This is a genomic window from Azospirillum sp. BE72, from assembly GCF_031455875.1.
Lineage (GTDB): Bacteria > Pseudomonadota > Alphaproteobacteria > Azospirillales > Azospirillaceae > Azospirillum.
Genome location: NZ_JAVDTO010000012.1, coordinates 1 through 56,860, shown reverse-complemented (window position 1 = coordinate 56,860; position 56,860 = coordinate 1). Strand labels below are relative to the sequence as shown.

The window sequence follows — 56,860 nt, the reverse complement described above, 5'->3', positions numbered from 1 at the left end:
CACCGGCTCGGGCAAGTCGGTGGCGATCAACACCATGATCCTGTCGCTGCTCTACCGGCTGCCGCCGGAGCGCTGCCGCTTCATCATGGTCGATCCCAAGATGCTGGAGCTGTCGGTCTATGACGGCATCCCGCATCTGCTGACTCCCGTCGTCACCGACCCCAAGAAGGCGGTGGTGGCATTGCGCTGGGCCGTGCGCGAGATGGAAAGCCGCTACGAGGCGATGTCCAAGCTCGGCGTCCGCAACATCGAGGGCTACAACGCCCGCATGGCGGAGATGATCGCCGCCGGCGAGAAGATGCCGCGCCGCGCCCCGGCGCCGGGCGAGCCGGAGAACGTCTTCGACCTGACACCGTCGGAGCCGACGCCGCTGCCCTACATCGTCGTGATCGTCGACGAGATGGCCGACCTGATGCTGGTCGCCGGCAAGGAGATCGAGGCGGCGATCCAGCGTCTTGCCCAGATGGCCCGCGCCGCCGGCATCCACCTGATCATGGCGACGCAGCGCCCCTCGGTCGACGTCATCACCGGCACCATCAAGGCCAACTTCCCGACCCGCATCAGCTTCCAGGTCACCAGCAAGATCGACAGCCGCACCATCCTGGGCGAAGCCGGGGCGGAACAGCTGCTGGGCCAGGGCGACATGCTCTACATGCAGGGCGGCGGCCGCATCACCCGCGTCCACGGCCCCTTCGTCTCCGATTCGGAGGTCGAGGAGATCGTCCAGTACGTCAAGGCGCAGGGCGCCCCCAACTACGTCACCGCCATCACCGAGGAGGAGGAGGAAGCCGCCGCGGTGGAGGACGAGGACGGCGGTTCGGCTGCGACCGGCGACGACCTGTACATGCAGGCCGTCAACCTTGTGGTGCGCGAAGGCAAGGTGTCGGTCAGCTTCATCCAGCGCCAGCTGCAGATCGGCTACAACCGCGCCGCCCGCCTGGTGGAGCGGATGGAGACCGAGCGCGTCGTCGGCCCGGCCAACCACCAGGGCAAGCGCGAGGTCCTGCTGTCCCACGCCGGCCTGTCGGCCAAGCGCGCGGGGGTGTGATCCCCTCTCTCCCGCAGTGAGACTCCCCATGGACCCCAAGCCGCATTTCGAGACCCTCGCCCGCTACAACCGCTGGGCCAACAGCCGCCTGTACGACGCCGCGGCGCAGTTGTCCGACACGCAGTTCCGCGAGGATCGCGGCGCCTTCTTCCGCTCGATGCGCGGTACGCTGAACCACATCTTGGTCGCCGACCGGGTGTGGCTGGAGCGGATCGAAGGCGCCGGGCCGAAGCCCTCGGCGCTGGACGAGATCCTGTTCGACGGCTTCGCCGGCCTCCGCGCCGCCCGCGAGGCGGAGGACGAGCGCATCCTGCGCGTGCTGGGCTCCACGCGAGCGGAGCGGTTCGAGTCGGTCCTCTCCTACCGCAGCATGGCGGGCACGGCCCATGAGCTTCCCTTCGCCCAGGTGCTGACCCACGTCTTCAACCACCAGACCCACCATCGCGGGCAGGCCCACGGCCTGTTGAGCCAGTTCGCGCTGGAAGCCCCGTCCATCGACTTCGTCTATTTCCTGCTGGAGTCGAAATGAGCCGCCCCATCACCGACCTCGCCGCGCTGGAAGCCCTCTATGGCGAACCGGTCGCCGCCTCCATCGCCAAGGAGGTGCCGGCGCTGACCCCCGGCTACCGCGCGCTGATCGAGTCGTCGCCCTTCTTCGTACTCGCCACCAGCGGGCCGGGCGGGCTGGACGCCTCGCCGCGCGGCGACGAACCGGGCTTCGTCCGGGTGGCGGACGACCGCACCCTGCTGATCCCCGACCGCCGCGGCAACAACCGCATCGACAGCCTGCGCAACATCCTGGCCGATCCTCGCGTCGGGCTGCTGTTCCTGGTGCCTGGGCTGAACGAGACCCTGCGCGTCAACGGCCGCGCGGTGATCGACACCGACCCTGCGCTGTGCGAGAGCTTCGCCGTCGACGGCAAGGCGCCGAAATCGGTGCTGGTGGTGACCATCGAGACGGTGTTCTTCCAGTGCTCCCGCGCCCTGCTGCGTTCCCGCCTGTGGGACCCGGCGGCGCAGGTGCCGCGGGCCAGCCTGCCGTCGGTGGGGTCGCTGCTGGCGGAGGCCAGCGCCGGGCGCGAGGGCGGCGACGCCTACGACCGTTCTCTGGCGGAGCGGATCCCCAAGACGCTCTACTGAGCCGCGAGACGGCCGGCGGCGGACGCCTGCCCGCCGTCATCCGGCAAGCGGATGGTGAAGACAGAGCCTTCCTCGCGCGCGCTCTCCACCGTCAGGGTGCCGCCATGGGCGGCAACGATCTTCTTCGCCATATAGAGCCCCAGCCCGGTGCCCTTCGTCCCGCGCGAGGAGGAGGCGCGGAAATAGATCGAGCCGATCCGCTCCACCTCCTCGGGCGCCATGCCGAGCCCGCGGTCGGCGACGCGAATGACGATTTCACCTCCATCCCCGGCCGCCTCATAACCGGCCGTCACCCGCACCGGCGCCTCCGGGGGGGAGTAGCGCAGCGCGTTCTGCACGAGGTTGCCGATCGCCACCCCCAGGAAGGGCGCGTCGACCAGCAGCGGGTGGTCCGGCGTCTCCACCGCCACCTCCAGCCGGTCCTCCGCCTCCGTCCCCGTCAGGCCGCCCAGCGCCTCCTCCATCAACTGGCCCAGCGCCACCGGTTCCGGCTTCAGCGCCAGCGCTCCCTGGTCCAGCGCGTCGGAGGACAGGAACAGCTCCACCAGTTCGACCATCTTGCGGGTGGTGTTGCGGATGCGCTCCAGCCGGGTCAGCGCCGCCGGCACCGTGACCGCCCCGGACAGCTCGATCATCTGCGCCGCGCTGTCGATGGAGGCGAGCGGGGTGCGGAACTCGTGCGACAGCATGGCAACGAAGGTGCGCTGCTCCTCCGCCCGCTTGGTGGCGAAGGCCGACTCCTCGCGGGCACGCAGCCGTTCGGACTGCAGGCGGCCGATGCGCAGGGCCAGACCGACGCCCAGCACCAGAACCGCCAGCATGGACGAGATCTGATAGGGATCGGCGACGGCGAAATCGGCCGGCAGCACGCCACGCAGCGACATCTGCGTCAGCAACAGGCCGGCGAGCGAGACCATCGTGCTGGCCAGATAGAAGCGCGGGCTGAGATCGCCGGGATTCAGCCAGGCCATGCGCGCGGTCAGCACCAGCGCGATCACCACCACGACCAGCGCCGACAGCGTCACCACCGGGTTGGTCAAGGCATAGAGCGGCGACACCGTCGTCGGCAGCATCAGCAGGGACAGCAGCGCCAGCCCCTGGTAACAGCGGCGCAGCCACGGCGCCCCGCTCCGCAGGTCGAGGATATAGACCCACATGATCAGCGCCGCGGCGAAGCCCAGGAAGCCGCTGCTGCCCACCATCATGTTGATGGCCCAGCCCGGCATGTCCGGCAGCAGGGCGGCGGCGATGCCGTTGGCGAACAGGTAATAGCAGAAGACGGTGGCGACATAGCCGGTGTAGGCCAGCAGCGCCCCGTCGCGCAGAAGCAGCCCCAGCGCGACGTATCCCAGCGTCAGGATACCCAGCACGCCGAGGAACAGGCCCTGGAACAGCAGGTCGGGCGTCTGGTGGCCGACATAGGCCGCCGGCGTCCACATCCGGGCGGACAGGCGGATGGCGCTGATCGAATCGACGCGCAGATAGAGCGAGACCGGCCGCCCTTCCGGCAGGGTCAGTGGCAGGGCGTGCAGCCGCGTCTTCATCGGCCGCTGGCTGAAGGGCACGAAATCCCCCAGACGGACCAGCCGGTAGGCATCCGGACTCTGCGGCCGGCCGTCCGCCGCCGTTGAAATCGGCCCCATCGCCTTCGGTACGAACAGGTCGAGACGGTCGATGTAGGCCTCGCCCATCTCAAGGATCCAGTCCGCAGGCGCACCGGGGGCGCGCAGCAGGTCGAACCGGTACCAATGGATGTCGCGGGTCTGGCCGGCGCCGCGGAAATCGCTGCGAGGCTCCATGGCCCCTGCGGCATCGGCCTTCAGGAGGTCGGCGAAGTCCAGCTTGCGCTCGGGATCGACAAGCCGGGCGAAATGCCCGGCCAGCGTGGCGCCGGTGGTGGACGCCTCAAGCCGCAGCGGCTCCACCGGCGACGCCGCCGATGCAATGCCAACGGCGCAGACCAAAAGCAGGACCGCGCCAAGCACGAGACTCGGAAGACCGCGCAGAAGGCCAAAGGGCCGACGCCCCGCCCGATTCTCCGCGCAACGTCCCGCCAAGGTGCGAATGCGGATGGCCGGCAGGCTACCGCGCCGGCTTTCCATCCACCGGCCGCTCGCGCCGCCGTTCATCGCATCCTTGGTCATCGTACGGCTTCGATAAAGCTAAAGTTTTAGGAAAAGATTAAGCACATATGCATTCCAGCCCCGCCTTTCCCCGCCCCTTGTCAGATGCGCGAGGGCGACAGTTTGAACTCCACCAAAGCGTCTGTCGAGGCGAGCGCCGCGACGAGTATCATCGGGTCGAGGTCGCCCTTGCCCTGCAGAACCAGCTGGCATTCGAACTGTCCGCTGCCGTTGGCGAGGTGGAAGGCCCAGTCGACCACCTCGAACCCATGGCGGGCCACCTGTGCCCGCAACTCGTCCGGCGGCGGCGCCTTGTCGCGGGGAAAGACCAGCGTCAAATGGACCACCGAGCGGTGCGGCAGCAGCCGCTCGATCGGCCGCAGCAGGCTCATCACCAGGATGGTCAGCAGCGCGGCGGCGATGGCGACGGCGTAGAAGCCAAGCCCGATGATGATGCCGATGGCCGAGGTCGCCCAGATCGACGCCGCGGTGGACAGGCCGCGGATCGACAGCCCCTCGCGCATGATCACGCCTGCGCCGAGGAATCCGATGCCGGTCACGATACCCTGGATCACCCGCGTCGGGTCGCCGGCCCCGGCGGCGCCCTCGGATCCCATGCCGCCGTACCACATGGCGGGATAGGCGTTGACCACCGTCAGCGCGGCCGACGCCAGGCAGACCAGCCCATAGGTCCGCATTCCCGCCGCCCGCCCATGATAGCTGCGCTCGTACCCCAGCAGCAGCCCGACCGCCAACGCCCCCAACAGATGCAGAAGAATCAGTCCGTTGGTCACCAGCTCGGCCGGCGACCAGTAGGAGCGCAGCAAATCCATGGCCATCCCATCTCGAACCGAAGCCTCGGGCCCTTCCTGCAAGGCCCGGCTCCAGTTTAGCGCGGTCCGGGCCGGAACGCCCGCACGGCGCGACGGGAGGGTCCGCCGCGCCATTCCGTCACAGGCGTGAATAGCCCCGCTTGACCTGTGTCAATTGCAGACCGCCCGAAAGTATCGATACTAAGGGCCGAAAACCGGTACCTAAGGACCATACCTTGGTATCGGTCGATCCGTTCCCGCACCGACCGAGAGTGCAGCCATGAGGCCCACCAGTTCCCCCGTCCTGTCCCATCCGTCCGATCGGATCGCGACCGAGTCCGATCCGGCTCCGACCCGCCGGGCCGAGGGACTGATGTTCCTGTGGCTGGCCTTCCTGGTCTGGCCGCTGATCGCCATCGGCTCCGTGTCGGCCTACGGCTTCTCGATCTGGATGTACCAGCTCCTCACCCACTGAGTCTTCCGACATGCCCCGCGCCCCCGAAGTCCACATCTCCAGCCTCGTCATCCAGCACAGCCCCGACTGCACCGAGGCGGTGCGCGAGGCGGCGAACGCCGTCGACGGACTGGAGTGGTGCGCATCGGAGAACGGCAAGGCCGTCGTGACGCTGGTCACCTCCAGCGCCGCCGAGGTGGTGGACCGCATCGCCCAGTTGAACGCCGTGCCCGGCGTGCACACCACGACCATGGTCTACCACCACTACGAACCCGCGGACGCGATCGACGCAGCCTGACGCCACAGCCGTCCAGGCGCGCCGCATCCGCCCATTCCGAACGAAATTCCTCCAAGACTGGAGTCCATCGCATGTTCCTGTCCCGCCGCGATTACCTGAAGGCGCAAGCCGCCGCTGCCGCCGCCGCGGCGGCCGGAATCTCGTTGCCCGCATCGGCCGCCAACATCCTCACCGGCGAAGGCGCCAAGCTGAACTGGTCCAAGGCCCCCTGCCGGTTCTGCGGAACCGGCTGCGGCGTGATGGTCGGCGTCAAGGACGGCCGCGTGGTCGCCACCCACGGCGACGTGAAGGCCGAGGTGAACCGCGGCCTGAACTGCGTGAAGGGCTATTTCCTGTCCAAGATCATGTATGGCGAGGATCGGCTGAACCAGCCGCTGCTGCGCATGAAGGACGGCAAGTACGACAAGGACGGCGAATTCGCGCCGATCAGCTGGGACGCCGCCTTCGACATCATGGCGCAGAAGTGGAAGGAGACCCTGAAGAAGAAGGGTCCGACCGCCGTCGGCATGTTCGGGTCCGGCCAGTGGACCATCTACGAGGGCTATGCCGCCTCCAAGCTGATGAAGGCCGGCCTGCGCTCCAACAACCTGGACCCGAACGCCCGCCACTGCATGGCGTCGGCGGTGGCCGGCTTCATGCGCACCTTCGGCATGGACGAGCCGATGGGCTGCTACGACGACATGGAGCAGGCCGACGCCTTCGTGCTGTGGGGCTCCAACATGGCGGAGATGCACCCCATCCTGTGGACGCGCGTCACCGACCGCCGCCTCAGCCATCCCGACTGCAAGGTCGCCGTCCTGTCGACCTTCGAGCACCGCAGCTTCGACCTCGCCGACATCGGCCTGGTCTTCACCCCCGGTTCCGACCTGGCGATCCTGAACTACATCGCCAACCACATCATCAAGACCGGCCGGGTGAACAAGGAGTTCATCGAGAAGCACTGCAACTTCAAGCGCGGCCGCGACGACATCGGCTACGGCCTGCGTCCCGAGCATGCGCTGGAGCAGAAGGCGAAGAACGCCGCCAAGGCCAACGACTCCGACCCGATCAGCTTCGACGAGTTCGCCAAGTTCGTCGAGCCCTACACGCTGGACAAGGCGCATGAGCTGTCGGGCGTGCCGAAGAACCGGCTGGAGGCGCTGGCCGAGCTGTATGCCGACCCGAAGGTGAAGGTCGTGTCCTTCTGGACCATGGGCTTCAACCAGCATGTCCGCGGCGTCTGGGCCAACAACCTCGTCTACAACATCCACCTGCTGACCGGCAAAATCTCCCAGCCCGGCAACGGTCCCTTCTCGCTGACCGGCCAGCCGTCGGCCTGCGGCACCGCGCGCGAGGTCGGCACCTTCGCCCACCGGCTGCCCGCCGACATGGTGGTGACGAACCCCGAGCACCGCAAACACGCCGAGGAGATCTGGAAGCTGCCGGAGGGGACCATCCCCGACAAGGTCGGCTACCACGCCGTCCAGCAGGACCGCATGCTCAAGGACGGCAAGCTCAACGCCTACTGGGTCATGTGCAACAACAACATGCAGACGGCCCCGAACACGGCGAAGGAGACCTTCCCCGGCTACCGCAACCCGGAGAACTTCGTCGTCGTCTCCGATCCCTATCCCACCGTGACGGCGCTGGCCGCCGACCTGATCCTGCCCACCGCCATGTGGGTGGAGAAGGAGGGCGGCTACGGCAACGCCGAACGCCGCACCCAGCTGTGGCGCCAGCTGGTCGACGCGCCGGACGGTGCCAAGTCCGACCTGTGGCAGATCATGGAGTTCTCCAAGCGCTTCCGCATCGAGGAGGTGTGGCCGGAAGAACTCCTGAACAAGAAGCCGGAATACCGCGGCAAGAGCCTCTACGACGTGCTGTTCCGCAACGGTCAGGTCGACCGCTTCCCGCTGTCCGACCTCGACCCGAACTATGGGAACCACGAGGCCAAGGATGCCGGCTTCTATGTCCAGAAGGGCCTGTTCGAGGAATATGCCGCCTTCGGCCGCGGCCACGGCCACGATCTGGCGCCCTTCGACCTCTACCACCAGGAGCGCGGCCTGCGCTGGCCGGTGGTGGACGGCAAGGAGACCAAGTGGCGCTACCGCGAGGGCTCCGATCCTTACGTGAAGGCCGGCGAGGGCATGCGCTTCTACGGCAACAAGGACGGCAAGGCCAATGTCTTCGCCCTGCCCTACGAGCCGCCGGCCGAAGCGCCCGACGCCGACTACCCGTTCTGGCTGTCGACCGGGCGCGTGATCGAGCACTGGCACAGCGGATCGATGACGCTCCGCGTGCCGGAACTGCGCAAGGCCTTCCCCAACGCCGTGGTGTTCATGCACCCCGACGACGCCAAGGACCTGAACGTCCGGCGTGGGCAGGAGGTGCGCATCACGTCGCGGCGCGGCGAGGTGCGGGTGCGGGTCGAGACGCGCGGACGCAACAAGCCGCCGCGCGGCCTGGTCTTCGTCCCCTTCTTCGACCACACCGTCCTGATCAACAAGGTGACGCTCGACGCCACCGATCCCATCAGCAAACAGACCGACTTCAAGAAATGCGCGGTCAAGATCACGCCCGTCGTGAACGCCTGAGGAGTGCCGGCATCATGAAGACCCGTTTCCTGATCGCCGCGCTGGCCCTTCTGGCCGGCGTCCCGGCCCTGACCATCGGCGTCACCTCCGGTGTTGGCGCCGCCGACAAGCCGGTTGCCGCAACCAGCGCCACCGGCACCGTGGGGGGGATCAAGGTCCCCTCCGCCAACCATCCGATCACCCTGGATGTCCCGGTCGAGGCAACCCACCGCGAGATCACCGACGACCAGAAGCGCGTGCGCAACTACGCCGACCAGCCGCCGCTGATCCCGCATGCCATCCGCGACTACCAGATCGACCTGAACATCAACAAATGCCTGACCTGCCACGACCGCCGCAACACGGCCGGTTCGCAGGCGCCGATGCTGTCGGTCACCCATTTCCAGGACCGTGACGGCCAGACGCTGGGCACGGTGGCGGCGCGCCGCTACTTCTGCACCCAGTGCCACGTCCAGCAGACCGACGCGCAGCCCATCGTTCCCAACAGCTTCCGCGACTTCGACTCTGTCCTGGGCCATGCCCAAGGCGGCCAGAAATGACGATCCGATCCGCCCTTACGTGCCTGTGGCGGCTGTTCGCCCGCCCCAGCGTCCATTTCAGCCTGGGTTTCCTGACGCTGGGCGGCTTCATCGCCGGCGTCCTCTTCTGGGGCGGCTTCAACACCGCCCTGGAGGCGACCAACAAGGAGGCCTTCTGCATCAGCTGCCACGAGATGCGTGACAATCCCTATGAGGAGCTGAAGCAGACCATCCACTTCACCAACCGGTCGGGTGTGCGCGCCAGCTGCCCCGACTGCCACGTCCCGCATGAATGGACCGACAAGATCGCCCGCAAGATGCAGGCATCGAAGGAGGTCTGGGGCAAGATCTTCGGCACCATCGACACCCGCGAGAAGTTCCTGGACAAGCGCCGCGAGCTGGCCGAGCACGAATGGGCGCGGCTGAAGTCCAACAACTCGCTGGAATGCCGCAACTGCCACAGCGCGGACTCGATGGACATCACCAAGCAGAACCCGCGCGCCGCGAACATGCACGAGACCTACCTGTTCACCGGCCAGAACACCTGCATCGACTGCCACAAGGGCATCGCCCACCGCCTGCCGGACATGCATGGGGTGGAGCCGGGCTGGACCATGAAGACCAGCCAGAAGTGAGTGCCTAGTTGCTGCAACAGCCCCGTCTCCGGAAGGAGCGGGGCTGTTTGCGTTTCACGGGAAACGTGGTGGCTGGCGAATGCCCCCTCCTAACCTCCCCCGCTGGGCGGGGGAGGGACTGCCGCCGAACGCCGACAAAACTCCAATCCCCTCCCCCACCCAGCGGGGGAAGGTCAGGGTGGGGGCAATCGAACCCGACGCCCACCTACCCCAGCATCGCCACCGTCCACAGCGCCAGCAGCGTCACCAGCACCGCCTCGCCCAGCCCGATCAGGACGCGCAGCCCGATCGCTACCCACCAGCTCGCCCAATCGCGGCGGTGGCGGACCTCTTTCAGCAACCGTTCCTGAATGCCGGCGACGGTGCGGCGGGCCGACAGGCTGGCGATGCCGCCGACCAGCGCCACCACTCCCGTCCCCAGCACGAAATACAGCGCCCCCTTCCAGCCGGCGAAATGGTCGGGGTCGTTCAGGTAATGCCCGGCGCCGACGACGATCCACACCGCCGCCGGCCAGACGCCGACGATTTCCGGCCCAGGTCCTTCCCTCTTCGGCTCCTCTTTCCGAACGTCGCTCATCGCCGCCCTCCCTCAACCGCCCGGCACATGGCGGTAGGCCAGCACCCGCGTCGCCGGACCTCCCTCGACATCGGCGAGCGGCAGCAGCAGCTCGACGAACTTCGCCCCCGGCAGCATCGGGTCGTCGCGCACCAGAAGGCAGCGCGGCTCGCCGCTCTCCAGGCAAAGGCGCAGGTCGGACAGCCAGCGTTGCGCCGCCTGTTCGGGATGGCACTCCGTCACCCGCCGCGTCGTCGGCCTGCCGTCCAGCCGGCGCTGCAGCGCGCGGCCGCAGGATTTGTAGATGAAATCGCTGCCGTCGGCGGTCGGCTCCATCAGGGCGATGCGCGGCACGCTCTCGCGCACCTGTGCGGTGTCGATCTCGACCGCCAGCGGCATGCGGCGCTTGCGCTTCAGCCGGAGCCAATGGGTGTAGAGCACGCGGACCTGCGGCGACTGCTCCACGTCGATCGGGTCGGCGCGGCAGGGCGGCGGCGGCAGGTCGAGCACCGGTGTGGCGACCGGCGCGTCGGCGAAGGCGGCGGCGGCCGGCACCGGCTGGGAGACCGGCGGCATCGGCCGGGATGCCGCGGCGGTGACCGGTGCATGTGCCTGCCCGGCGGCCGTGTGCCCGATCCGCCCGCCATGTTTCTTCAGCATCGGCAGCGGCGCCCAGGCCGTGCAGGTGTGATAGCCCTTGGTGATGCGGCGGTAGTCCTGGCTGCTGGCGGTGCGGCATTCGCCCTCCACCCCATGGCGGGCCACAAACACCAGAGTGTTGTCCTCCGACAGCGCGCGTTCGCCCCCCCACGAGACGCAGGCGGCGCAGGCGCGGCTGTCCTTGGCGAATGCGTGGCTCATCGGGGCGTATCTCCAAAGGGTATGCGAAACGGGAGAAGGGGAATTGATGCGTCCCTTTCCCGCCCGGTTCAAGACCCGCATGGGGTGGCGGTGCCGTGCCCGAGATTCAGTCATGCGAGGGTGACATCCATGCCACCCCTTCCCCCCCGGCCCGGAACCCCCTATAAGGGGGCCTTGCACGACATGCCCATCCCCGCTCTCCGTCTCCGGTCCTCCGGCGCCGGGGGGTTTTCGGCTGACCACACTTCAGAGAAGCGGACCCATGCCCAAACGCACCGACATCAAATCCATCTGCATCATCGGCGCGGGTCCGATCGTCATCGGACAGGCATGCGAGTTCGATTATTCCGGCGTCCAGGCCTGCAAGGCGCTGCGCGAGGAAGGCTACCGGGTCATCCTCGTCAACTCCAACCCGGCCACCATCATGACCGACCCCGGTCTGGCCGACGCCACCTACATCGAGCCGATCACCCCGGCCGTCGTCGCCAAGATCCTGGAGAAGGAGCGTCCCGACGCCCTCTTGCCGACCATGGGCGGCCAGACCGCGCTGAACACGGCGATGGCGCTGTCCGACGACGGCACGCTGGAGCGTCTGGGCGTGGAGATGATCGGCGCCAAGCGCGACGTCATCGCCAAGGCCGAGGACCGCATCCTGTTCCGCGACGCCATGGACAAGCTGGGCCTCGAATCGCCGAAGTCGCGCATGGTCCGCACGCTGGACGAGGCGATGGAGGCGCTCGACCTCGTCGGACTGCCGGCGATCATCCGTCCCAGCTTCACCCTGGCCGGCACCGGCGGCGGCATCGCCTACAACCGGGCGGAGTTCGAGGACATCGTGCGCGGCGGCCTGCGCGCCAGCCCGGTCGGCGAGGTGCTGATCGAGGAGTCGGTGCTGGGCTGGAAGGAGTATGAGATGGAGGTCGTGCGCGACGGCGCCGACAACTGCATCATCGTCTGCTCCATCGAGAACATCGATCCGATGGGCGTCCACACCGGCGACTCGATCACCGTCGCCCCGGCGCTGACGCTGACCGACAAAGAATACCAGATCATGCGCAACGCCTCGATCGCGGTGCTGCGCGAGATCGGCGTCGACACCGGCGGCTCGAACGTCCAGTTCGCGGTCAACCCGGCCAACGGCCGCCTGATCGTGATCGAGATGAACCCGCGCGTGTCGCGCTCCTCGGCGCTGGCGTCGAAGGCCACCGGCTTCCCGATCGCCAAGATCGCCGCCAAGCTGGCCGTCGGCTACCGCCTGGACGAGCTGACCAACGACATCACCGGCACCACGCCCGCGAGCTTCGAGCCGACGATCGATTACGTCGTCACCAAGATGCCGCGCTTCACCTTCGAGAAGTTCAAGGGCTCGGAGCCGCTGCTGACCACCTCGATGAAGTCGGTGGGCGAGGCGATGTCGATCGGCCGCACCTTCCAGGAGTCGGTGCAGAAGGCGCTGCGCTCGATGGAGACCGGTCTGACCGGCTTCAACGAGCAGAAGATCGGCGGGGAGGACAACCCGGACCGCACCGCCATCCGCGGCGCGCTCGCCACCCCCACCCCCGACCGCCTGCTGGTCATCGCCCAGGCCTTCCGCCACGGCTTTTCGGTGGAGGAGGTCCAGGCCGTCTCCAAGTACGACCCGTGGTTCCTTGAGCAGATCAAGGAGATCGTCGACCGCGAGGCGGCGATCCGCGACGGCGGCCTGCCGACTGACAAGGCCGGCTGGCTGAAGCTGAAGCAGATGGGTTTCTCCGACGCCCGTCTGGCCGAGCTGGCCAAGACCACCGAGGCGGCGGTCGCGGCATCCCGCCGCATGGCCGGCGTCACCCCGGTCTACAAGCGCATCGACACCTGCGCCGCCGAATTCGCGTCCGCCACCCCCTACATGTACTCGACCTACGAGACCGACGGGACCGGCGAGGCGGAGTGCGAGTCCGAGCCGACCGACAAGCGCAAGGTCGTCATCCTCGGCGGCGGTCCGAACCGCATCGGCCAGGGCATCGAGTTCGACTATTGCTGCGTCCATGCCGTCTACGCCCTGCAGGAGGCCGGCATCGAGACCATCATGGTCAACTGCAACCCGGAGACCGTCTCCACCGACTACGACACCGCCGACCGCCTGTATTTCGAGCCGCTGACGGCCGAGGACGTGGTGGAGCTGGTCCGGGTCGAGCAGCGCAAGGGCAACGTGCTGGGCTGCATCGTGCAGTTCGGCGGCCAGACCCCGCTGAAGCTCGCCGCCGCGCTGGAAGCCGCCGGCATCCCGATCCTCGGCACCTCGCCCGACGCCATCGATCTGGCCGAGGACCGCGAGCGCTTCCAGAAGCTGCTGCATGAGCTGAACCTGAAGCAGCCGGCCAACGGCCTCGCCCGTTCGCTGGAAGAGGCTGAGGCCGTCGCCAGCCGCATCGGCTTCCCGGTCGTCATCCGTCCGTCCTACGTGCTGGGCGGCCGGGCGATGGAGATCGTCCACGACATGGCCGGGCTCCAGCGCTACATGGGCACCGCGGTGCAGGTGTCGGGCAAGAACCCGGTGCTGATCGACAGCTACCTGCAGGACGCCATCGAGGTCGACGTCGACGTCGTCTGCGACGGCACCGACGTGTATGTCGCCGGCGTGATGGAGCACATCGAGGAGGCCGGCATCCATTCCGGCGACAGCGCCTGCGCCCTGCCGCCCTACACGCTGCCGGCCGACATCATCGCCGAGATCAACCGCCAGTCCGACGCGCTCGCCCATGCGCTGAAGGTGGTCGGGCTGATGAACGTGCAGTTCGCGGTCAAGGACGGCACCGTCTACATCCTGGAGGTCAACCCGCGCGCCAGCCGCACGGTGCCCTTCGTCGCCAAGGCCACCGGCACCGCCATCGCCAAGATCGCGGCGCGCGTCATGGCGGGCGAGAAGCTGGGCGCCTTCACCCTGAACGGTCCGACGCCGCCGCACACCGCGGTCAAGGAAGCGGTCTTCCCCTTCGCCCGCTTCCCCGGCGTCGACATCGTGCTGGGTCCGGAGATGAAGTCGACGGGCGAGGTCATGGGCCTCGACCACAACTTCGCGCTGGCCTTCGCCAAGGCGCAGCTCGGTGCCGGCGTCACCCTGCCGGTCAAGGGCAGCGTCTTCGTCTCGGTCAAGGACCGCGACAAGCCGGCGCTGGCGGTGATCTCCAAGAAGCTGCACGACATGGGCTTCCGCATCCTCGCCACGTCGGGCACCGCCAAGGTGCTGAGCGATGCCGGCGTGCCGGCGGAGACCATCAACAAGGTGGTCGAAGGCCAGCCGCACATCGTCGACGCCATGATCAACGGCGACGTGCATCTGGTCATCAACACCACGGAAGGCGCCCAGGCGCTGTCCGACAGCTTCAGCCTGCGCCGCACCGCGCTGACCTACAACATTCCGTATTACACCACCGTGGCGGGCGCACGCGCGGCAGTGGAAGCGATTGCCGCACTTCGGAACGGCAGCCTTGAAGTCGCTCCGTTGCAGTCGTACCTTAGCGGATCGTATTAAGGACGGACGACGGCGCGGCGGACCTCCTCCGCGCCGTCTTCGTCCTTGATGTCGCTTTGGACAGGTCGAACGACTGCAAGCGGTGATGGACCGAACATGGAAAAAGTTCCGATGACAGCGGCGGGCTTCAACCGCCTCCAGGAGGAATTGAAGCACCTTAAGATCACCGAACGCCCGGCGGTCATCAAAGCCATCGCGGAAGCCCGCGAACATGGCGACCTTTCGGAAAACGCCGAGTATCACGCGGCGCGCGAACGTCAGAGCTTCATCGAAGGCCGCGTGCTGGAGCTTGAGGACAAGATCAGCCGTGCCGAGGTCATCGACCCGGCCAAGCTGACGGGCAATACCGTGAAGTTCGGTGCGACCGTGACCCTGGCCGACCAGGACACGGACGAGGAGACGACCTACCAGATCGTCGGCCAGGACGAGAGCGACATCAAGAACCGCCTGCTGTCGATCCAGGCGCCGCTGGCCCGCGCCCTGATCAACAAGTCCGTCGGCGACAGCGTGGAGGTCTCCACCCCCGGCGGCTCCAAGCTGTACGAGATCGTTTCGGTCGAGTTCCGCTGATAATCGGCCCTTTCCCCCGGAAGTCCCCCTCTCCCCCCCCGCTCACGCGCAAACTTCGTTTGCGCTGACGCGACAGGCGGACCTCCGGTCCGCCGAAAGCGGGGAGAGGGTCGGGGTGAGGAGGATGCACCGCGTGACGCCACCCGGCGCGCTACGCCTTTGCCTCTGACGTAATCCTCGCTACGCGTCCCCCTCACCCTCTCCCCAGGGGGGAGAGGGGACGTTTAGCCCCCCCTCATCCCCGCAGCTTGTCCCTGAAGAATTCCGTTACCCGCCGGATCGCGTCCGAGCGGGCGTCTTCGTTCGTGCCGACATGGGCGGTTCCATCGGGCGCGGTGGCGAGGTCCTTGCGCTTGCGCACCGGGGCGTCGGGCGCGTCGAAGCCGTGGTAGGCGTCGGGATAGACCACCAGTTCCATCCGGTCCTTCACGCCCTCGCGCCCGGACAGTTCGATGCAGTTCTGCGGCGGGGTCCAGTCGTCCTTGTCGCCGACCAGCAGCAGCAGCGGACCGTCGGGCTGCCAGTCCTCGTCGCTCAGCGGCGCCCGGCAACCGGGATAGAAGGCCACGGCGGCGCGGAATCCACCGGCTTCCGATCCCGCCGGCCCGTCTTCCCCGGCGCCATAGGCGGCCAGCACGGTGCCCGCCCCCTGCGACCAGCCGATCAGGCCGATGCGGCCATGGTCCACCTCCGGCCGCCTGCGCAGGAAGGCCAGCGCCCCCCAGGCGTCGTGCTTGCGCTCCACCGTGGCGCGGACGGTGCGGTCCTTCAGCGCGGTGGTGCAGACCTCCTCCACGTCGCGCGGGCCGAAGCTGTCGACCATCAGCACCTCGTAGCCCTGGCGCTGCAGGTGGGTCGCCCACCAGACATGGCGCGGCGACACCCGGCCGTTGCGCGCATAAAGGCCGCCGCAGCCATGCAGCATGACCACCGCCGGGTGCGGACCGGCGCCCGAAGGACGCAACAGCCGCCCGGTCAGCATCGTCGGCGCCCCGCCGGTCAGGTCGCCATCGGTGGACGGAAAGCGGACGATCTCCTCGGCGTGGACGCCGACCGCGGCATGGGCCGGTGCCGCCACGGTCGACATCCCGGCGGCGAACAACCCGATACCGGCACACAGCGCCGCACCCAACACAGCCGCGCGACCGCGGGCGGAAGCCTTCATTCTCCAGCGTCCCCGACACCCGGCGCCGGCCACGACGGCGGCGCTCGCGGTTGCAATATTAAACCCCGGCGATGCGGAAGGCCATGGCCGCCCCGCAATTGTCCCCGGACCCAGCCCTGCCCGATGGTGGACGCTGCCTTGCGGTCCTGTTTGCGCTAGGCTGCGGACCCATGACCGATGCCCCCGCCCCGCCCGCTCCACCACCCGATGCCACGGGTCCCGCCGCTTCTATCCCCGCCTTCGGCGCCTTCTGCCTCTACTGGCTGCGGCTGGGGCTGACCAGCTTCGGCGGGCCGGCCGGGCAGATCGCGATGATGCAGAGCGAACTGGTCGACCGCCGCCGCTGGATCGACCAGACGCGGTTCCTGCACGCGCTGAACTTCTGCATGCTGCTGCCGGGGCCGGAGGCTCAGCAGCTCGCCACCTACATCGGCTGGCGGCTGCACGGGGTGCGCGGCGGGCTGGTGGCGGGCGGACTGTTCGTGCTGCCGGGCGCCCTTGTCCTGCTCGCCCTGTCCTGGATCGCCGCCGCCCATGGCGACACCGGGCTGGTCGGCGCGCTGTTCGACGGCATCAAGCCGGCGGTGGTGGCGATCATCGTCGCCGCGGTCTGGCGGATGGGCCGCCGCACGCTGAAGGGGCCGGCGGCGGTGGCGATGGCCGGCGCCGCCTTCCTCGCCCTGTTCGCGCTGAACCTGCCCTTCCCGCTGGTCATCGGCACCGCGGCGGTGGTCGGCGGCGTCGCGGCGCGGATGGGCCGCCACTGGTTCGCCCACCCGCATCCGGTGGCGGACGGCGGTGCCATGGAAGACGCGGCGGAGCCGTCGCCCAGGCCCGGCCGGCTGCTGGTCCTGGCGGCGCTGTTCGTCCTGCTGTGGGCGGTGCCGGTGGGGGCGGTGCTGCTGGTCTTCGGGACCGATCCCTGGCGCGGCATCGCGGCGCTGTTCACCAAGGCGGCTTTCGTCACATTCGGCGGGGCCTATGCGGTGCTGCCCTATATCGCCGGGCAGGCGGTGGACGCCTATGGCTGGCTCGGCCCGCGCGAGATGGTCGACGGGCTGGCGCTGGCGGAGACGACGCCGGGGCCGCTGATCCTCGTGACTCAGTATGTCGGCTTCTTCGCCGGCTGGAACCGGCCGGGCGCGCTGTCGCCGGGGGTCGCGGGAACGCTGGGGGCGGCGCTGACGACCTACGTCACCTTCCTGCCCTGCTTCCTGTTCATCTTCGCCGGAGCCCCCTATGTGGAGCGGCTGATCCACAACCGTCTGGCCGCGGGGGCGCTGGCCGCCATCGCCGCGGCGGTGGTGGGGGTGATCCTGAACCTGGGCGTCTATCTGGGGATGGCGGTGCTGCTGCCGGACGGGCAGTCTGCCGGACACATGATCTGGACCTGGGCGATCATGCTGGGCGCGCTCTACGCCCTGACGCGGCGCGGCGTGGCGATCCACTGGGTGGTGCTGGGGGGAGCCGCGGCGGGCCTGCTCCAGGCGCTCGCCGCATCTTCCCTGTAGAAGGCCGTTACGCCTTGCCCGTTCAGCGCCGGGTGGCGCGGGCGGGCGGCGTCTCGGCCTCGTCCTCGACGAAATCCTCGTCCTCGTCGTCCTCGGTCCCTTCCGGGATGTCGGGCGAATCGACGTCTATCGGAACGCCGGGGGTGTGCTTGCTGGTGCGGATCGACAAGGCCGACTTCACATGGGCGACGTTGGGCGCCGAGGTCAGCTTGGTCGTCAGGAAGCGCTGGTAGTCGTCCCAGTCCTCCGCCACGATCTTCAGGACGAAATCATATTCGCCGGCCAGCATGTTGCACTCACGCACGAGCGGCCAGCTGTTGACGAGCTCCTCGAATTTCTTTAGGTCCGCTTCGGCCTGGCTGCTGAGGCCGACCTGGGCGAACACCGTGACGCCAAACCCCAGTGCATCGGGGTTGACGTCGGCGTGGTAGCCACGGATGAATCCCGCCTCCTCCAGCGCGCGGACGCGGCGCAGGCAGGGCGGAGCGGAGATGCCGGCACGTCGGGCAAGCTCCACGTTGGTCATCCGGCCGTCGTTCTGCAGATCGCGCAGAATCCGACGGTCAATTCGGTCGAGTTTGACCCGCCGCATGGTTTTACTCGGTCGCTCCGGGGATGATTTGGAGAAAGGATATTACACGGGCATGGTGTCTACGCCAAGACCGAAACCCCCGCAAGGGCGAGCAACCCGGATAACGGTCTTTTCGCCGCAATCCCCTCCGCAGCCCCAACGATCCGAGTTCAAATGCAATCCTTGACCTGCTGGGTGGTGTCGGACGGCAAGGCCGGCATGGAAAACCAGTGCATCGGGCTGGCCGAGGCGCTGGGCCTGACGCCGGTGATCAAGCGTGTCCGCCTGCGCACCCCCTGGCGCCAGCTGACCCCCTACTGGCGCATCGGCAACCGCTTCGCCGCCGGCCCCAAGGGCGATCCGGTGGAGCCGCCCTGGCCCGACCTCCTGATCGGCACCGGCCGCCAGTCCATCGCCGTCTCGCTGGCGGTGCGCCGCCAGTCGCGCGGACGGACCTTCACCGTCCAGATCCAGGATCCGGTGATGAACCCGCGGCATTTCGATCTGGTCGTCGTGCCGCGCCACGACAAGCTGCGCGCCGACAACGTGCTGGTGACGCGCGGTGCGCTGCACCGGGTGACGCCGGCCATCCTGGCCGACGCGGCCGAACGCTTCGCCCCGCGGCTGGCCCATCTGCCGCACCCGCGCATCGCCGTGCTGATCGGCGGCGACAACGGCGTCTACCGCCTGACGCCCACCATCATGGGCGACGTGGCCGAACGGCTGGCCAACCTGACGCGCACCCATGGCGCCGGGCTGATGGTCACCCCGTCGCGCCGCACCGGCGCCGACAACGAGGCGATCCTGCGCGCCCGCCTGTCCGGCCTGCCGGCGGAGGTGTGGGACGGCACCGGCGAAAACCCCTATTTCGCCTATCTCGGCCTCGCCGACGCGGTGGTCGTGACCTGCGACAGCGTGTCGATGACGTCGGAGGCCTGTTCCACCGGCAAGCCGGTCTATGTGATCGAACTGGACGGCGGGTCGCCCAAGTTCCGCGCCTTCCATGACGGCCTGTACCAGGACGGCATCACCCGGCCCTTCGACGGCTCGCTCGACCACTGGAGCTATCAGCCGATGGACGAGACGCGGATCGTCGCCGAGGAGGTGATGCGCCGCCTGCCCGCGCACCGGAAGCGGCACGGTCTGGCGTAAGGGGCCGGCGGGGTGCGGCGGCAAGATGGGGCGGCAAGATGGGGCGGCGCGACCAATGCGCGCACCCCTTCGGCGCGATCCTTTGCCTGCGGAGTTCGGGGACGGACCATGCCATAAGCGCTGGCAGACCGACCGCCCTCCGTCAGGCCGGTCGGGGGCCGTCCTTCCTTCCGGATCAATCGCCACCATGACCGCCGCCGACACGCTCGCCACGACCTCCACCGCCGACACCGTTTCGGCCTCCTTCCTGCGCTGCCTGGAGCGCAGCCGTCTGTCGGAGATGCCGTACAAGCATTGGCTGCTGTCCGAAGCCCTGCCGGAGGACGCCGCCGACGCCATCGCCGACCTGCCCTGGGGGCCGCCGCGGGTGTCCGACACCTATGGCAAGCGCGAGACCAACAACGCGTCGCGCACCTATTTCGGCGAGGAGAACCGGGCGAAATACGCGGTGTGCGAGACGGTCGCCCAGGCTTTCCAGGGCCGTCCGGTGGTGGAGGCGATCCAGCGCACCTGCAGCGTCGACCTGTCCGGCACCAGCCTGCGCATCGAATATTGCCAGGACACCGACGGCTTCTGGCTGGAGCCGCACACCGACATCGGCGTCAAGAAGTTCACGATGCTGATCTATCTGTCCAAGGGCCCGAACTGCTCGCACTGGGGCACCGACGTGCTGGACGAGACGCGGACGGTGGTCGCCCGCGCGCCCTACGCCTTCAATGAAGGCCTTATCTTCATCCCTGCAAGCAATACCTGGCATGGGTTCGAGAAACGTCCGATCGACGGCGTGCGCAAGTCGATTATCGTCAACTATGTCGGTCCCGAATGGCGGGCGCGGCAGGAACTCTGCTTCCCTGACAAACCTATTGCATAAAACTTCCGTCGTGTTTAAGTGACGCCGGTTTTGGGGGGCAATGCCACTGTCGGCACGCTCGTTGGGAGTTCAGTACCCATGTCCATGCTCGATCTGGACAAGTTCCGCGCCACCCCTCTGCAGCACGACCCCTTCGACTTCCTGTGCGTTCCCGGCTTCGTGAAGCGTGAGTTTCTCGAGGATCTGCACCGCGACTATCCCAAGGTCGACAAGCCCGGCTCCATCCCGCTGGGCGTCTTCCCCCAGGGGCCGAGCTTCGACCGGCTGATCGCCGAACTGAAGGGGCCGGAGGTCTGCAAGGCCTTTTCCGACAAGTTCGGGCTCGACCTGTCGGACTATCCGACGATGTTCACGGCGCGCGGCATGTGCCGGCCGACCGACGGCAAGATCCACCCGGATTCGGCCAGCAAGGTCGTCACGGTGCTGATCTACATGAACCCGCCCTGGGAGGCCACCGGCGGCCGCCTGCGCATCCTGCGCACCCAGAACCTGGAGGATTACGCCGCCGAAGTCCCGCCGGAGGAAGGCACCCTGATGTGCTTCCGCCGCAGCGACACCTCCTGGCACGGCCATTACCCCTTCGAAGGCCAGCGCCGCGCGATCCAGATGAACTGGGTCAAGGGTAGCGTCTACATCTGGCACGAACAGTGGCGCCACCGCATCGGCGCCTGGGCCAAGGGCGTGTTCGGCGGGCAGGCCAAGGGGTATTGAGGGGGCGTTGATTGCGCTGAAATGCTTGTCCGGTGCCCCCACCCCAACCCTCCCCCGCTGGGCGGGAGAGGGGGCAGGTACTAAAGCGGGAGAGTGGCGGCAGTCCCTCCCCCGCCCAGCTCTCGCACAAAGCTATGCTTTGTGCTGACGCGGCAGGCGGACCGTAGGTCCGCTGAGAGCGGGGGGAGGTTAGGTGGGGGTCTAACGTCCCCTAGAATCCACCCTCACCCCACCACCATCGCCGCCAGCGTCTCCAACCTGTCCGCCTCCTGCGCCGGCTTGTCCCAGCGGATGCGGTGGACGCGCGGGAAGCGCATCGCCAGCCCGCTCTTGTGCCGGGTCGACGGATGCACGCTGTCGAAGGCAACCTCCAGCACCAGCCCGGCCTCCACCTCGCGCACCGGTCCGTAGCGGCGGGTGGTGTGGTTGCGCACCCAGCGGTCCAGTTCGATCAGTTCGGCGTCGGTGAAGCCGGAATAGGCCTTGCCGACCGGCACCAGCTCCTCGCCGCGCCAGACCCCGAAGGTGTAGTCGGAATAATAGCTCGACCGCTTCCCGTGGCCGCGCTGGGCGTACATCATCACGGTGTCGAGCGTCAGCGCCCCGCGCTTCCACTTGAACCACGGCCCCTTCGGCCGCCCGGCGAGATAGGCGCTGTCGCGCCGCTTCAGCATCAGCCCCTCGATGCCGTTCTCCCGCGCGCCCTCCCGCATCGCCACCAGCTCGTCCCAGCCGCCGAAAGGCACCAGCGGCGACAGATCCATCCGCCGCGGCTGCACCGCCTCGAACCAGCGCTCCAGCCGGGTGCGGCGTTCGACGAAGGACAGGCCGCGCAGATCCTCCCCGCCGTCGAACAGGATGTCGTACAGCCGCACCCAGGCAGGCCCGTCGCGCAGCATCTGCGCCGTCACCGTCTTGCGGTTCAGCCGCTGCTGCAGATCGTTGAAGGGCGCCACCACCCCGTCGCGCGCCACCAGCAATTCGCCGTCCAGCACCGCGTCGAAGCTCATGTGATCGACGATGTCGGGAAAGGCGCCGGACACGTCGTCGCCGGTGCGGCTGTAGAGCCGCCGCTCGCCGCCGCGGGCCACCATCTGCACGCGGATGCCGTCCCATTTCCATTCGGCGGCATAGGCGGCGGGGTCGAGCGCGGCGCGGTCCTCCTCCTCCAGCGGGTGGGACAGCATCATCGGGCGGAAGCCGGCGCCGGACCCGGTCGCCGGTCGCTCCGCCCGTCCCTCCAGCCAGGCGAACAGTTCGGCATAGGGCGCGGTCAGCCCGTGCCAGACCTCCTCCACGTCATCGACGCTCACCTCCGGCCGGGCCGCCTTGCCCCATTCCGCCAGTGCCGTCTTGGCGAGCCGCGCCGACACGCCGATGCGCAGCGCCCCGGTGATCAGCTTCAGCAGGGCGAAGCGCCCCGACGAGTCGAGCGTGTCGAGCCAGCCCTCCACCATTCCGATCACCTGTCCGCGCTTGGCGGCCCGCAAGCCCTCCACCACCTCGTCCAGGCTGGGCGGCAGGCTGTTGGCCCGTTCATGTCGTTCGGGCCAGATCAGCGCCACCGTCTCCGCCAGATCGCCGACATAGTCGTAGGACAGCGCCAGCAGCTCCGGATCGACCCTGGTCGCCGCCAGTTCGCGGATCGCCGCCGGCTTGGCCTCGCGGAAGCTCAGGGCTCCGGTCAGCGCCGCCAGCGCCCATCCTCGCTCGGGGTCGGGCGCCGTGGCGAAATGCTCGACCAGCAGGCGGATCTTGCCGTTGCGCGACGGCATGAAGACCAGCGCGTCGATCAGCGCGGCAAAGCGGTTCACGACGCCTCCCCCTCCCCGGCCTTCTCCGGATTCCCTTCCGAATCCTCGTCCTCGAAACCAATCAGCGCCAGGGCGCGGGCGCGGATGCCGCGGCTGGTGGCGTAATGGACCAGCGCCTCCTCCCGCCCATGCGTCACCCAGACCTCCGGCGCGCCGACATCCTCCAGCGTCTGGCACAGCTCGTCCCAGTCGGCATGGTCGGAGATGACCAGGGGCAACTCCACCCCTCGCTGGCGGGCACGCTGGCGCACCCGCATCCAGCCCGACGCCACCGCCACCACCGGATCGGCCAGCCGCCGCGCCCAGCGGTCGGCCACCGCCGCCGGCGGGGCCAGCACCAGGGCGCCCTTCAAATCCTCCTTCGCCGCCACCGTGGCGGGCCGCAGCTCCCCCAACTCCACACCCCATTCGCCATAGAGCCGGCACAGCGGCTCCAGCGCGCCATGCAGCCAGATCGGCCGGTCGTATCCCGCCGCCCGCAGCAGCGTGATCAGCCGTTGGCATTTGCCCAGCGCATAGACGCCGACGACATGGCTGCGCTCCGGGAACAGCGCCATCGAATGCAGCAGCTTCCCCACCTCGCCCAGATCGGGCGGGTGGCGGAACACCGGCAGGCCGAAGGTCGCCTCGGTGACGAAGACGTCGCAGGGCACCGGCTCGAACGGCGCACAGGTGCGGTCGAGGCGACGCTTGTAGTCGCCCGACACCACCACGCGCGACCCGGCATGTTCCAGCACCACCTGGGCACTGCCCAGCACATGGCCGGCCGGCACCAGCCGCACCCTGACGTCGCCGATGGTCAACCCCTCGCCATACTCCAGCGCTTGCAGGCTGCCCCCCACGCCTGCGCCCATCCGCTGGCGCATGATGGCGAGCGTTCCCGGAGTCGCCAGCACATGGCGGTTGCCGGGCCGGGCATGGTCGGAATGGCCGTGGGTGACGACCGCGCGCTCCACCGGGCGCACCGGGTCGATGTAGAAGCCACCCGGCTCGACATAGAGCCCTTCGGGAAGGACCTTGATCCACCTGTCGGGGTGGGGACGATCTGGATTGGATTGGTGTGCAGCGGACATGCGTCCTAATATAGGGCGTTCCATCCGCCCCCCAACATCGGAGACACAGCACATGCACCCGATCCTGCTGCCGACTCCCGAGGTTGCCGACGCACTTGCCGCAAACCGTCCGGTGGTGGCGCTGGAATCGACGGTGATCTCCCACGGCATGCCCTATCCCCGCAACCTGGAGACCGCCCGCGCGCTGGAGGCGGAGGTTCGGGCCGCCGGGGCGATCCCCGCCACCATCGCGGTGATGGACGGGCGCATCCGAATCGGCCTGGACGACGAGGCGCTCGAACGTCTGGCGACCGGCGGCCACGCCGTGCGCAAGCTGAGCCGCCGCGACCTGCCCGTCGCCATCGCCACCGGCGCGCTCGGCGCCACCACGGTGGCGGCGACGATGATCGGGGCGCGGCTGGCAGGCATATCCGTCTTCGCCACCGGCGGCATCGGCGGCGTCCATCGCGGGGCGGAGACCAGTTTCGACATTTCCGCCGACCTGGACGAGCTGGCGCGCACGTCGGTCTGCGTGGTCTGCGCCGGGGCCAAGTCGATTCTCGACCTGCCCAAGACGCTGGAGGTGCTGGAGACCCGCGGAGTCCCGGTGCTGGGCTTCGGCACCGACGAATTCCCCGCTTTCTACAGCCGCCGCAGCGGCCTGCCCGTCGATCATCGCTGTGACAACGTGACCGCGGTGGCGGACATTCTGCGCGCGAAATGGCAGCTTGGCCTGGAAGGCGGCGTGCTGCTGGCGAACCCGATCCAGCCCGCCGACGAGCTTGACGCCGACGCCATGGAAACCGCCGTCGCCCAGGCGCTGGCCGACGCGGAATCCAATGGAATCAAGGGAAAGGACATCACTCCCCACCTGCTGGCGGCGCTGGAGCGCATCACCGGCGGGCGCAGCCTGACCGCCAACATCGCGCTGATCCGCAACAATGCGCGGGTCGCGGCCGGTGTCGCCGCCGCCCTTGCCGCCACCTAGAACCGAATGGATAGGCCATACCTCAGCTGGGGTAAGGCTTTAGCCTCGCCCCCGGCTTAAGACCCCGTTAACCGCCTGCGCGCAAATCTGTCGTCATCGAACGAGCGGAGGCTTCTATGCGCGCACCCAGCAGCACCTCGACCCTGGTTTCCCGGATGATCGCGATGGCCGGCCAAGGCGACGAGGCGTCGGGCATCGCGGAGATGAAGGAGCCGGCCCACGTGAAGCGCATCGTCTGGGCCTCCCAGGCGGCGAAGCTCCGGGTCTCCCTGTCCTCCCGCACCATCCACGAGATCGAGAGCGCCGTCACCGCCGACCTGGACAGCATGGAGCTGCCGGAAGTGTTCTTCACCTCGGTCGAGGTGAACGGCCATGTGGTGACCTGCGACCTCGACGCCTCCGGCACCGCCTCCATCTTCGGGCTGATCGAAGCCCACGAGTACGACGATCTGGTCGAAGAGGCCGGCGACGATGCCCTGTTCGGCGTCGATTGGGACGGCGTCTACGTCACCCCGGCCCGCACCCGGCACTGATCCGGGGACACAGGTCCTACCGAGCCTCGCTTTCGAAAACGCCCTGCAGCCCGCCTGCGGGGCGTTTTCGTTTGGGCATCCGTCTGGTTGACCGCTCCCCCCGATCAGCCCGGCTCGCGGCCATTCGGCTGCCGGTGCGCCCCGGCGCTGGACATGCCGACCACCACGTCGTCGTGGGAGACGATGGGCAAAGACGCCCGCCGTTCCTCCCAGGCCGCCAGGAAGCCATCGATGCGGTCGGCCGGCAGCGGCCGGCTGACGAAATAGCCCTGGATCAGGTCGCAGCCCATCCGCGACAGCGCCTCCCACTGGGCCAGTTCCTCCACCCCCTCCGCCACCACGCTGCGGCTCAGGTCATGGGCGATGCGCGAGATGGACGACACCATGCTGCGCGCGTCGGACCGGCGATGGACGTCGTTGATGAAGGCCTTGTCGAGCTTCAGCGTGTTGATCGGCAAGGTCCGCAGATAGGTCAGCGACGAATAGCCTGTGCCGAAATCGTCCAGCGCGATGTGCACCCCGGCCTGCCGCAGCGCGTTCAGCTTGTCGATGGCGGCGTCCAGCGATCCGATCATCTGCGACTCGGTGATTTCCAGCTCCAGCCGGTTCGGCGGCAGTCCGGTGCGCTCCAGCACCTCCAGCACCCGCGGCACGAAGTCGTTCTGGGCAAGCTGCACCGCCGACATGTTGACGCTCATCGTGATGCTGCCGATGCCGCGGCAGGCCAGCCCCACCGCCTCGATGCAGGCGGTCTCCAGCACCCACAGGCCGAGCGGGACGATCAGGCCCGAATCCTCGCACACCGGAATGAAGCGGTCGGGGGAGACCGGCCCCAGCTCCGCATCCGTCCAGCGGATCAGCGCCTCGAAACCGTGGACCCGGCCGTCCGACGTCGCCACCTGCGGCTGGTACTGCAGGCTGAAGGACTGGCGGTCGAAGGCCAGCCGCGCCCGGCTGAGCAGTCGCATGCGCTCCACCACCCGGCGGTTCATGTCGGGGGTGAAGGTGCAGATGCGCCCGCGCCCGCTGTCCTTGGCCCGGTACATGGCGGTGTCGGCGTTCTGCAGCAGGTCGTCGAAGCAACGTCCGTCCCAGGGATAGCGGGCGATGCCGACGCTGCAGGTGACGAAGAAATGCTGCCCTTCGACCAGGAAGGGGGCGGCCAGCGCCTGTTCCAGCCGCTGCGCCACGTCGGCCGGTTCGCCGGCCTCGCTGCCATGAACCACCACGACGAACTCGTCGCCGCCCAGCCTTGCGATGAACGGTCCCTCCCCCGCTCCCCGGCGGACGCGCAGGCCGAGCGCCATCAGCAGCTCGTCGCCCGCCTTGTGGCCGAAGCTGTCGTTGATGAACTTGAAATTGTCCATGTCGAGGAACAGCAGAGCCAGCGGCCGGGCATGGCCGGAGGCCTTGTCGTCGGCGATCAACCGGTCGACATGCTGTTCCAGCGTCAGCCTGTTCGGCAGGCCGGTCAGCGGATCGAAATGGGCCAGATGGTCCAGCCAGTCCTGCTGCCGCTTCTCCGCCGTGATGTCGGTGTAGGATCCGGCCATCATCACCGGCTTGCCCTGGCCGTCGAACAGGGCCTTGCCGGTGGCGTAGAGCCACAGATAGCTGCCGTCACGATGGCGGACCCGGTATTCGGTCCGGTATTCCGGCAGTTCGCCGGACAGGTGGCGCCGCAGCGCCTCCTCCGCCTGTTCGCGGTCTTCCGCGTGGATGCGGTCGAACCAGGCCGCCATCGAATCGATGCTGAGGGAGTCCACGCCCAGCAGTTCCATCACCCGGCCGGACAGAACGCGGCGGTCGGCCTCGATGTCCCAGGTCCAGATGATGTCGCGCGACGCCTCCGCCACCAGCCGCATCCGCCTTTCGCGTTCGCGCAGAGCCTCCTTGCTGGCGGTCAGTTCCTCCAGCCTCGCCTGCAGATCCCGGCGCGACTGGCTGAGCGCCAGATTGCTCTGCAGCAGGGCCGCCTCGGCCGCCCGGCGCTGGCGCAGCGCGAAGGACAGGACCAGCACCATGACCGTCAGCACCACGATGACGATGCCGACCGTCACCACCAGCCAGCGGTAGGTTTCCAGGAAGGAGAAGGGCTTGTTGACCAACCGGTCGAGCGGCCCCACCCGCGACAGATCGAGTCGATGGCGCTCCACCTGCCGGTAATCCATCGCCCGGACGACGGATTCCGGCCGCTCCGCCGGCAGGGCGGCGATGGATCTGCCGTTCACGATCGCCGCGGCCACCGCACCGACCGAACGTCCGTGCTCCAGCGCGCTCAGCAGGCTGCCGCCGGCGATGCCGCGGCCCAGCAGATACTCCTGCAGGCCGTAGATCGGCGCGCTGCTCTTCTCGCTCATCAGTTCCAGGAACTGCTCGGGCGGCAGGACCAGCCCGTCGCGGTCGGTCGCGTAGGTTCCCAGCAGCACGGCGCTGTCCGGCGGCAGCGTCGCCAGCCGCTCCTCCAACCGGGCGAAGGGCAGGTCGGGCAGGATCTGCCGCTCCAGCCCGGCGGGAAGGCGGCCGGCGGCGGCAAGGGCATCGATCTCCAGGTCCAGCGCCCTTCCCGATTCCGTGTGGTCGCGCAGGATGAACAGGCGGCGCAGTCCGGGATTGGCCGCCATCGCCATATGTATCGTGCCTTCGACGTCCTTGGCTTCGGACACCCCGATCACATTCGATTCGCCCTCCGTCAGCAGACGGGCCGAGGCGCCGATCACGCCGCCATGCACCAGCGGCACCGGCCCATAAACCTCCCGCCGCAATTCGACCGCGAAGGCCAGCGCGGCATCGTCGGTGGCGATGATCGCGTCGACTGTGCCTCTGGGGTGCCGATGGCCGATCAGTGCCCGCATCCGCTCAAGCCCGCTTGCATCCGGAAAGCGTTTCCAATCCAGGTGATAGGGGATCGTGATCGCGTTGGGCGCCGAGGCCGCCAGTTCCTTGCCGATGCCGGCAGCCTGATGGTCTGTCCATTCATAACCCTGGTGGTATGAATGCAGCACCAGCACGGTCCGGTTCGGCGCCGTCGCCCGCCCCTCCACCGGCAGGGACGAGGCGGCCATCCCAAGCAGCATCAGCAGCAGGGCGCAGCCGCGAATCCAGGTAACGGGCCAACCGGTCATGGGAACCCCTCGATCGACTCCCCGCGACGCACTCCGTCGGCCATGACGCCGCCGGACGGTGACGGTTCTTCGTCACCAAAGGATAGGCGCAGACATCATCCAGTCACCACAGTTCTTCGATAGAGTTAACCCGCATTTTAATGGTTAATTTCTATTTATGATTGGGTTCCTCTCAGCCTCGTCACGCACCAGGTGCGCACTGATATTTGTGAACTTTATGCTTCCCTGTGAGTATCGTTCTGAAGTCATGGAGAGAGACTCCTGCTCCGGTATCGGCGCACCGCTGCGGAACCGGAGCGGCGGAACGGGGGACGACCGCGGCTGTTCTTCCGGCTGCACCCGTTCTTTCCCCATTCGGGAGACCCCGTCCTTGTCAGCCGCCACCGCCAAGCCCCTGCCCCAGGCTCCCCTGCCCTATACGCCGTCGGTCGAAAACCCCGACCCCGATGAAGCCCAGCTTTTCGACGAGTTGGCGGAAACGATGCTGTCGATCAGCCGCAAGACCTACGAGGACGGCGGCCACGCCCTGCGCAGCGTCCATGCCAAAAGCCACGGGCTGCTGATCGGCCGGCTGGACGTGCTGGACGATCTGCCGGCGGAATTGGCCCAGGGCCTGTTCGCGCGGGCGGAGAGCTATCCGGCGATCCTGCGGCTGTCGACGACGCCGGGCGACATCCTGCCCGACAGCGTGTCGACCCCGCGCGGTCTGGCGGTGAAGGTGCTGGGCGTGACCGGCGAACGGCTGCCGGGGTCGGAGGATCAGGCGACCCAGGATTTCGTGATGGCCAACGCCCCGGTCTTCTCCGCACCGGACGCCAAGCAGTTCCTGTCGACGCTGAAGCTGCTGGCCGCCACCACCGACCGGGCGGAGACGGCGAAGAAGGCGCTGTCCGCGACCCTGCGCGCCGCCGAACGGGTGGTGGAGGCCTTCGGCGGCGAGAGCGCCACCCTGAAGACGCTGGGCGGCCATCCCGCAACCCACATTCTGGGCGAAACCTTCTACAGCCAGGCGGCCCTGCGCCACGGCGCCCATGTCGCCAAGCTGCAGATCGTCCCCGTCTCGCCCAACCTGATGGCGCTGACCGATGCGCCGCTGACCGTCAACGGCAAGCCCGACAGCCTGCGCGAGGCGGTGGCGGAGTTCTTCCGCGATCATGAAGCGGTCTGGGAGTTGCGCGTCCAGCTGCGCACCGACGAGGAGCGCATGCCGGTGGAGGACGCCAGCGTGCTGTGGCCGGAGGAGCTGAGCCCCTACCGCACCGTCGCCCGCATCACCGTGCCGCCGCAGACCGCCTGGAGCGAGGAGCGCTCCCGCGCCGGCGACGACCGGCTGGCCTTCAGCCCCTGGCACGGTCTTGCCGCGCACCGGCCGCTCGGCTCGATCATGCGCGCCCGCCGCATCGCCTATGACCGCTCCGCCGGCTTCCGCATGGAACGCAACGGCTGCCCGATGCAGGAACCGGCGGCGGGCTACCGGCTGCCGGGGTGAAGGCGATGGAAGAGACCGGCGCCGCCCCGCTCACTGCAGGCTGCGCTGCATCTCCTCGAAGGTGCGGGAGAAGCCGTTCAGCGGGAAATCGATGTCGCGCTTGCCCAGGCGCGGGGAGCTGACGCGGACCAGGATGGTCGAGCCGTTGCGGAACTGGTCGGCGACGCGGCCGGACACGAAGTTCGGGAACATGCACATGTTCAGCGTCGCGACATGCGATTCGATGCGCGGCTGGCGGTCGACGCGGATGGCGCAGCGGTCGACCAGCCCCTGGCTGGTGGTCAGGAACAGGTGGAAGTCGTTGCCGGTCGGGATGATGCTGAGCGCGATGAAGCCGACATCCTTCCCGTCGTCGAACAGACGGTAGATCATCAGCCGGCAGGTCTTGCTGTCGGTCATCCGGTCGATGTCGCACTGGTTGGTCCAGGCGCCCTCCGGCCCGAAATCGGCCGCCGCCTTGGAAAAGTCCACGGCGGCGGCGGGCTTGGCGGTCGACAGGCCGGCAGCCAGCGTCAGGGCCAGAACGCCGGCGGCGGCAGCCGCCTTGAACCCACCCAACAGACCCTTTGCACGCATCGCCCCGGCTCCCCGCCATCGTTCGTATTAACACGGAATGCGCCATGATAACCGGGGATGGCGGGGGTGCAAGGCACGAGATGCCGCGCACCGGCCCTGAAGGACGGGCAGGCGCGCGGCATCCGCCGATCAGATGCACATCAGATGCGCCCTTCCTCGAAGTCGCGGAAGGCCTGCATCACCTCTTCGCGCGTGTTCATGACGAAGGGACCGCCCCAGGCGATGGGTTCGCCGATCGGCTCGCCGGCCAGCAGCAGGAAGCGCGCGCCCTCGGGTCCGGCGGTCGCCTCCACCCGCTCGCCGTCGCCCAGCACGATCACCCGCGGTCCCGACAGCAGCCCCTCGCCGCTGACATCCAGCGTGCCTTCGAACAGCACGAGGAAGGCGGTGTGGCCGGCCGGCAGCGGCTCGGTGAAGGAGACCGACGGCGGCAGCGTCACGTCGAAATAGCGGGCGTCGGTCGCCTCGGCCCGCACCGGGCCGGCGGTGCCGCGGGCGGTGTCGCCGACGATCACGGTGACGGTGGCGCCGTCCTCGCGCCGTTCCACCGGGATGGAGGAGGCCGGGAACTCCTGATAACGCGGCTCTGTCATCTTCAGCCGGGCCGGCAGGTTGATCCACAGCTGGAAGCCGCGCATCAGCCCTTCGGTCTGCTCCGGCATCTCCGAATGGATCAGGCCGCGGCCGGCGGTCATCCACTGCACGCCGCCGGTCTCGATCACGCCCTCATGCCCGTGGTTGTCGGCATGGCGCATGCGGCCGGCCAGCATGTAGGTGACCGTCTCGAAACCGCGGTGGGGATGGTCGGGGAAACCCGCCAGATAGTCGGTCGGCTGGTCGGACCCGAACAGGTCCAACATCAGGAAGGGGTCGAGCGTGCGCAGGCGGGGCGTGCCCAGCATGCGGGTCATGCTGACCCCGGCGCCGTCGGAGGTGGCCATGCCCTCCACGGCGGCGAGGACCGGACGGACACCGGGGGTGGCGGACTGGGTGGACATGGCGGGGACTCCCAAAGAAACCACTGATGTTGCACCAGAGGTAGTCCGCCGCGGCCCCGCCGTGAAGCCGGCCCGCCCGCGCCACAGCGTTTCCGCCGGCGCAACAATCCCGAAAGCCGCACGCGAAAAAGGCCGCCGGGAAGCCCGGCGGCCCTTTCGAAGAGACCCGTGGGAAAGGGAGTGTTCTTAGTGGATGCTCTCGCCGTGCAGGGCGAGGTCGAGACCGTCGCGCTCCACATCCTCGTCCACGCGCAGGCCCATCACCACGTCGATGACCTTCAGCAGGACGAAGGTGGCGACGGCGCACCAGACCATGGTGTAGAGGACGCCCTGGATCTGGATCCACACCGCGCCGGCGTTGCCTTCCAGCAGGCCCAGGGTGGCAGACGGGTCGGCCTGCAGGACGGCGGCGAAGGCGCCTTCCGCGTTGGACACCGACATCTTGGCGAAGACGCCGGTCAGGACCGCGCCGATCAGGCCGCCGACGCCGTGCACGCCGAAGGCGTCCAGGCTGTCGTCATAGCCCAGCATGTGCTTCAGGCTGGTGGCCGACCAGAAGCAGATCACGCCGGCGACGATGCCGATGATGATGGCGCCCGTCGGGTCGACGAAGCCGGCGGCCGGGGTGACGGCGACCAGGCCGGCGACCGCGCCGGAGATGATGCCGAGGATCGACGGCTTGCCCTTGACGATCCACTCCGCGAACAGCCAGCCCATGGCGGCACCGGCGGTGGCGATGTGCGTGGCGGCCATGGCCATGCCGGCACGCGGACCGGCGGTCAGGGCGGAACCGGCGTTGAAGCCGAACCAGCCCACCCACAGCAGCGAGGCGCCGATCAGCGACAGCACCAGGTTGTGCGGCATGAAGGCTTCTTTCGGGTAGCCCTTGCGCTTGCCGATCACCAGCGCGGCGACCAGACCGGCGACGCCCGCGTTGATGTGCACGACCGTGCCGCCGGCGAAGTCCAGCACGCCCATGCCGAACAGGAAGCCCGACGGATACCAGACCCAGTGGGCGATCGGCGCATAGACCACGATCGACCACAGGGTGGTGAAGACCAGCAGCGAGGAGAACTTCATGCGGTCCGCGAAGGCGCCGGTGATCAGCGCCGGAGTGATGATCGCGAAGGTCATCTGGAACATCATGAAGACCGGCTCGGGGATCGTCGTCGGCACGCCGGCGCCGGTCGCCTCGCCCAGCACGAACGCCTTCGAGAAGTCGAGACCGTTCAGGAACAGCCGGTCCAGCCCGCCGATGTAGGCGCCGGTGCCGGTGAAGGCCAGGCTGTAGCCGATCACGTACCACAGGACGCTGATCAGGCAGGTGATGGCGAAGCTCTGCATCACCGTCGCCAGCACGTTCATCTTGCGGACCATGCCGCCGTAGAACAGTGCCAGGCCCGGAATGGTCATCATCAGCACCAGCGCCGTGGAGACCAGCATCCAGGCGGTGTCGCCGCCATTCAGCGCCGGAGCCGCCGGCGCGGCAGCAGCGGCGGCAGCCGCCGCATCCTGGGCAAGGGCTGCGGCCGGCATGCCGACCGCGCCCAGAGCAACCGCCATCATCGGTGCGGCCAGAAGGAACAGACGGTTCATCGAGGCTCCTCTTTCTCCAAAATCGCTCCCACCCCTGCATGGCCGGCGCGGCACCGGAGGCATTCCGCGCGCAAACGCCGCACTGGGGCGACCCCGTCCCGGTCGCCCCGTCCCCGGCAAAGACGGGGCGGCGGACGGGACCAAGGACGCCTCCAGCGTTACAAGAAGCGTGCCAGTCCAAAACGGCTTGGAATCGTCAGGGTTGTCCCGGCGCAGGACCCCCGAACGGGCACCCCCCTACGAGTCGCAAGGTGGGTTTGCACAGGAAATGGGCAGATGCCGGAGCCGACATTCCGCCGCAATTTTCGGGCTTTCGACCGAATGAAAGGGCCCGATGCGCAGCTTTGGCGCAGCCGTCTGGCTGCCATTCCGGCAGTTGGTCAAAAATTGTGCAGAAAACGGCCCACGCGGCGGTCACTGCCGCGAGGGGCGGCGGGAATGGGGCAGCCCTTCTACCTCTTCCATCCAGTCCGAACGGCTTGCCCCTCTTTCCGCCTAGGCGGGCGGGCAGGCGATGCGGCGGGTCAGCCGAGGCGAACCCGCCGCCGGGCCTATTGGACATGGCGGCGAGATGTGGCACCGTCAACGCCTCCATATGGATGGCCGCCGCCGGGCGGCCGCAAGAAAAAGGCAAAGGGGGTAACGGCCATGCTCGACAAACGCGATCTGCGCCTCGCACCGCGACGTGCGGTGGCGCTGGTGCTGGCCGGCGGACGCGGAAGCCGTCTGAAGCAACTGACCGACCGGCGGGCGAAGCCGGCGACCTATTTCGGCGGCAAATACCGCATCATTGACTTCGCGCTGTCGAACTGCGTCAATTCCGGCTTCCGCCGCATCGGCGTGCTGACGCAGTACAAGTCGCACAGCCTTCTGCGCCACCTCCAGCGCGGCTGGAACGTCTTCCGCGGCGAGATGAACGAGTTCTGCGACCTGCTGCCGGCCCAGCAGCGCGTCAGCGAGACGGAGTGGTACCAGGGCACCGCCGACGCCGTGTACCAGAACCTGGACATCCTGCGCGACCACGAGCCGGAATATGTCCTGATCCTGGCCGGCGACCACATCTACAAGATGGATTACGGCGCGCTGCTGCTCGACCACATCGACCGCAAGGCCGACGTCACCGTCCCCTGCATCGCGGTTCCGCGCGAACAGGCGACCGGTTTCGGCGTGATGCACATCGACGACGAGCGCCGCATCATCGACTTCGTCGAGAAGCCGGCCGATCCGCCGCCGATGCCCGGCCGTCCCGATCTGGCGCTGGCCAGCATGGGCATCTATGTCTTCAACGCCCAGTTCCTCTATGAACAGCTGGAGCGCGACGTCGCCACCCCCGGCTCCAGCCGCGACTTCGGCAAGGACATCATCCCGCATCTGGTGAAGACCGGGGCGCGGATCATCGCCCACGACTATGCCGACAGCGCCATCATCGACGCGCCGGACGACGCCCCCTACTGGCGCGACGTCGGCACCATCGACGCCTATTGGGAAGCCAACCTGGACCTCTGCCACGTCACGCCGCAGTTGAACATGTACAACCGCGACTGGCCGATCTTCACCTACCAGGAACAGCTTCCGCCGGCGAAGTTCGTCTTCGACGACGAGAACCGGCGCGGCACAGCGATCGACAGCCTGGTGTCGGGCGGCTGCATCATCTCCGGCTCAACCGTCCGGCGGTCGCTGCTGTTCAGTTCGGTCCGCGTCAACTCCTACAGCGAGCTGTACGAGGCGGTGGTCCTGCCGGAATGCGACATCGGCCGCCATTGCCGTCTGAAGAAGGTGGTGATCGACCGCGGCGTCAGCATCCCCAACGGCCTTGTCGTCGGCGAGGACGCGGAGCTGGACGCCAAGCGCTTCCACCGCAGCGAGGGCGGCGTCGTCCTGATCACCCGCGAGATGATCGAGAAGCTGCCGAAGGAATAAGGCGGCATATCGCCGCCCCCCGGCACGATGGCCCCGCGCCGATGCGGTCCGGCTCCCCACCGGACCCGCATCGGCGCTATACCATGCCTGCACCCTTCCGCCATTCATCCCTCCCGCCTTTCATCCGAGTGCCTTCCCGATGCGCGTCCTTTACGTCACGTCCGAATGCTACCCGATGGTCAAGACGGGGGGGCTGGCCGACGTGTCCGCCGCCCTGCCGCCGGCCCTGAACGCCGCCGGGGCCGATGTCCGCCTGCTGCTGCCGGGCTATCCCGCCGTTCTGAACAGCCTGCAGAACCTGCACGAGGTCGGCGACCTCATCACCGACCTGCCCGGCTGCGACCGCGCCCGGCTGTGCATCGGCCGCACCGCCGACGGCGTTCTCGCCTATGCGCTGGACGCGCCGTCGCTGTACGACCGTCCCGGCAACCCCTATCTCGGGCCGGACGGCAAGGACTGGGCCGACAACGCCCTGCGCTTCGCCGCGCTGGCCTGGGTCGCCGCCGGCTTCGCCGCCGAGAAGTCCTACGACCCCTGGTGGCGTCCCGACATCCTGCACGGCCACGACTGGCAGGCCGGCTTGATCCCCGCCTATCTGGCGCTGCGCCCCGACCGTTTCGCCGGCCCCTTCCGGCCGGGCACGGTGCTGACCATCCACAACATCGCCTATCAGGGCCTGTTCGGCCCCTGGATGATGGGCGACCTCGGCCTGCCCTCCTCCAGCTTCCGCATCGATGGCGTCGAGTATTACGGCAACGTCAGTTTCCTGAAGGCGGGTTGCTTCTACGCCGACCGCCTGACCACGGTCAGTCCGACCTACGCCAACGAAATCCAGACGGCGGAGCACGGCACCGGCCTGCAGGGCCTGCTCGCCACCCGGTCCGACGTGTTGACCGGCATCCTGAACGGCGTCGACTACGCGGTGTGGGACCCGGCGACCGACCCGCATCTGCCCGCCCGCTACACCCCCGACGACCTTGGTGGAAAGGACGCCTGCAAGTCCGACCTGCAATCCGCCTTCGGCCTGGACCGCCGCCCCGACGCCCCGCTCGCCGCCGTGGTCAGCCGCCTGACCTGGCACAAGGGCCTGGACCTCGTGCTGGAGGCCGCCTCGCAATGGGTGTCCTGGGGCGGCCAACTGGTGGTGCTGGGCAGCGGCGACGCCTCCAGCGAGGCCGGCTTCCGCCATCTGGCGCAATGGCATCCGCAGTCCATCGGCGTCCGCATCGGCTATGACGAGCCGCTGTCCCACCGCATCCAGGCCGGGTCCGACCTGTTCCTGGTGCCCTCGCGCTCCGAGCCTTGCGGCCTGACCCAGCTCTACGCCCTGAAATACGGCACCCTGCCGCTGGTCCGCCGCACCGGCGGCCTCGCCGACACGGTGATCGACGCCAACCCCGCCGCGAGCGCCGACGGCAGCGCGACGGGGTTCCAGTTCGTCAACGCGACCGGCCAGGAGCTGGTGTGGGCGCTGCGCCGCGCGATGACCGTCTACGGCAAGCCCGACCGCTGGCACGCGATGCAACGCCGCGCCATGACGCGGGACTTCGGCTGGCATGGCCCGGCGGAGGAGTACATGGAGCTGTATCGGGGGCTCGGGGGACGGTGAGCGCCCTTCGGAGGGGGAGCCGGACGCGATAGCGCCGGCCGCCCCACCACACCATCATTGCGCCCATCCCCCGTCCGCCCTATGTTCCCGGCAAACTCTCGCTTGTCCGGGCCCCGATGACTGACCTTTCGCACATCCGCAATTTCTCGATCATCGCCCACATCGATCATGGCAAGTCGACCCTTGCCGACCGGTTGATCCAGCAGTGCGGCGGCCTCGACGCGCGCGAGATGCGCGAACAGGTGCTCGACAGCATGGACATCGAGCGCGAGCGCGGCATCACCATCAAGGCCCAGACCGTCCGCCTGCTCTACAAGGCCGAGGACGGCAAGCAGTACACGCTGAACCTGATGGACACCCCCGGCCACGTCGACTTCGCCTATGAGGTCAGCCGGTCCTTGGCCGCCTGCGAGGGCTCGATCCTGGTGGTCGACGCCTCCCAGGGGGTCGAGGCGCAGACGCTCGCCAACGTCTATCAGGCGATCGACAACAACCACGAGATCATCCCGGTCCTCAACAAGATCGACCTACCCGCCGCCGAGCCGGAGCGGATCAAGCAGCAGATCGAGGACGTGATCGGGCTTGACGCCTCCGACGCGGTGGAGATCTCGGCCAAGTCCGGCCTCAACATCGGCGCGGTGCTGGAGGCGGTGGTCAAGCGCCTGCCGCCGCCCAAGGGCGATGCCGATGCGCCGCTGAAGGCGCTGCTGGTCGATTCCTGGTATGACCCCTATCTCGGCGTCGTCATTCTGGTCCGCGTCGTCGACGGCGTGCTGAAGGTGAACCAGAAGGTGCGCTTCATGGCCGCCGGCTCCGCCCACGACGTGGACCGCGTCGGCGTCTTCACGCCGAAGGCGCTGCTGACCGGCGAGCTGCGGCCGGGCGAGATGGGCTTCATCACCGCCGCGATCAAGGACATCACCCAGACCAAGGTCGGCGACACCATCACCGACGAGCGCAAGCCGGCGACCGAGGCTCTGGCCGGCTTCAAGCCGTCCATCCCCGTGGTGTGGTGCGGCCTGTTCCCGGTCGATGCCGCCGATTTCGAGCGGCTGCGCGACAGCCTGGGCAAGCTGAAGCTGAACGACGCCAGCTTCCATTACGAGGCGGAGACGTCGGCGGCGCTGGGCTTCGGCTTCCGCTGCGGCTTCCTCGGCCTGCTGCATCTGGAGATCATCCAGGAGCGGCTGGAGCGCGAGTTCAACCTCGACCTGATCACCACCGCGCCGTCGGTGGTCTACAAGCTGACGATGACCGACGGGACGGTGCGGGACCTGCACAACCCGGCCGACATGCCCGACGTGATGCGGATCGACCACATCGACGAGCCGTGGATCAAGGCCACCATCATGCTGCCCGACGAGTATCTCGGCGGCGTCCTCCAACTGTGCACCGAGCGGCGCGGCCAGCAGATCGAGCTGACCTATGCCGGAGCCCGCGCCATGCTGGTCTACCGACTGCCGCTGAACGAGGTGGTGTTCGACTTCTACGACCGGCTGAAGTCGATCAGCCGCGGCTATGCCAGCTTCGACTACCAGATGGACAGCTATGAGGAAGGCGACCTCGTGAAGCTGTCGATCCTGGTGAATGCCGAGCCGGTGGACGCCCTGTCGATGATCGTCCACCGCAGCCAGTCCGAACGCCGCGGCCGTCAGCTGTGCGAACGGCTGAAGGAGCTGATCCCGCGCCAGCTGTTCAAGATCGCCGTGCAGGCCGCCATCGGCGGCAAGATCATCGCCCGCGAGAGCATCAGCGCCATGCGCAAGGACGTGACCGCCAAGTGCTACGGCGGCGACATCAGCCGCAAGCGCAAGCTGCTGGACAAGCAGAAGGAAGGCAAGAAGCGCATGCGCCAGTTCGGCCAGGTCGAAATCCCACAGAGCGCCTTCATCGCGGCGCTCAAGATGGGCGACGAGTAAGGAAACGGAAAGGCGGGCCTCGGCCCGCCATTTTTGTGCAGCCCGGCAATTCCGTACAACCTGCGAAACAAAGCGCCATTTCGCGTGTCATCACTCAGGGATACGGTGCCGCGCCTGCGCGGCGCCTTCCTTATTGTGATTCAATTCCGGGAGGATGACATGCGCAAGATTCTCGCCGCCGCGGTGCCGGCCCTGATGTTGATGGCCGCCGCTGCTCCGGGACACGCCCAGACCAGCGGCTCCGCCAGGGCCAATGCGGTCGCCAACGGCACGATGGACAGCGGTGCCCGCGACGTCCAGGCCAGCCGCGACATGATCGGCAAGCGGGTGGTCCACCGCCATGGCGGGCCGGTCGCCGGCACGATCCAGAACGTGACCACCGACGCCCAGGGCCAGACGATGGTGGAGCTGAAGATGGCCAAGACCGGCCAGACCGTCATGCTCACCCCGTCCTCCTTCGAACGCCGCGGCCGTCAGGTCGTCATCATGCATGACCAGAACGAGCTGCAGCAGCTCGCCCAGTATGCCAGCCAGGCCAACACCGGCTACGGCAGCTCGACCGGAGGCTCCATGGGCGGTATGGGCGCCGGCTCCATGAACCAGGGCGGCATGAACCAGGGTTCGATGGGCCAGGGTTCGATGGGTCAGGGTTCGATGGGCCAGGGTACGATGAATCAGGGCACCATGAACCGTGGTTCCATGGACCAGGGCACGATGGGCCGGGGAACGATGGATGAGCGCATCATGTCGCCGAACAAGCCCGGCATGGAGTAAGCCACCGGCGGAGGCGGGGGGCCGTCACAGCTCCCGCGCCTCCCGACAGGCGGTTCAACCGCCATTCACCCTCAGTCGATCACCGTCAGTTCGCCCGCCTGCGGCTTCGGCATCTCCGCCTTGACCGTGTCGGCGTCCAATCCACCGGCGAGCAGGCAGACCAGCTTGGCGTAGCTGGCCTCCGGCGTCATGTCATAGGCGCCGATGGCACCCACGGCGCCCAGCCCGGTGGCGTAGGCGCCGGGCAGCACCGCGCCGCGCTGCACCTGGGTGTTGTCCATCAGCACGACCCCGGCCTTCACCGCCGCCGACAGCGCGTCGAGGAACTCCGGATCGGTCGGGCCGTTGCCCTCGCCGAAGGCCAGCAGCACCGCCCCCTTCGCCGCCGGGCTGGTGCCCGTCAGCATCGCCGACACCGTGCTGGCGCGGATGCCGGGATACAGCCACAACATGACGACGGAGAACGCCGACAGCGCCGCCGCCTGGGCCTCCAGCGCCGCCAGCCGGCGGGCGCGGTTCGCCGGATCGTCCAGCGAGACCGCGGCACCCGGCATCGGCAGCCAATAGGGCTCGTTGCGGGCGACCACGCTGCCGACGGTGGCGAGCGGCGGGAAGTTCGGCGAATCGAAACCGGCGAAGCGGTTGGCGTCGACCTTGGACGACCGGTTGCCGCGCAGCAGCTTGGTGTCGAAATAGACGCAGACCTCCGGCACCGGCAGGGTTCCCGCCACCACGACGGCGCCAACCAGATTGGCGAGCGCGTCGCTCAGCGTGAAGGTCAGCGGCACCTGCGACCCGCTGAACACCACCGGCTTCGTCAGGCCGGGCAGCAGGAAGGACAGAGCCGACGCGCTGTAGGCCATGCTGTCGGTCCCGTGCAGCACGACGAAGCCGTCATACTCGTCATAAACCGACAGCAGCCGCCGGGCGATGGCGATCCAGTCCGCCGGAGTCATGTTGGAGCTGTCGAGCGTGCGGTCGAACCAGCCCATGGTCCAGGTCAGGTCCTTGTGGTCCTGCACCCCATGGCCGGACAGGCCGGGCATCGACAGGACCAGCCGTTCGAACTCCCGGCCCGGCACCGGGGCCAGCGCCCCTTCGGGATTGGTGACGCACCCGATGGTGCCCCCGGTGTACAGCACATAGACCCGCGCCATCGTCCGCTCCTCCCGCATTCCTGTCGGCCGCAGGATAGGCGGACGTCCCACTACTTCTCAAGGCACAGCCGGTCCTGGAGCGTCAGAGGAGTCCGCACCGACGCCGGAGCCTCCTCTGCGACCAACCGCCGGCCGGGCGCTGGAGCGGCTGCGGGAACGGGGTTGTAGGCAAGGCGGAATCGCCGCGGCTCCGGCACCGCCGCCGGAAGTGCCGCGGGCGGATCGATCCGGGCGGCAGCGAGAACCACGCTGGTCCAGGCGGCGAACAGGGACATGGTCGGAAACTCCAAAGCGATCGGAAACCGAACATGGGCCGCGTGCCATTCCCTTGGAAACGAATAGGCATTATGCCGTCATCACGATTCGTAATGACCGCAACGTTGCGGATGGGCGGGCGCTCTGGTTGAATGGGAGGCAACTTCCGGTCCCCCGCCATGCCCGCCAATCTCGATACCGACCTGCTGCGCGCCTTCGTGGCCGTCGCCGACAGCGCCAGCTTCACCCGTGCCGGCGAAAGGCTGGGCCGCACCCAGGCGGCGGTCAGCCAGCAGGTGCGCCGGCTGGAGGACACGGTGGGCAAGCGGGTGTTCGAACGCGACACCCACGGCGTGCGCATGACCCGCGACGGCGAGGTTCTGCTGGCCTATGCCCGGCGCATGCTGACCCTGAACGACGAGGTGATGGCGCTGATGCACCGCAGCCCGACGGTGGCCAGCGTCCGCATCGGCACGCCCGACGATTACGCCACCATGCTGCTGCCGGACGTGCTGGGCCGCTTCAACGCCGCCTATCCCGACGTGATGGTGGAGGTGATCTGCGACAACAGCCCCGATCTGGTCGCGGAGATCGACAAGGGGCGCTACGACCTGGCGCTGGTCACCCGCAAGGCCGGCGAGGCCGGCGGCGAACTGGTGCGGCAGGAACCGGTGTCCTGGGTCGCCCCGCCGCAGGAGCCGGTATCTCCATTGGGGTCGTCGCCGGGGCACCGTCCGGTGGAGAGCCTCGATCCCCTGCCGCTGGCGCTGTTCCCCAAGGGCTGCGTCGTGCGGGACCTTGCGGTCGCCGCGCTCGACGGCATCGGCCGCGACTGGCGCGTCGCCTTCACCAGCAAGAGCGTCGTCGCCGTCCATGGCGCGGTGATGGGCGGGCTGGGGGTGACGGCGATGGAAAACTGCACCGTCCCGCCAAGCCTGCGCCGCATCGGTGCGGCAGAGGGATTTCCGGAATTGCCGGACATCGACATCGCCCTGCACCGCGCCCGCGGCACGGCGCCCAAGCCGGTGCGCCTGCTGGCCGACGCCATCCACGACCTTGTCGGCCGCCAGATGCTGGGCCGCCGGATGCCGAACCGCGATGCGCCGATGCACGCGAGGGAAGTCACGTCATGACCGCAGCGTCCGTCTCCGCCGCCATCATCCTTGGACTCGGCAGCATCATGGCGGCCATCCCGCCAGCCTGGGCGCAGAGCCCTGTCGCCATCGGCGCGCCCCTGACCGGCGAGGTCGTGCTGAACCGCGACATCGAGGTGCGGATCGGCCCCAGCGAGGATGCCCGCATCGTCATGACGCTGAAGCAGGGCAAGGCGCTGAACGCGCTGGGCACCCCGCGCGGCACCTATTGGACAGAGATCGCCATCGGCGGCCAGCCCATCGGCTATGTCCCCGCCGATTCGCTGGACCCGGCGCTGATGGTCACCGGCCGGCCGGCGATCGGCGGCGAGGGGCCGCGGCCGCCGAAGCCGGCCGCCAGCCAGCCGGCGAACGCCCCCCTGCCCCACCGCAGCGCCGCCGTCGTGCCGCGCGCGGCCTGGGACAAGGCGGCCCAGACCCCGGCGGAAGGCTATGTCGTCGCCGCCGGCCCGATTTCCGCGACCGAGATCCTGAGCAACCGCAAGCGGCGCGGCTTCACCCTGCGCAAGGGCGACGTGGTGGCGCTGATCGGCGCCGCGAACGGCGAGGCGACGCTGGCCCTGCCCGCCGGCACGCGCGCGGTGGCGCCGGTGCAGGGGCTGGTCGGGGTGGTGGCGCCCTATCCGCTGCCGGGCATGCCGCCGGTCGAGCCGGGCATGCTCTACGGCATCAAGCTCGGCGAATATGTCAGCTATGCCGAGGGCTTGCGCGCCTGGAAGGAGTTCACCGCCGGGCCGGGCAGCGCCTATCGCGACCTGCCGCCGATGGTGTGGCCGGTCTTCCGCAAGGGCCGGCTTCTGTACGAGGTGGGGGTCGCTCCGTTCACGCGGTTGCAGGTCGACACCGCCTGCGGCACGTTGGCGCAACGCGGACTCGATTGTACGGTGATCGAGCTGGATACGTTTTGATGGATTTGTACCAGACGGGCCGGCCGCGCCCTCCCTCATGACCCCTTCACGAACGAAGAGCCATGACCAACGCCGACCCGACCGCACCAGAAGACGACGCGAAGCCCGATCCGCCCCAGGCGGAAACACGGTCCATGCCGGAGACTGCCGACGAGGATCTGGTGTTCCTGGACGACGCGGCTCCCGACGCCGGTCCGCTGGAAGAGGACGAGCCCGGCAGCCGCTGGACCATGCTGATCGTCGATGACGAGCCGGAAGTCCATTCGATCACCAAGCTCGTCCTGTCGGACTTCGCCTACAAGGGGCGCAAGGCACGTTTCCTGTCCGCCCATTCGGCGGCGGAGGCGCGGCGGATCCTGGCGCGGGAAAGCGACATCGCGCTGATCCTGCTGGATGTGGTGATGGAGACGGAGGATGCCGGCCTGCGGCTGGTCCACCACATCCGCGAGGAGCTGCAGAACCGCAACGTCCGCATCATCCTGCGCACCGGCCAGCCGGGACAGGCGCCGGAACGCGCCGTTATCCTCGATTACGACATCAACGACTACAAGGCGAAGACCCAGCTGACCGCCCAGCAGCTGTTCACCACCACGGTGGCGGCGCTGCGTTCCTATGAGGACATCGTGGCGATCGACGCCAACCGCCGCGGCCTGGAAAAGATCATCGAGGCCTCGTCGTCGCTGTTCCGCGCCCGCTCCATGAAGCTGTTCGCCGCCGGTGTGCTGACCCAGCTGTCCGGCCTGCTGGGGGTGGGGCCGGACGCGATCCTCTGCATGCAGCGCGGCAGCGCCGGCGGCGCTGATGGCCAGGGTAGCTGCAACCCGACCTTCAGCGGCGATAACGGCAACGGCAGTAGCAGCGACGGCCTTTATGTGCTGGCCGGTTCCGGCCGCTACGAGGATCTCATCAACGAACCCGCCGCCGGTCATGTCGACGCTTCGGTTCTGGCGGCGGTGACCGCCTGCCTGGAGCGGCGGGCGCACCTCTATGCCGGCGACCACTGCACGCTCTACATCCGCACGCCGAACGACCGCGAGACGGTGGTCTATCTGCGCTCCAACCGGCCGCTGTCGGACCTGGACCGCAAGCTGATCGAGGTGTTCTGCGGCAAGATCTCCGTCGGTTTCGACAACCTGCACCATTACGAACAGCTTTATCGGGCGCAGCAGGGTACGCTGGCGGCGTTGGCCGATCTGGCCGAACGCGGCCGCGGCGCACTCGGCATGGACGGGCTGGCCACGGACGGGCTGGCGGCGGAGGCGGTGGAGGACGGCCGGTTCAGCCGGTCGCTGCGCATCGCGGCGATCACCGAACGCATTGCCCGCCGCCTGCATGCCGATGGACTGTTCCCCGAGGCGCTGGACGACTCGACGCTGGAGATCATCGGGCTGGCGGCGATCCTGCACGACATCGGCAACGCCGCGGTCAATCCGGAAATCCTGTCGAAGCCCGGCCCCCTCGATCCGACGGAACGCAGCGCCATGCAGGCCCACACGGTGGCCGGCGCCACCCTGCTGAACCAGGCAAGTCATCTGGCCGATGGTCCGACCCATCTGCATCTGGGGGCGGCGGTGGCGCGCTGGCATCACGAGAATTGGGACGGCACCGGCTATCCCGACGGCCGCACCGGGGCGGCGATTCCGCTGTGCGCCCGCATCGTCGCGGTCGCCGACGCCTATGACGCGATGATGCGCGACCGCCCCTATCGCAAGGCTTTGTCCCGGGAAGACGCGGTGGCGGAGATCAGGCGGCTTGCGGGGCTGCGCTTCGACCCGGCGGTAGTCGATGCCTTCCTTGCGGTACTGCCGGATATCGACCGGATGCGTCCGGCAACGCGTTAGGTATCGGCAGTCATCGAACGGCGGCCTGCCATCCTCAAGGGCGGCAAAGCGCTTCCACCGCTTCGCGCAGCGGTCCGACCTGCACCGGCTTCAGCAGCAGCTGGCAACCCATCAGTTCGGCCTCGTCACGCCGTTCGGGAGTGCTGTCGCCGGTCAGGATGATGGCCGGGATCTGCTGCCCGGTTTCGGTGCGGACGCGCTCCACCACCTCGCGCCCGGTCCGGCCGGCAGGCAGGTAATGGTCGGCGATGATCAGGTTCGGCGTCCGGGTCAGGCCGCCGAGTTGCGCCTCCAGGGCGGCGGCGCTGACTGCGGTCACCACCTCGTATCCCCAGCCGTCCAGCAGGATCGCCAGCCCTTCGACGATCGACCGATCATCGTCAACCACAACGACAAGTGGCTTAACCGATGCCGGGTTGCTTGCTTGATCGTCTTTCGGCTCAGCCATTGGTTACCCCAGCTTCGTCATCAGCATTATGATTGCCACCGAACACGCCAAGGCAATGGAAGCGTTGCCTGTGCCATAGCGGTGACATCCGTCGCTCCGCACGCCTTCCGCAGACAAATTGTCCGGCAACCCGATCTTTCCACGGAGCCCCACGCTTTCGTCAAACATTGAATTGCAACGAAGAGTACCACGGTCTTCCCTTACCGAAAGCACTCGGGATTTCTCAATCAGCGATTCATCATATGCTTGTATGATCGGGTAACTGAGTAGCGACTCTCTATGAGTTTTTTTCCGCTTCACAAAAAAAGACCCCCCGGCGAAGCGGGGGGTCTTTTGTATTGCTCGGTCATTCCTTCAACCGAAGGATGTCGATCCTCAGCTGCGCAGGCTTCCGCCGGTGGCCTTGACCACTGCCGCGACGATCTTCTGGCCGACCGCTTCGATCGCCTCTTCGGTCAGGGTTGCGCTGGTCGGCTGATAGGTGACCGACACGGCGACCGACTTGCGCCCTTCGCCCACGCCCGGCCCCTCATAGACGTCGAACACCGCAACATCCTTGACCAGCGCCTTGTCGGCGCCCTTGACGGCGCGGAGGATCTTGTCGGCCTCCACCTTGCGGTCGACGACGAAGGCGAAATCGCGCTCCACCGGCTGGAAGGCGGACAGCTGGACCATCGGCTTGGCGGTGCCGCCCTTCTTCTTGGGCAGCGGCACGGCGTCCAGCATCACCTCGAAGCCGACGACCGGACCCTTGACGCCCAGCGTCTCCAGCACCGACGGATGGATCTCGCCGAAGCGGGCCATCACGGTGGGGCCGAGTCGCAGCACGCCGGAGCGGCCGGGATGGTACCAGCCCGGCGCGTCGGTGGTGACCTGCAGGTTGCCGGCGGGGGCGCCGACCGACTCGAGAACCGCCAGCGCGTCGGCCTTGGCGTCGAACACATCGACGCCGCGCGCCTTCTCCGTCCAGTGGCGCGGAACCGCCGCACCGGCACGGATGCCGGCGGCGACCGTATCCTGCCCGTCCGGTGCCGGGCTGCGGAAGGCCGCCCCGACCTCGAACAGCCGCACGTCGGCGAAACCGCGGTCGGCGTTGCGGCCGGCGGCCTGGATCAGGTTGGGCAGGATCGACGGGCGCATGACGTCCAGGTCGCTGCTGATCGGGTTGACCAGCCGCAAGCCGGGCTCGATGCCGCCGAACAGCTCGGCGACCGGACCGGACAGGAAGGACCAGGTCACCGCCTCCGACAGGCCGCGGCCGGCCAGCGTGCGCTTGGCCAGCGCCACGCGGCGCTGCTTCAGCGTCAGGGCCGGGCGGGTCAGCACCGTCTCGCGCGGCAGCGGCGTCGCCGGGATGGCGTCGAAGCCGTGGACGCGCAGCACCTCCTCCACCAGATCGGCCTCGCCATGGACGTCGGCGCGCCAGGACGGCACGCCGAAGCGCAGTCGGCCGTCCGCATCCTCGCCCTCGACCGTGAAGCCCAGGTCCATCAGGATCTGCACCTGACGGTCGCGCGGCAGGTCGACGCCGCCCAGCGCCGCGACGCGGCCCGGACGCAGGCTCAGGCTGCGCTTCCAGTCCGGCTCGGCCCCGGCGATCACCAGTTCCGACGGCTCGCCGCCGCACAGTTCCAGGATCAGGCGGGTGGCGCGCTCCATGCCGGTGAAGACCGCTGCCGGATCGACGCCGCGCTCGAAGCGATAGCGGGCGTCGGAGTCGATGCCCAGCCGGCGGCCGGTCTGCGCCGTGCGCACCGGATCGAACAGCGCGGCCTCGACGAAGACGTTGACGGTCTGCTCGGTGCAGCCGGTCGGCTCGCCGCCGACGATGCCGGCCAGAGCCTCCGCCCGCGCGTCGTCGGCCACCACGGTCATGGCGCCGTCCAGGGCGTATTCCTTGCCGTTCAGTGCGGCCAGCGTCTCGCCCTCGCGGCCCAGGCGGACGGTGATGTTGCCCGTCACCGTGTCGGCGTCGAAGACGTGCAGCGGACGGGCGGCGTCGAAGGTCAGGTAGTTGGTGATGTCGACCAGCGCCGAGATCGGGCGCAGGCCGATCGACACCAGCTTGTCCTGCAGCCATTTCGGCGACGGGCCGTTCTTCACGCCGCGGATGAAGCGGCCGACGAACAGCGGGCAGGCCTCCGGGGCTTCGATCGACACGCCGATCGGGCTGGCGAAGCGGCCCTCCACCGGCGTGGTGTCGAGATGCCCCTCGGTCAGCGGCTTCAGCGTCCCCATGCCGGCGGCGGCAAGGTCGCGGGCGATGCCGCGCACGCCGGCGCAGTCGGCGCGGTCGGGCGTCAGGTTGATGTCGATGACCGGGTCGTTCAGACCGGCATACTCGGCGAAGCCGGCACCGACGGGGGCGTCGTCCGGCAGCTCGATGATGCCTTCATGCTCGTCCGACAGCTTCAGCTCGCGCTTGGAGCACATCATGCCGTTCGACTCGACGCCGCGGATGACGCCCTTCTTCAGCGTGATGTCGGAACCGGGGACATAGGTTCCCTCCGGCGCGAAGACGCCCTTCATGCCGGCGCGTGCGTTGGGGGCGCCGCAGACGACCTGCAGGGTGCCGGCGCCGGTATCGACCATCAGCACGCGCAGCTTGTCGGCGTCCGGGTGCTTTTCGGCCGAAACGACATGGGCGACGCGGAAGGGCGCCAGTTCCTTCGACCGGTCGTGGACGCCTTCCACCTCCAGGCCGAGGGCGGTCAGCTTTTCCGTGATCTGGTCGAGCGAGGCGTCGGTCTCCAGATGGTCCTTCAGCCAGGACAGCGTGAACTTCATGGGTCCGGCTCCTTAGCGCGTCAGGCCGTGGGCGATGTTGGGAATGTCGAGGGCCGAGAAGCCGTAATGCTTCAGCCAGCGCAGGTCGGCTTCGAAGAAGGTGCGCAGGTCGGGGATGCCGTATTTCAGCATCGCCACGCGCTCCACCCCCATGCCGAAGGCGAAGCCCTGATACTTGGTGCTGTCGATGCCGCAGGCTTCCAGCACGTTCGGGTGGACCATGCCGCAGCCGAGGATTTCCAGCCAGTCGCCGTAATTGCCCAGCTTCAGCTCGCCGCCCTTGCGGGAGCAGCCGATATCGACCTCCGCCGACGGTTCGGTGAAGGGGAAGAAGCTGGGGCGGAAGCGCAGCGGCAGGTCGTCCACGTCGAAGAAGGCGCGGCAGAACTCCACGAGGCAGCCCTTCAGGTGCCCCATGTTGGTTGCCTCGTCGATGACCAGCCCCTCGATCTGGTGGAACATCGGGGTGTGGGTCATGTCGTAGTCGGAGCGGTAGGTCCGCCCCGGTGCGATGATGCGGATCGGCGGCTTGTTGTTCAGCATGGTGCGGACCTGCACCGGGCTGGTGTGGGTGCGCAGCAGCATCTTCTTATCTCCCGAGTCCGGCAGATAGAAGGTGTCGTGCATGTCGCGCGCCGGGTGGCCGGGCGGGAAGTTCAGGGCGGTGAAGTTGTGGAAATCGTCCTCGATGTCCGGCCCTTCGGCGACCGAGAAGCCCATCTCGGCGAAGATGGCGATCATCTCGTCCATCGTCTGGCTGATCGGGTGGATGCGCCCTTCGGTCTCCGGGCGGACCGGCAGGGTCACGTCGACCCGTTCGGCCTCCAGCCGCGCCTTCAGGTGGGCGGCGGCGAGGTCGGACTTGCGCGCGTCGATGGCGGCGGCGATCTCGTCCTTCAGCGCGTTGAGCTGCTGGCCGCGCTCCTTGCGCTCGTCCGGGGTGAGGTTCCCCAACTCCTTCATGAAGCCGGTGATGCGCCCCTTCTTGCCGAGCGCGGAGACCCGCACCTCGTCCAGCGCCGAAAGGTCGGCGGCGGCGTTGACCTGCGACAGAAGTTCGTCTTTCAGCGCGTCGAGCATGGCGGTTCCCGGCAAGCGTGGGGAAAAATCGGTGCAAAAAGAAAAAGGGAGCCGGCCCAGCGGCCCGGCTCCCTTCTCTTACAACTGACGCCGTGACGGCAAGCGTTCCCTGGAGCGGGAAGCGCTGGGCGTTACGCGGCGGCCTTGGAGGCGAGCGCGGCCTGGGCCTTGTCCACCAGGGTCTTGAAAGACTCCGGCTCGCGCGCGGCCAGATCGGACAGGACCTTGCGGTCGATCTCGATGCCGGCCAGCTTGATGCCGTTGATGAAGCGCGAGTAGGTCAGGCCGTACTGACGGACGCCGGCGTTGATGCGCTGGATCCACAGGCCGCGGAAATCGCGCTTCTTATTGCGGCGGTCGCGGTAGGCGTAACGAAGCGCCTTCTCGACCTTCTCGACCGCAATGCGGAAGTTCTTGGAATTGCGACCCCGGTAGCCCTTGGCGAGCTTCAGGATCTTGCGGTGACGGGCGTGCGTCGTGACGCCGCGCTTAACACGAGCCATGGTTCAGTCCTTCCGAATTCTATGATGTGCCGAGATCAGGCGTTGCGCAGCCAGTTCTTCAGCACCGTGCGGGCGTTGGAGTCGCACAGGGTCATCATGCCGCGCGCGTTGCGCTTCATGTTCGGGGACTTCTGTTCCAGGCAGTGGCGCTTGTAGGCGGCCTGAGCGCGAACCTTACCCGTGGCGGTCACCTTGAAGCGCTTCTTGGCGCCGCTCTTCGTCTTCAGCTTGGGCATTTTCGTTTCCTAGATGGAAATGAGGCGGAATTTCCAGCGAACGGTTGGGCATGCCCTGAGCCTCTCGGCCCGGCCTCGCCGCCCGTGGAAGGATGCGCTTATACGCGCGGGTGCAAGGGGATGCAAGAGGGATGTGCGTGGCCGCAAGGGGCATCCCTATTGGCTCTCGTCGCGATCCCAGGCCGTTTCCCGGCTCCCCTCCTCACACCGACGCTCTCGTGCTAGGATTTTGCACCCAACAACACGCTGGGGAGAGCCAGATGGAACATCACCGGAAAACTGTTTCATCCTGTTCCATCTCCCACCGCATCGCCGGCACACCACCGGACCGCACCCCATGGAACAGACGCCGGAAACCGTTTCATGGTGTTCCATCGCCGCCGCCTCCCGACCAGCCCCCCATCCGCCCTACGCCATTCGCCGCAGCGCCTTCCGCACCGCACGCCCCCGCTGGCGCATGGCCCCTGTGCGCGCTATCTTCCCGGCCATGAGCGACCGCACCCCCCCATCCTCCGCCGATCCGCAAAAGCCCGCGTCCGGTGCCGCCCCCTCCGGTGCCGAAGGCAACTGGTTCGGCTTCACCCCCGTCGATCCGTCCGCCAAGTCCGGGCTGGTCCGCGCCGTCTTCGACAGCGTGGCGACCAACTACGACCTGATGAACGACCTGATGTCGGGCGGCATCCATCGGCTGTGGAAGGACACGCTGATGGATTTGGTGGCGCCCAAGCCGGACATGACCCTGCTGGACGTGGCCGGCGGCACCGGCGACATCGCCTTCCGCTTCCTGAAGCGCGGCGGCGGGGCCGCGGTGGTCTGCGACATCACCGAGGCGATGGTCCGGGTGGGCCGCGACCGCGCCGTCGACCGCAACATCCTGTCCGGCGTGCAATGGACGGTCGGCGACGCGGAAAAGCTGCCCATCGCCTCGCGCTCGGTCGACGCCTACACCATCGCCTTCGGCCTGCGCAACGTCACCCGCATCGACGAGGCGATCAAGGAGGCCCACCGCGTCCTGAAGCCCGGCGGCAAGTTCTACTGCCTGGAGTTCAGCCACGTCGTGTTGCCGGTGCTGCGTGAGCTGTACGACGTCTATTCCTTCCAGGTGCTGCCCTTCATGGGCCGCGTGGTGGCGAAGGACGAGGCGAGCTACCGCTATCTGGCCGAGAGCATCCGCCGCTTCCCGCAGCAGGCCGATCTGGCCAAACGGATCGAGGCCGCCGGATTCGGCGCGGTGCGGGTGCGCAACCTGTCGGGCGGGATCGCCGCCATCCATTCCGGCTGGCGGATTTAAGACCCCGTGTTCCGTATCCTGCGCAACCTGATCCGGATGGCCGTGATCGGCCGAACGGTCGCCCGTCACGATGCCCTGCCCGTCAGCCTGCTGGGCACCGCCCCCGGCCTGCTCTGGCTGTGGCGCCGCATCGCCCGCAAGGACGTGCCCGGCCGCGAGGGCGAGCGGCTGGCCCGTGCGCTGGCCGAACTCGGCCCCACCTACATCAAGCTGGGGCAGCTTCTGTCCACCCGCTCCGATCTGGTCGGCGAGCGGATGGCCGTCGATCTGGCGGAGTTGCAGGACAAGCTGCCGCCCTTTCCCGCCCATCAGGCCCGCGCCATCATCGAGGCGGAGTTCGGCCAGCCGGTCCAGGCGCTGTTCCAGAGCTTCGACGACAAGCCGGTCGCCGCCGCCTCCATCGCGCAGGTCCATTTCGCCGTCACCGCCGATGGGCAGGAGGTGGCGGTCAAGGTGCTGCGTCCTGGCATCGAAGAGGCGTTCGAGCGCGACATCGACCTGTTCTACCGGCTGGCGAGCCTCGCCCAATGGGTGCTGCCCAGGTTGAAGCGGCTGCGCCTGACCGAGATTGTCGACACCTTCGCCCGCACTTCCCGGCTGGAGATGGATCTGCGGATGGAGGCGGCGGCCGCGTCGGAACTGGCGTCGAACTTCAAGGACGATGTCACCTTCAACGTGCCGAAGGTCGATTGGGAGCGCACCGGCGGCCGGGTGCTGACGCTGGAGCGCATCCGCGGTTTCAAGGTGGACGAGCCGGCCCGCATCTCCGCCGCCGGATTCGACCGCGACGAGATCCTGGCGATGGCCTCGGCCAGCTTCTTCAATCAGGTGTTCCGCGACGGCTTCTTCCACGCCGACCTGCATCCCGGCAACCTGTTCATCAACGAACAGGGCACCATCACCGCCGTCGATTTCGGCATCATGGGCCGGCTCGACCGCGAGACGCGCTATTACCTCGCCGACATGCTGATCGGCTTTCTGACCGGCGACTACCGCCGCGTCGCCATCGTGCATTTCGAGGCCGGCTACGTTCCGCGCCACCAGTCGATCGAGATCTTCACCCAGGCCTGCCGCGCCATCGGCGAGCCGTTGCAGAACAAGCCGCTGGCCGACATCTCGGTCGGCCGGCTGCTGGCCCAGCTGTTCGCCGTCACCGAACAGTTCGAGATGGAAACCCAGCCGCAGCTGTTGCTGCTGCAGAAGAGCATGCTGACCGCCGAGGGCGTCGGGCGGCTGCTGAACCCCAACATCAACATGTGGGAACTGGCCCGTCCGCTGATCGAGGAGTGGATGCGCGAGAACCGCGGGCCGGAGGCGCAGTTCATCGACGATGCCGGCGCCCTGCTCTCCACCGTCCGCCGCATCCCCGCCCTGGTCGGCGAGGCCGAACGGGTGACCCGCGACATGGCGGAAGGCGGTGTGCGCCTGCACCCGCAGACCGTCCGCCAGATGCTGAACGGTTGGGAGAGCCGCCGCCGCTCGGACCGCGCCGCCCTGTGGGTGATCGCGGCCCTGCTGGCGGTGATTGCGGTTCAGATGCTGTAACTTCAATACCCCCGGCTGCGGTCCACCAGATTGGGCAGCGGCCGGCCCTCGCGCAGGGCCTTCACCGCATCGGCCACCTGCACGGCGCAGAGCGACGGGTGGGTGACGCCGGCGACATGGGGGGTGATGCGGACCTTCGGATGGCGCCAGAGCGGGTGGTCGACCGGCAGCGGCTCCGTCGCGAAGACGTCCAGGCTGGCGCCGCGCAGATGGCCGCTGTCCAGCGCATCCAGCAGATCCGACTCGACCAGATGCCCGCCGCGGGCGGCGTTGATGACCACCGCCCCCTTGGGCAAGGCGGCGAACAGCGACGCATCCATGATGCGGCGGGTCTCGTCGGTCAGCGGCAGCAGGCAAACGAGGAAATCGCACTGCGGCAGCATCGCCGCCAGACCGTCGGGACCGGAGAAGCTCTCCACCCCCTCGATGCTCTTGGGGCTGCGGCTCCAGCCCTTCAGGCGATAGTCAAGGGTCCGCAGCGTACGGGCCGACGCCACCCCCAGCTCGCCCATCCCCAGGAAACCGATGGTCACCTCGGAGGCCGGGCGATGGTCCAACTGCTCCCACCGTGCCTCGGCCTGGAAAGCGGCATACGCGTCCATCAGCCGGTGCCAGTACAGAACCTGATAGACCACATAGCCGGCCATATCGACGGTCAGCCCCTCCGACACCATGCGCACCAGCGGCACGTCGGGCAGGGTCGGGTCCTCCAGGATCGGCTCCACCCCGGCGCCCAGCGACACGATCAGGCGCAGGTTGGGCAGGGTCGCCAGCATGCCGGCCGGCGGCTTCCACACCACCGCCACCTCGATGTCGGCGACATCGCCGGTCTCGGGCCAGACGCGCATCTCCAGGTCGGGAAAATGGCGGGCGATTTCCCGGCGCCAATCCTCGGCGCTGTCGCTGGCGGAGCAGAACAGAAGCGTCACGGCCGAACCCCTGCTATCTAGAGTGCTGTTGGGGTGCGAACGATAGCGCCTTTCCCGAACTCCGCAAGGAAGCAAGCCCGTGCCGCGCCTGATCCTGCTGAACAAGCCCTATGGCGTGCTGCCGCAATTCACCGACGACCAGGGCCGTCCGACCCTGGCGGAACTGGTGCCGGTGAAGGGCGTCTATGCCGCCGGCCGGCTCGACCGCGACAGCGAGGGGCTGCTGGCATTGAGCGATGACGGACCATTGATCGCCCACATCGCCTCGCCGGCCAACAAGATGCCCAAGACTTACTGGGTGCAGGTGGAAGGCATGCCGACCGACGAGGCGCTGGAGGCTCTGCGCCGCGGCGTGACATTGAAGGACGGCCCCACCCTCCCGGCCGAGGTGCGGCGGATGGAGGAGCCGGAGTCGCTGTGGCCGCGCGACCCGCCGGTGCGCTACCGCGCCGCCATCCCCACCAGTTGGATCGCGCTGACCTTGCGCGAGGGGCGCAACCGGCAGGTCCGCCGCATGACCGCTGCGGTCGGCTTCCCCACCCTGCGGCTGATCCGCTGGTCGATCGGCGATTGGACATTGGACGGGCTGGCACCGGGGCAGTGGCGGGAGGTCCCCCAACCGCCCGCGACACCCCCAGCAGGGCCAAAGGCCCCGGCACCAACCGGTAAGCGCGGCCCCGTCAAGCCGCGCCGAACAGCTGCTCCTCGCTCAGCGCCATCACGCTCGCGGAACCGTTGACGACGGTAGCCCGCAGCGCCGCCGCCTTCGGCAGAACATGGGTGGCGAAGAAGCGCGCGGTCAGCGGCTTGGCCGACAGGAAGGCGGTGTCGGCATCTCCCTCCGCAAGCCGCTCCACCGCCACCTTGGCGGCGCGGGCAAGCTGCCAGCCGCCGGCGACCACGCCCATCAGTTCCAGCAGCGTCACCGACGCGGCGGCCGGCAGGCGCGGATCCTGCTTCGCCACGCTCAGCACCCAGGCCACCGCCTGCTTGGCCTCATGCACCGCAGCGACCAGTTCAGCCCCGGTGACGCGCAAGGCGTCATCGGCATGGCCGGACAGCTCGCCGCCCAGCGCCGCGATCTCGTCCAGCAGCCCGTTGGCGGTCGCCCCGCCGTCGCGCAGGATCTTGCGGTTGATCAGGTCGTTGGCCTGGATGGCGGTCGTGCCCTCATAGATCGTGGTAATGCGGGCGTCGCGCAGATGCTGGGCAGCACCGGTTTCCTCGATAAAGCCCATGCCGCCATGGATCTGCACGCCGTCCGAGGCCAGCTGCTGACCGGTCTCGGTGCACCAGCCCTTGGCGATGGGGGTCAGCAGATCGACCAGCAGGGCGGCCCGGCCGCGCGCCGCCTCGTCGGCATGATGGTGCGCCACGTCCACCGCGGCGGCGGCTGTGTAGAGGATGCCGCGCATCGCCTCGATCCGTGCCTTCATGCCCATCAGCAGGCGGCGGACGTCGGGATGGTTGACGATCCCCTTCGATTGGCCCTCGGTCCAGCCCAGCGGCTTGCCCTGCACGCGGTCGCGGGCATAGGCCAGCGCCTGCTGATAGGCGCGCTCGGCGATCGACAGGCCCTGCATGGCCACGTTCAGCCGGGCGTGGTTCATCATGGTGAACATGTATTCCAGGCCGCGGTTCGGCTCGCCCACCAGGAAGCCGGTCGCCCCGCCCTCGTCGCCGAAGGACAGCACGGCGGTCGGGCTGCCGTGGATGCCCAGCTTGTGCTCCAGCGACACGCACTTCACCTGATTGCGGGCGCCCAGGCTGCCGTCGGCATTGACCAGGAACTTCGGCACGACGAACAGGCTGATGCCCTTCACGCCCGGAGGCGCATCGGGCAGGCGGGCCAGCACCAGATGGACGATGTTCTCCGTCAGGTCATGGTCGCCATAGGTGATGAAGATCTTCTGCCCGCTGACGAGGTAATGGTCGCCGTTCGGCACCGCGCGAGACCGCGTGGCGGCAAGGTCGGACCCCGCCTGCGGCTCGGTGATGTTCATGGTGCCGGTCCACTCGCCCGAGATCATCTTGGGCAGGTAGATGTCCTTCAGCGCGTCCGAGCCATAAAGCTGAACCGCGTTCACCGCCCCCTGGGTCAGCATCGGGCAGAGCGCGAAGGCCATGTTGGCGGAATGCCACATCTCCTGCACCGCGGTGTTCAGCAGGTTGGGCAGCCCCATGCCGCCGCGCGCCGGATCGAAGGGCAGCCCGTTCCAGCCGCCCTCCACCAGCGCCTGCCACGCCGCCCCCCAGCCTTCCGGCGTACGGGCGATGCCGTCGGCGTCGAGCTTGGCACCCTGGACATCGCCGATACGGTTCAGCGGAGCCAGGACGTTCTCGGCGATCTTCGCCGCTTCGCCCAGGATGCTGTCCACCATATCGGGGCTGGCATCCTCGAAACCCGGCAGAGCCGCCACGTCGGCCATGCCGGCGAGGTGGTCGAGGACGAAGCGGATCTCTTTCAGCGGCGGGGTATAGGGGATCGCGGCGGCGGTCATGGGGGACCTCTTCGGGTAGCGGAGGGGTGTGAACGATGTCAGACGGCCTGCTGCAGCTCCGGCAGGGCCTTGAACAGGTCGGCGACGAGGCCGTAGTCGGCGACCTGGAAGATCGGCGCCTCCTCGTCCTTGTTGATGGCGACGATCACCTTGCTGTCCTTCATGCCGGCCAGATGCTGGATGGCGCCCGAGATGCCGACGGCGACATAGAGATCCGGCGCAACGATCTTGCCGGTCTGGCCGACCTGGTAGTCGTTCGGCACGAAACCGGCATCGACCGCCGCGCGGCTGGCGCCCACCGCGGCACCCAGCTTGTCGGCGATCGCCTCCAGCAGGTGGAAGTTGTCGCCCGACTGCATGCCGCGACCGCCGGAAATGACGATGCGGGCGGAGGTCAGCTCCGGGCGCTCCGACTTCGACAGCTCGGCCGAGACGAAGCTCGACAGGGCGGGGTCTGCCACGGTAGCGACGCTCTCGACCGCGCCGCTGCCGGTGGCGGGGGCGGCCTCGAAGGCAGTGGTGCGGACGGTGACGACCTTCACCGCATCGGCCGACTGCACGGTGGCGATGGCGTTGCCGGCGTAGATCGGCCGCTCGAAGGTGTCGGCGGAGATCACGGCGGTGATCTCGGAGATCATCGCCACGTCGAGCAAGGCGGCGACGCGCGGCAGCACGTTCTTGCCCACCGAGGTGGCGGCGGCGAAGACGTGGCTGTAGCCGGAAGCGAGCGAGACCAGCAGCGCCGCGACCGG

General features: G+C 68.2%; 49 protein-coding genes (1 of these 49 cut by a window edge). 27 read left to right on the top strand and 22 right to left on the bottom strand.

The features are described from left to right. The 3 genes in view from J2Y49_RS23245 to J2Y49_RS23235 are tightly spaced (at most 28 nt apart) and all read left to right on the top strand, a layout consistent with a single transcriptional unit that may run on beyond the window. Positions 1 to 1,048, top strand: partial view of a DNA translocase FtsK gene (locus tag J2Y49_RS23245; protein WP_310117366.1) — the 3' portion only. It extends 893 nt beyond the left edge of the window; only the last 1,048 of its 1,941 coding nucleotides appear in the window; its start codon lies beyond the left edge, outside the window; the stop codon is at positions 1,046 to 1,048. 28 nt (positions 1,049 to 1,076) lie between these two features. Further along, entirely contained in the window at positions 1,077 to 1,577 is a 501-nt protein-coding gene (locus tag J2Y49_RS23240; protein WP_310117365.1) for a DinB family protein, read from the top strand. Next, the gene (locus J2Y49_RS23235) at positions 1,574 to 2,188 is read left to right on the top strand and encodes a pyridoxamine 5'-phosphate oxidase family protein (protein WP_310117364.1); all 615 of its coding nucleotides are present in this window, start codon (positions 1,574 to 1,576) and stop codon (positions 2,186 to 2,188) included. Before J2Y49_RS23240 ends, J2Y49_RS23235 begins: the two co-directional genes overlap by 4 nt. Here the strand turns inward: J2Y49_RS23235 and J2Y49_RS23230 are convergent. Continuing rightward, positions 2,182 to 4,173: a sensor histidine kinase gene (locus J2Y49_RS23230; protein WP_310117363.1), complete on the bottom strand. Its 1,992-nt coding sequence runs from the start codon at positions 4,171 to 4,173 to the stop codon at positions 2,182 to 2,184. The genes J2Y49_RS23235 and J2Y49_RS23230 overlap by 7 nt on opposite strands. 239 nt (positions 4,174 to 4,412) lie before the next feature. Beyond that, entirely contained in the window at positions 4,413 to 5,144 is a 732-nt protein-coding gene (locus J2Y49_RS23225; RefSeq protein WP_310117362.1) for an MgtC/SapB family protein, read from the bottom strand. 259 nt (positions 5,145 to 5,403) lie between these two features. Here J2Y49_RS23225 and J2Y49_RS23220 point away from each other — a divergent pair, with 259 nt between their 5' ends. The 5 genes from J2Y49_RS23220 to J2Y49_RS23200 all read left to right on the top strand — a co-directional run bounded on the left by J2Y49_RS23220 (position 5,404) and on the right by J2Y49_RS23200 (position 9,601). Continuing rightward, the gene (locus tag J2Y49_RS23220; protein ID WP_014246631.1) at positions 5,404 to 5,598 is read left to right on the top strand and encodes a periplasmic nitrate reductase, NapE protein; all 195 of its coding nucleotides are present in this window, start codon (positions 5,404 to 5,406) and stop codon (positions 5,596 to 5,598) included. A 10-nt stretch (positions 5,599 to 5,608) separates the two neighbouring features. Beyond that, positions 5,609 to 5,875 (top strand): chaperone NapD, encoded by a 267-nt coding sequence (locus tag J2Y49_RS23215; RefSeq protein ID WP_310117361.1) that lies wholly within the window; start codon positions 5,609 to 5,611, stop codon positions 5,873 to 5,875. A 71-nt stretch (positions 5,876 to 5,946) separates the two neighbouring features. After that, the gene (napA, locus tag J2Y49_RS23210; RefSeq protein WP_310117360.1) at positions 5,947 to 8,448 is read left to right on the top strand and encodes a nitrate reductase catalytic subunit NapA; all 2,502 of its coding nucleotides are present in this window, start codon (positions 5,947 to 5,949) and stop codon (positions 8,446 to 8,448) included. A gap of 14 nt (positions 8,449 to 8,462) precedes the next feature. After that, complete coding sequence (locus J2Y49_RS23205) at positions 8,463 to 8,987, top strand: nitrate reductase cytochrome c-type subunit (RefSeq protein ID WP_310117359.1); 525 nt, start codon at positions 8,463 to 8,465, stop codon at positions 8,985 to 8,987. Beyond that, on the top strand, positions 8,984 to 9,601 hold the full coding sequence (locus J2Y49_RS23200; protein ID WP_310117358.1) for a NapC/NirT family cytochrome c: 618 nt from the start codon (positions 8,984 to 8,986) through the stop codon (positions 9,599 to 9,601). The genes J2Y49_RS23205 and J2Y49_RS23200 overlap by 4 nt, the downstream gene beginning before the upstream one ends. A 205-nt stretch (positions 9,602 to 9,806) precedes the next feature. Here the strand turns inward: J2Y49_RS23200 and J2Y49_RS23195 are convergent, their stop codons facing one another. Together J2Y49_RS23195 and J2Y49_RS23190 are read right to left on the bottom strand one after the other, a co-directional pair. Beyond that, positions 9,807 to 10,178 (bottom strand): hypothetical protein, encoded by a 372-nt coding sequence (locus J2Y49_RS23195; RefSeq protein WP_310117357.1) that lies wholly within the window; start codon positions 10,176 to 10,178, stop codon positions 9,807 to 9,809. Between the two features lie 12 nt (positions 10,179 to 10,190). Next, the gene (locus J2Y49_RS23190) at positions 10,191 to 11,018 is read right to left on the bottom strand and encodes a hypothetical protein (protein WP_310117356.1); all 828 of its coding nucleotides are present in this window, start codon (positions 11,016 to 11,018) and stop codon (positions 10,191 to 10,193) included. A gap of 262 nt (positions 11,019 to 11,280) precedes the next feature. Here J2Y49_RS23190 and carB point away from each other — a divergent pair, with 262 nt between their 5' ends. Together carB and greA are read left to right on the top strand one after the other, a co-directional pair. Continuing rightward, positions 11,281 to 14,529, top strand: coding sequence for a carbamoyl-phosphate synthase large subunit (gene carB, locus J2Y49_RS23185; RefSeq protein WP_310117355.1), 3,249 nt, complete (start codon positions 11,281 to 11,283; stop codon positions 14,527 to 14,529). 96 nt (positions 14,530 to 14,625) lie between these two features. Further along, positions 14,626 to 15,099: a transcription elongation factor GreA gene (gene greA, locus J2Y49_RS23180; protein ID WP_063633617.1), complete on the top strand. Its 474-nt coding sequence runs from the start codon at positions 14,626 to 14,628 to the stop codon at positions 15,097 to 15,099. Between the two features lie 235 nt (positions 15,100 to 15,334). On the opposite strand, the gene J2Y49_RS23175 is transcribed toward greA, so the two are convergent. Further along, positions 15,335 to 16,264 carry a dienelactone hydrolase family protein gene (locus J2Y49_RS23175; RefSeq protein WP_310117354.1) on the bottom strand — a complete coding sequence of 310 codons (930 nt, stop codon included), beginning with the start codon at positions 16,262 to 16,264 and terminating at the stop codon, positions 15,335 to 15,337. A gap of 170 nt (positions 16,265 to 16,434) precedes the next feature. Here J2Y49_RS23175 and chrA point away from each other — a divergent pair, with 170 nt between their 5' ends. Next, positions 16,435 to 17,775, top strand: coding sequence for a chromate efflux transporter (chrA, locus tag J2Y49_RS23170; protein WP_310117353.1), 1,341 nt, complete (start codon positions 16,435 to 16,437; stop codon positions 17,773 to 17,775). 22 nt (positions 17,776 to 17,797) lie between these two features. Here the strand turns inward: chrA and J2Y49_RS23165 are convergent, their stop codons facing one another. Then, a complete protein-coding gene (locus J2Y49_RS23165; RefSeq protein ID WP_149228206.1) occupies positions 17,798 to 18,367 on the bottom strand; it encodes an Lrp/AsnC family transcriptional regulator in 570 nt (189 codons plus the stop codon). A gap of 153 nt (positions 18,368 to 18,520) precedes the next feature. Here J2Y49_RS23165 and J2Y49_RS23160 point away from each other — a divergent pair, with 153 nt between their 5' ends. From J2Y49_RS23160 to J2Y49_RS23150, 3 genes are all read left to right on the top strand, one after another. Continuing rightward, on the top strand, positions 18,521 to 19,498 hold the full coding sequence (locus J2Y49_RS23160; RefSeq protein ID WP_310117352.1) for a mitochondrial fission ELM1 family protein: 978 nt from the start codon (positions 18,521 to 18,523) through the stop codon (positions 19,496 to 19,498). A 187-nt stretch (positions 19,499 to 19,685) separates the two neighbouring features. Continuing rightward, the gene (locus J2Y49_RS23155) at positions 19,686 to 20,369 is read left to right on the top strand and encodes a 2OG-Fe(II) oxygenase (protein WP_310117351.1); all 684 of its coding nucleotides are present in this window, start codon (positions 19,686 to 19,688) and stop codon (positions 20,367 to 20,369) included. A gap of 78 nt (positions 20,370 to 20,447) precedes the next feature. Continuing rightward, on the top strand, positions 20,448 to 21,080 hold the full coding sequence (locus tag J2Y49_RS23150; RefSeq protein ID WP_310117350.1) for a 2OG-Fe(II) oxygenase: 633 nt from the start codon (positions 20,448 to 20,450) through the stop codon (positions 21,078 to 21,080). Positions 21,081 to 21,304: 224 nt separating this feature from the next. Here the strand turns inward: J2Y49_RS23150 and J2Y49_RS23145 are convergent, their stop codons facing one another. Beyond that, positions 21,305 to 22,894, bottom strand: a complete 1,590-nt coding sequence (locus tag J2Y49_RS23145; protein ID WP_310117349.1) for a cisplatin damage response ATP-dependent DNA ligase — start codon at positions 22,892 to 22,894, stop codon at positions 21,305 to 21,307. After that, positions 22,891 to 23,967 (bottom strand): ligase-associated DNA damage response exonuclease, encoded by a 1,077-nt coding sequence (locus tag J2Y49_RS23140; RefSeq protein ID WP_310117348.1) that lies wholly within the window; start codon positions 23,965 to 23,967, stop codon positions 22,891 to 22,893. Before J2Y49_RS23140 ends, J2Y49_RS23145 begins: the two co-directional genes overlap by 4 nt. 52 nt (positions 23,968 to 24,019) lie before the next feature. Here J2Y49_RS23140 and J2Y49_RS23135 point away from each other — a divergent pair, with 52 nt between their 5' ends. Together J2Y49_RS23135 and J2Y49_RS23130 are read left to right on the top strand one after the other, a co-directional pair. Continuing rightward, on the top strand, positions 24,020 to 24,934 hold the full coding sequence (locus tag J2Y49_RS23135; protein ID WP_310117347.1) for a pseudouridine-5'-phosphate glycosidase: 915 nt from the start codon (positions 24,020 to 24,022) through the stop codon (positions 24,932 to 24,934). A gap of 116 nt (positions 24,935 to 25,050) precedes the next feature. Next, the gene (locus J2Y49_RS23130) at positions 25,051 to 25,467 is read left to right on the top strand and encodes a hypothetical protein (protein ID WP_149228212.1); all 417 of its coding nucleotides are present in this window, start codon (positions 25,051 to 25,053) and stop codon (positions 25,465 to 25,467) included. A gap of 104 nt (positions 25,468 to 25,571) precedes the next feature. Here J2Y49_RS23130 and J2Y49_RS23125 read toward each other — a convergent pair whose 3' ends face one another. Next, positions 25,572 to 28,592 carry an EAL domain-containing protein gene (locus tag J2Y49_RS23125; RefSeq protein ID WP_310117346.1) on the bottom strand — a complete coding sequence of 1,007 codons (3,021 nt, stop codon included), beginning with the start codon at positions 28,590 to 28,592 and terminating at the stop codon, positions 25,572 to 25,574. 370 nt (positions 28,593 to 28,962) lie between these two features. Between J2Y49_RS23125 and J2Y49_RS23120 the strand changes: the two genes are divergently transcribed. Then, positions 28,963 to 30,081 carry a catalase family protein gene (locus J2Y49_RS23120; RefSeq protein WP_310117345.1) on the top strand — a complete coding sequence of 373 codons (1,119 nt, stop codon included), beginning with the start codon at positions 28,963 to 28,965 and terminating at the stop codon, positions 30,079 to 30,081. 30 nt (positions 30,082 to 30,111) lie between these two features. Here J2Y49_RS23120 and J2Y49_RS23115 read toward each other — a convergent pair whose 3' ends face one another. The 3 genes from J2Y49_RS23115 to J2Y49_RS23105 all read right to left on the bottom strand — a co-directional run bounded on the left by J2Y49_RS23115 (position 30,112) and on the right by J2Y49_RS23105 (position 33,251). Next, a complete protein-coding gene (locus J2Y49_RS23115; RefSeq protein WP_310117344.1) occupies positions 30,112 to 30,657 on the bottom strand; it encodes a hypothetical protein in 546 nt (181 codons plus the stop codon). A gap of 140 nt (positions 30,658 to 30,797) precedes the next feature. Continuing rightward, positions 30,798 to 31,655: a pirin family protein gene (locus J2Y49_RS23110; RefSeq protein ID WP_310117342.1), complete on the bottom strand. Its 858-nt coding sequence runs from the start codon at positions 31,653 to 31,655 to the stop codon at positions 30,798 to 30,800. A gap of 186 nt (positions 31,656 to 31,841) precedes the next feature. Further along, the gene (locus tag J2Y49_RS23105) at positions 31,842 to 33,251 is read right to left on the bottom strand and encodes an ammonium transporter (RefSeq protein WP_310117340.1); all 1,410 of its coding nucleotides are present in this window, start codon (positions 33,249 to 33,251) and stop codon (positions 31,842 to 31,844) included. A 648-nt stretch (positions 33,252 to 33,899) separates the two neighbouring features. On the opposite strand from J2Y49_RS23105, the gene glgC reads away from it, so the two are divergent. From glgC to J2Y49_RS23085, 4 genes are all read left to right on the top strand, one after another. After that, on the top strand, positions 33,900 to 35,171 hold the full coding sequence (gene glgC, locus J2Y49_RS23100) for a glucose-1-phosphate adenylyltransferase (protein ID WP_310117339.1): 1,272 nt from the start codon (positions 33,900 to 33,902) through the stop codon (positions 35,169 to 35,171). Between the two features lie 139 nt (positions 35,172 to 35,310). Continuing rightward, positions 35,311 to 36,780 (top strand): glycogen synthase GlgA, encoded by a 1,470-nt coding sequence (glgA, locus tag J2Y49_RS23095; RefSeq protein WP_310117338.1) that lies wholly within the window; start codon positions 35,311 to 35,313, stop codon positions 36,778 to 36,780. A 116-nt stretch (positions 36,781 to 36,896) separates the two neighbouring features. Next, the gene (gene lepA / locus J2Y49_RS23090; protein ID WP_109448525.1) at positions 36,897 to 38,699 is read left to right on the top strand and encodes a translation elongation factor 4; all 1,803 of its coding nucleotides are present in this window, start codon (positions 36,897 to 36,899) and stop codon (positions 38,697 to 38,699) included. Between the two features lie 159 nt (positions 38,700 to 38,858). After that, positions 38,859 to 39,473, top strand: a complete 615-nt coding sequence (locus J2Y49_RS23085; protein WP_310117337.1) for a hypothetical protein — start codon at positions 38,859 to 38,861, stop codon at positions 39,471 to 39,473. A 71-nt stretch (positions 39,474 to 39,544) separates the two neighbouring features. Here the strand turns inward: J2Y49_RS23085 and J2Y49_RS23080 are convergent, their stop codons facing one another. Both J2Y49_RS23080 and J2Y49_RS23075 read right to left on the bottom strand, forming a co-directional pair. Continuing rightward, entirely contained in the window at positions 39,545 to 40,630 is a 1,086-nt protein-coding gene (locus J2Y49_RS23080; protein ID WP_310117336.1) for an asparaginase, read from the bottom strand. A gap of 50 nt (positions 40,631 to 40,680) precedes the next feature. Next, entirely contained in the window at positions 40,681 to 40,905 is a 225-nt protein-coding gene (locus tag J2Y49_RS23075) for a hypothetical protein (RefSeq protein ID WP_310117335.1), read from the bottom strand. Positions 40,906 to 41,064: 159 nt separating this feature from the next. On the opposite strand from J2Y49_RS23075, the gene J2Y49_RS23070 reads away from it, so the two are divergent. From J2Y49_RS23070 to J2Y49_RS23060, 3 genes are all read left to right on the top strand, one after another. Beyond that, entirely contained in the window at positions 41,065 to 42,018 is a 954-nt protein-coding gene (locus J2Y49_RS23070) for a LysR substrate-binding domain-containing protein (RefSeq protein ID WP_310117334.1), read from the top strand. Next, positions 42,015 to 42,947: an SH3 domain-containing protein gene (locus J2Y49_RS23065; protein ID WP_310117333.1), complete on the top strand. Its 933-nt coding sequence runs from the start codon at positions 42,015 to 42,017 to the stop codon at positions 42,945 to 42,947. The genes J2Y49_RS23070 and J2Y49_RS23065 overlap by 4 nt, the downstream gene beginning before the upstream one ends. 62 nt (positions 42,948 to 43,009) lie before the next feature. Then, complete coding sequence (locus J2Y49_RS23060) at positions 43,010 to 44,788, top strand: DUF3369 domain-containing protein (RefSeq protein ID WP_310117332.1); 1,779 nt, start codon at positions 43,010 to 43,012, stop codon at positions 44,786 to 44,788. 34 nt (positions 44,789 to 44,822) lie between these two features. Here J2Y49_RS23060 and J2Y49_RS23055 read toward each other — a convergent pair whose 3' ends face one another. From J2Y49_RS23055 to rpmI, 5 genes are all read right to left on the bottom strand, one after another. Next, entirely contained in the window at positions 44,823 to 45,176 is a 354-nt protein-coding gene (locus J2Y49_RS23055; RefSeq protein ID WP_149228226.1) for a response regulator, read from the bottom strand. A gap of 435 nt (positions 45,177 to 45,611) precedes the next feature. Continuing rightward, positions 45,612 to 48,023: a phenylalanine--tRNA ligase subunit beta gene (gene pheT, locus J2Y49_RS23050; protein ID WP_310117331.1), complete on the bottom strand. Its 2,412-nt coding sequence runs from the start codon at positions 48,021 to 48,023 to the stop codon at positions 45,612 to 45,614. 12 nt (positions 48,024 to 48,035) lie between these two features. After that, positions 48,036 to 49,103 (bottom strand): phenylalanine--tRNA ligase subunit alpha, encoded by a 1,068-nt coding sequence (gene pheS / locus J2Y49_RS23045; protein WP_310117330.1) that lies wholly within the window; start codon positions 49,101 to 49,103, stop codon positions 48,036 to 48,038. A 131-nt stretch (positions 49,104 to 49,234) separates the two neighbouring features. Then, entirely contained in the window at positions 49,235 to 49,606 is a 372-nt protein-coding gene (gene rplT / locus J2Y49_RS23040) for a 50S ribosomal protein L20 (RefSeq protein ID WP_149228229.1), read from the bottom strand. Between the two features lie 35 nt (positions 49,607 to 49,641). Then, on the bottom strand, positions 49,642 to 49,842 hold the full coding sequence (rpmI, locus tag J2Y49_RS23035) for a 50S ribosomal protein L35 (RefSeq protein WP_012975158.1): 201 nt from the start codon (positions 49,840 to 49,842) through the stop codon (positions 49,642 to 49,644). Between the two features lie 487 nt (positions 49,843 to 50,329). On the opposite strand from rpmI, the gene J2Y49_RS23030 reads away from it, so the two are divergent. Next, positions 50,330 to 51,133, top strand: a complete 804-nt coding sequence (locus tag J2Y49_RS23030; RefSeq protein WP_409017897.1) for a class I SAM-dependent methyltransferase — start codon at positions 50,330 to 50,332, stop codon at positions 51,131 to 51,133. 6 nt (positions 51,134 to 51,139) lie between these two features. Beyond that, a complete protein-coding gene (gene ubiB / locus J2Y49_RS23025) occupies positions 51,140 to 52,678 on the top strand; it encodes a 2-polyprenylphenol 6-hydroxylase (RefSeq protein WP_310117329.1) in 1,539 nt (512 codons plus the stop codon). Positions 52,679 to 52,680: 2 nt separating this feature from the next. Here ubiB and J2Y49_RS23020 read toward each other — a convergent pair whose 3' ends face one another. Next, on the bottom strand, positions 52,681 to 53,607 hold the full coding sequence (locus J2Y49_RS23020; protein WP_310117328.1) for a glyoxylate/hydroxypyruvate reductase A: 927 nt from the start codon (positions 53,605 to 53,607) through the stop codon (positions 52,681 to 52,683). A 79-nt stretch (positions 53,608 to 53,686) separates the two neighbouring features. On the opposite strand from J2Y49_RS23020, the gene J2Y49_RS23015 reads away from it, so the two are divergent. Further along, complete coding sequence (locus J2Y49_RS23015; protein WP_310117327.1) at positions 53,687 to 54,346, top strand: pseudouridine synthase; 660 nt, start codon at positions 53,687 to 53,689, stop codon at positions 54,344 to 54,346. Here J2Y49_RS23015 and J2Y49_RS23010 read toward each other — a convergent pair. Next, entirely contained in the window at positions 54,288 to 56,108 is a 1,821-nt protein-coding gene (locus tag J2Y49_RS23010) for an acyl-CoA dehydrogenase C-terminal domain-containing protein (protein WP_310117326.1), read from the bottom strand. The genes J2Y49_RS23015 and J2Y49_RS23010 overlap by 59 nt on opposite strands. A 38-nt stretch (positions 56,109 to 56,146) precedes the next feature. Next, positions 56,147 to 56,860: FAD-binding protein (locus J2Y49_RS23005; RefSeq protein ID WP_310117325.1), on the bottom strand; the 714-nt coding region annotated here is incomplete at its 5' end.

What these genes read in the sequence shown, in the direction of transcription:
- J2Y49_RS23030 (WP_409017897.1), top strand. Translation starts at nt 50,330, where the DNA reads ATGAGCGACCGCACCCCCCCATCCTCCGCCGATCCGCAAAAGCCCGCG.
- napA (WP_310117360.1), top strand. Translation starts at nt 5,947, where the DNA reads ATGTTCCTGTCCCGCCGCGATTACCTGAAGGCGCAAGCCGCCGCTGCC.
- J2Y49_RS23240 (WP_310117365.1), top strand. Translation starts at nt 1,077, where the DNA reads ATGGACCCCAAGCCGCATTTCGAGACCCTCGCCCGCTACAACCGCTGG.
- J2Y49_RS23200 (WP_310117358.1), top strand. Translation starts at nt 8,984, where the DNA reads ATGACGATCCGATCCGCCCTTACGTGCCTGTGGCGGCTGTTCGCCCGC.
- J2Y49_RS23115 (WP_310117344.1), bottom strand. Translation starts at nt 30,657, where the DNA reads ATGCGTGCAAAGGGTCTGTTGGGTGGGTTCAAGGCGGCTGCCGCCGCC.
- glgC (WP_310117339.1), top strand. Translation starts at nt 33,900, where the DNA reads ATGCTCGACAAACGCGATCTGCGCCTCGCACCGCGACGTGCGGTGGCG.
- J2Y49_RS23155 (WP_310117351.1), top strand. Translation starts at nt 19,686, where the DNA reads ATGACCGCCGCCGACACGCTCGCCACGACCTCCACCGCCGACACCGTT.
- J2Y49_RS23195 (WP_310117357.1), bottom strand. Translation starts at nt 10,178, where the DNA reads ATGAGCGACGTTCGGAAAGAGGAGCCGAAGAGGGAAGGACCTGGGCCG.
- greA (WP_063633617.1), top strand. Translation starts at nt 14,626, where the DNA reads ATGGAAAAAGTTCCGATGACAGCGGCGGGCTTCAACCGCCTCCAGGAG.
- J2Y49_RS23165 (WP_149228206.1), bottom strand. Translation starts at nt 18,367, where the DNA reads ATGCGGCGGGTCAAACTCGACCGAATTGACCGTCGGATTCTGCGCGAT.
- J2Y49_RS23085 (WP_310117337.1), top strand. Translation starts at nt 38,859, where the DNA reads ATGCGCAAGATTCTCGCCGCCGCGGTGCCGGCCCTGATGTTGATGGCC.
- J2Y49_RS23160 (WP_310117352.1), top strand. Translation starts at nt 18,521, where the DNA reads ATGCAATCCTTGACCTGCTGGGTGGTGTCGGACGGCAAGGCCGGCATG.
- J2Y49_RS23135 (WP_310117347.1), top strand. Translation starts at nt 24,020, where the DNA reads ATGCACCCGATCCTGCTGCCGACTCCCGAGGTTGCCGACGCACTTGCC.
- glgA (WP_310117338.1), top strand. Translation starts at nt 35,311, where the DNA reads ATGCGCGTCCTTTACGTCACGTCCGAATGCTACCCGATGGTCAAGACG.
- J2Y49_RS23190 (WP_310117356.1), bottom strand. Translation starts at nt 11,018, where the DNA reads ATGAGCCACGCATTCGCCAAGGACAGCCGCGCCTGCGCCGCCTGCGTC.
- pheT (WP_310117331.1), bottom strand. Translation starts at nt 48,023, where the DNA reads ATGAAGTTCACGCTGTCCTGGCTGAAGGACCATCTGGAGACCGACGCC.
- J2Y49_RS23140 (WP_310117348.1), bottom strand. Translation starts at nt 23,967, where the DNA reads ATGTCCGCTGCACACCAATCCAATCCAGATCGTCCCCACCCCGACAGG.
- J2Y49_RS23110 (WP_310117342.1), bottom strand. Translation starts at nt 31,655, where the DNA reads ATGTCCACCCAGTCCGCCACCCCCGGTGTCCGTCCGGTCCTCGCCGCC.
- pheS (WP_310117330.1), bottom strand. Translation starts at nt 49,103, where the DNA reads ATGCTCGACGCGCTGAAAGACGAACTTCTGTCGCAGGTCAACGCCGCC.
- J2Y49_RS23075 (WP_310117335.1), bottom strand. Translation starts at nt 40,905, where the DNA reads ATGTCCCTGTTCGCCGCCTGGACCAGCGTGGTTCTCGCTGCCGCCCGG.
- J2Y49_RS23215 (WP_310117361.1), top strand. Translation starts at nt 5,609, where the DNA reads ATGCCCCGCGCCCCCGAAGTCCACATCTCCAGCCTCGTCATCCAGCAC.
- J2Y49_RS23010 (WP_310117326.1), bottom strand. Translation starts at nt 56,108, where the DNA reads ATGACCGCCGCCGCGATCCCCTATACCCCGCCGCTGAAAGAGATCCGC.
- J2Y49_RS23105 (WP_310117340.1), bottom strand. Translation starts at nt 33,251, where the DNA reads ATGAACCGTCTGTTCCTTCTGGCCGCACCGATGATGGCGGTTGCTCTG.
- J2Y49_RS23225 (WP_310117362.1), bottom strand. Translation starts at nt 5,144, where the DNA reads ATGGATTTGCTGCGCTCCTACTGGTCGCCGGCCGAGCTGGTGACCAAC.
- rpmI (WP_012975158.1), bottom strand. Translation starts at nt 49,842, where the DNA reads ATGCCCAAGCTGAAGACGAAGAGCGGCGCCAAGAAGCGCTTCAAGGTG.
- carB (WP_310117355.1), top strand. Translation starts at nt 11,281, where the DNA reads ATGCCCAAACGCACCGACATCAAATCCATCTGCATCATCGGCGCGGGT.
- J2Y49_RS23235 (WP_310117364.1), top strand. Translation starts at nt 1,574, where the DNA reads ATGAGCCGCCCCATCACCGACCTCGCCGCGCTGGAAGCCCTCTATGGC.
- rplT (WP_149228229.1), bottom strand. Translation starts at nt 49,606, where the DNA reads ATGGCTCGTGTTAAGCGCGGCGTCACGACGCACGCCCGTCACCGCAAG.
- J2Y49_RS23130 (WP_149228212.1), top strand. Translation starts at nt 25,051, where the DNA reads ATGCGCGCACCCAGCAGCACCTCGACCCTGGTTTCCCGGATGATCGCG.
- J2Y49_RS23220 (WP_014246631.1), top strand. Translation starts at nt 5,404, where the DNA reads ATGAGGCCCACCAGTTCCCCCGTCCTGTCCCATCCGTCCGATCGGATC.
- J2Y49_RS23125 (WP_310117346.1), bottom strand. Translation starts at nt 28,592, where the DNA reads ATGACCGGTTGGCCCGTTACCTGGATTCGCGGCTGCGCCCTGCTGCTG.
- J2Y49_RS23065 (WP_310117333.1), top strand. Translation starts at nt 42,015, where the DNA reads ATGACCGCAGCGTCCGTCTCCGCCGCCATCATCCTTGGACTCGGCAGC.
- J2Y49_RS23070 (WP_310117334.1), top strand. Translation starts at nt 41,065, where the DNA reads ATGCCCGCCAATCTCGATACCGACCTGCTGCGCGCCTTCGTGGCCGTC.
- J2Y49_RS23205 (WP_310117359.1), top strand. Translation starts at nt 8,463, where the DNA reads ATGAAGACCCGTTTCCTGATCGCCGCGCTGGCCCTTCTGGCCGGCGTC.
- J2Y49_RS23080 (WP_310117336.1), bottom strand. Translation starts at nt 40,630, where the DNA reads ATGGCGCGGGTCTATGTGCTGTACACCGGGGGCACCATCGGGTGCGTC.
- chrA (WP_310117353.1), top strand. Translation starts at nt 16,435, where the DNA reads ATGACCGATGCCCCCGCCCCGCCCGCTCCACCACCCGATGCCACGGGT.
- J2Y49_RS23150 (WP_310117350.1), top strand. Translation starts at nt 20,448, where the DNA reads ATGTCCATGCTCGATCTGGACAAGTTCCGCGCCACCCCTCTGCAGCAC.
- lepA (WP_109448525.1), top strand. Translation starts at nt 36,897, where the DNA reads ATGACTGACCTTTCGCACATCCGCAATTTCTCGATCATCGCCCACATC.
- J2Y49_RS23060 (WP_310117332.1), top strand. Translation starts at nt 43,010, where the DNA reads ATGACCAACGCCGACCCGACCGCACCAGAAGACGACGCGAAGCCCGAT.
- J2Y49_RS23175 (WP_310117354.1), bottom strand. Translation starts at nt 16,264, where the DNA reads ATGAAGGCTTCCGCCCGCGGTCGCGCGGCTGTGTTGGGTGCGGCGCTG.